At 36.6% G+C, this 57,671-nt stretch carries 35 protein-coding genes and 1 tRNA gene (1 of these 36 only partly in view); 10 read left to right on the top strand and 26 right to left on the bottom strand.

Annotated elements, in window-relative coordinates; translation table 11 throughout:
• Positions 1-597: 597 nt before the first annotated feature.
• Positions 598-1,188, bottom strand: coding sequence for a peptide-methionine (S)-S-oxide reductase MsrA (gene msrA / locus QMO11_RS14635; RefSeq protein ID WP_282037971.1), 591 nt, complete (start codon positions 1,186-1,188; stop codon positions 598-600).
• A gap of 35 nt (positions 1,189-1,223) precedes the next feature.
• Positions 1,224-1,394 carry a hypothetical protein gene (locus QMO11_RS14630; RefSeq protein ID WP_282037970.1) on the bottom strand — a complete coding sequence of 57 codons (171 nt, stop codon included), beginning with the start codon at positions 1,392-1,394 and terminating at the stop codon, positions 1,224-1,226.
• 41 nt (positions 1,395-1,435) lie between these two features.
• On the opposite strand from QMO11_RS14630, the gene QMO11_RS14625 reads away from it, so the two are divergent.
• From QMO11_RS14625 to QMO11_RS14610, 4 genes are all read left to right on the top strand, one after another.
• On the top strand, positions 1,436-2,710 hold the full coding sequence (locus QMO11_RS14625) for a replication-associated recombination protein A (protein ID WP_075604020.1): 1,275 nt from the start codon (positions 1,436-1,438) through the stop codon (positions 2,708-2,710).
• Between the two features lie 118 nt (positions 2,711-2,828).
• On the top strand, positions 2,829-3,311 hold the full coding sequence (locus QMO11_RS14620) for a hypothetical protein (RefSeq protein ID WP_075604019.1): 483 nt from the start codon (positions 2,829-2,831) through the stop codon (positions 3,309-3,311).
• A 73-nt stretch (positions 3,312-3,384) separates the two neighbouring features.
• Positions 3,385-3,993, top strand: a complete 609-nt coding sequence (locus QMO11_RS14615; protein WP_282037969.1) for a hypothetical protein — start codon at positions 3,385-3,387, stop codon at positions 3,991-3,993.
• A gap of 133 nt (positions 3,994-4,126) precedes the next feature.
• Positions 4,127-4,693 carry a hypothetical protein gene (locus QMO11_RS14610; RefSeq protein ID WP_075604017.1) on the top strand — a complete coding sequence of 189 codons (567 nt, stop codon included), beginning with the start codon at positions 4,127-4,129 and terminating at the stop codon, positions 4,691-4,693.
• 46 nt (positions 4,694-4,739) lie between these two features.
• Here the strand turns inward: QMO11_RS14610 and QMO11_RS14605 are convergent, their stop codons facing one another.
• Complete coding sequence (locus tag QMO11_RS14605; protein ID WP_282037968.1) at positions 4,740-5,534, bottom strand: hypothetical protein; 795 nt, start codon at positions 5,532-5,534, stop codon at positions 4,740-4,742.
• 555 nt (positions 5,535-6,089) lie between these two features.
• Here QMO11_RS14605 and QMO11_RS14600 point away from each other — a divergent pair.
• From QMO11_RS14600 to QMO11_RS14590, 3 genes are all read left to right on the top strand, one after another.
• Positions 6,090-8,234, top strand: a complete 2,145-nt coding sequence (locus QMO11_RS14600; RefSeq protein ID WP_282037967.1) for a biotin/lipoyl-containing protein — start codon at positions 6,090-6,092, stop codon at positions 8,232-8,234.
• A gap of 149 nt (positions 8,235-8,383) precedes the next feature.
• The gene (locus QMO11_RS14595; protein ID WP_282037966.1) at positions 8,384-8,776 is read left to right on the top strand and encodes a hypothetical protein; all 393 of its coding nucleotides are present in this window, start codon (positions 8,384-8,386) and stop codon (positions 8,774-8,776) included.
• 57 nt (positions 8,777-8,833) lie between these two features.
• A complete protein-coding gene (locus tag QMO11_RS14590) occupies positions 8,834-9,697 on the top strand; it encodes a hypothetical protein (RefSeq protein WP_282037965.1) in 864 nt (287 codons plus the stop codon).
• A gap of 126 nt (positions 9,698-9,823) precedes the next feature.
• Here QMO11_RS14590 and QMO11_RS14585 read toward each other — a convergent pair whose 3' ends face one another.
• From QMO11_RS14585 to QMO11_RS14530, 12 genes are all read right to left on the bottom strand, one after another.
• A complete protein-coding gene (locus QMO11_RS14585; RefSeq protein ID WP_282037964.1) occupies positions 9,824-10,993 on the bottom strand; it encodes an MFS transporter in 1,170 nt (389 codons plus the stop codon).
• A gap of 1,113 nt (positions 10,994-12,106) precedes the next feature.
• On the bottom strand, positions 12,107-12,592 hold the full coding sequence (locus QMO11_RS14580; protein WP_282037963.1) for a hypothetical protein: 486 nt from the start codon (positions 12,590-12,592) through the stop codon (positions 12,107-12,109).
• Between the two features lie 465 nt (positions 12,593-13,057).
• Positions 13,058-13,573 carry a hypothetical protein gene (locus QMO11_RS14575; protein WP_282037962.1) on the bottom strand — a complete coding sequence of 172 codons (516 nt, stop codon included), beginning with the start codon at positions 13,571-13,573 and terminating at the stop codon, positions 13,058-13,060.
• Positions 13,574-13,592: 19 nt separating this feature from the next.
• Entirely contained in the window at positions 13,593-17,414 is a 3,822-nt protein-coding gene (locus QMO11_RS14570) for a hypothetical protein (RefSeq protein WP_282037961.1), read from the bottom strand.
• Between the two features lie 45 nt (positions 17,415-17,459).
• Positions 17,460-21,077: a DUF4132 domain-containing protein gene (locus tag QMO11_RS14565; RefSeq protein WP_282037960.1), complete on the bottom strand. Its 3,618-nt coding sequence runs from the start codon at positions 21,075-21,077 to the stop codon at positions 17,460-17,462.
• 28 nt (positions 21,078-21,105) lie between these two features.
• Entirely contained in the window at positions 21,106-25,035 is a 3,930-nt protein-coding gene (locus QMO11_RS14560) for a DUF3859 domain-containing protein (RefSeq protein WP_282037959.1), read from the bottom strand.
• 18 nt (positions 25,036-25,053) lie between these two features.
• Positions 25,054-25,557 (bottom strand): hypothetical protein, encoded by a 504-nt coding sequence (locus tag QMO11_RS14555; RefSeq protein ID WP_282037958.1) that lies wholly within the window; start codon positions 25,555-25,557, stop codon positions 25,054-25,056.
• Between the two features lie 215 nt (positions 25,558-25,772).
• A tRNA-Ser gene (locus QMO11_RS14550) sits at positions 25,773-25,857 on the bottom strand.
• A 291-nt stretch (positions 25,858-26,148) separates the two neighbouring features.
• Positions 26,149-27,654 carry an alkaline phosphatase D family protein gene (locus tag QMO11_RS14545; protein WP_282037957.1) on the bottom strand — a complete coding sequence of 502 codons (1,506 nt, stop codon included), beginning with the start codon at positions 27,652-27,654 and terminating at the stop codon, positions 26,149-26,151.
• Positions 27,655-27,763: 109 nt separating this feature from the next.
• Positions 27,764-28,516: a Bax inhibitor-1/YccA family protein gene (locus QMO11_RS14540; RefSeq protein WP_282037956.1), complete on the bottom strand. Its 753-nt coding sequence runs from the start codon at positions 28,514-28,516 to the stop codon at positions 27,764-27,766.
• A 180-nt stretch (positions 28,517-28,696) separates the two neighbouring features.
• Positions 28,697-29,596 carry a hypothetical protein gene (locus QMO11_RS14535; protein WP_282037955.1) on the bottom strand — a complete coding sequence of 300 codons (900 nt, stop codon included), beginning with the start codon at positions 29,594-29,596 and terminating at the stop codon, positions 28,697-28,699.
• A gap of 158 nt (positions 29,597-29,754) precedes the next feature.
• A complete protein-coding gene (locus QMO11_RS14530) occupies positions 29,755-30,276 on the bottom strand; it encodes a GNAT family N-acetyltransferase (RefSeq protein WP_282037954.1) in 522 nt (173 codons plus the stop codon).
• Between the two features lie 465 nt (positions 30,277-30,741).
• Here QMO11_RS14530 and QMO11_RS14525 point away from each other — a divergent pair, with 465 nt between their 5' ends.
• Positions 30,742-33,294 carry a T9SS type A sorting domain-containing protein gene (locus tag QMO11_RS14525; RefSeq protein WP_282037953.1) on the top strand — a complete coding sequence of 851 codons (2,553 nt, stop codon included), beginning with the start codon at positions 30,742-30,744 and terminating at the stop codon, positions 33,292-33,294.
• A gap of 1,534 nt (positions 33,295-34,828) precedes the next feature.
• Positions 34,829-35,581, top strand: a complete 753-nt coding sequence (locus tag QMO11_RS14520) for a DUF6261 family protein (RefSeq protein ID WP_282037952.1) — start codon at positions 34,829-34,831, stop codon at positions 35,579-35,581.
• A gap of 314 nt (positions 35,582-35,895) precedes the next feature.
• On the opposite strand, the gene QMO11_RS14515 is transcribed toward QMO11_RS14520, so the two are convergent.
• The 8 genes from QMO11_RS14515 to QMO11_RS14480 form a co-directional block, all read right to left on the bottom strand.
• A complete protein-coding gene (locus QMO11_RS14515; RefSeq protein WP_282037951.1) occupies positions 35,896-36,420 on the bottom strand; it encodes a hypothetical protein in 525 nt (174 codons plus the stop codon).
• A 564-nt stretch (positions 36,421-36,984) separates the two neighbouring features.
• Entirely contained in the window at positions 36,985-38,439 is a 1,455-nt protein-coding gene (locus QMO11_RS14510; protein WP_282037950.1) for a twin-arginine translocation signal domain-containing protein, read from the bottom strand.
• 1,000 nt (positions 38,440-39,439) lie between these two features.
• Positions 39,440-39,925, bottom strand: a complete 486-nt coding sequence (locus tag QMO11_RS14505; protein ID WP_282037949.1) for a DUF5018-related domain-containing protein — start codon at positions 39,923-39,925, stop codon at positions 39,440-39,442.
• Positions 39,926-39,960: 35 nt separating this feature from the next.
• The gene (locus QMO11_RS14500; protein WP_282037948.1) at positions 39,961-41,760 is read right to left on the bottom strand and encodes a RagB/SusD family nutrient uptake outer membrane protein; all 1,800 of its coding nucleotides are present in this window, start codon (positions 41,758-41,760) and stop codon (positions 39,961-39,963) included.
• Between the two features lie 11 nt (positions 41,761-41,771).
• Positions 41,772-45,158 carry a TonB-dependent receptor gene (locus QMO11_RS14495; RefSeq protein WP_282037947.1) on the bottom strand — a complete coding sequence of 1,129 codons (3,387 nt, stop codon included), beginning with the start codon at positions 45,156-45,158 and terminating at the stop codon, positions 41,772-41,774.
• A gap of 136 nt (positions 45,159-45,294) precedes the next feature.
• Positions 45,295-46,272 carry a FecR family protein gene (locus QMO11_RS14490; protein ID WP_282037946.1) on the bottom strand — a complete coding sequence of 326 codons (978 nt, stop codon included), beginning with the start codon at positions 46,270-46,272 and terminating at the stop codon, positions 45,295-45,297.
• A gap of 440 nt (positions 46,273-46,712) precedes the next feature.
• Positions 46,713-47,420, bottom strand: coding sequence for an HAD family hydrolase (locus QMO11_RS14485; RefSeq protein WP_282037945.1), 708 nt, complete (start codon positions 47,418-47,420; stop codon positions 46,713-46,715).
• 42 nt (positions 47,421-47,462) lie between these two features.
• On the bottom strand, positions 47,463-48,584 hold the full coding sequence (locus QMO11_RS14480; RefSeq protein WP_282037944.1) for an aldose epimerase family protein: 1,122 nt from the start codon (positions 48,582-48,584) through the stop codon (positions 47,463-47,465).
• A 380-nt stretch (positions 48,585-48,964) separates the two neighbouring features.
• Between QMO11_RS14480 and QMO11_RS14475 the strand changes: the two genes are divergently transcribed.
• Positions 48,965-50,557, top strand: coding sequence for a PAS domain-containing sensor histidine kinase (locus QMO11_RS14475; RefSeq protein WP_282037943.1), 1,593 nt, complete (start codon positions 48,965-48,967; stop codon positions 50,555-50,557).
• A gap of 50 nt (positions 50,558-50,607) precedes the next feature.
• Here QMO11_RS14475 and bglX read toward each other — a convergent pair whose 3' ends face one another.
• The 3 genes from bglX to QMO11_RS14460 all read right to left on the bottom strand — a co-directional run.
• Complete coding sequence (bglX, locus tag QMO11_RS14470) at positions 50,608-52,881, bottom strand: beta-glucosidase BglX (RefSeq protein WP_282037942.1); 2,274 nt, start codon at positions 52,879-52,881, stop codon at positions 50,608-50,610.
• Positions 52,882-52,997: 116 nt separating this feature from the next.
• A complete protein-coding gene (locus tag QMO11_RS14465; protein ID WP_282037941.1) occupies positions 52,998-54,575 on the bottom strand; it encodes a RagB/SusD family nutrient uptake outer membrane protein in 1,578 nt (525 codons plus the stop codon).
• A 76-nt stretch (positions 54,576-54,651) separates the two neighbouring features.
• Positions 54,652-57,671, bottom strand: the 3' portion of a protein-coding gene (locus tag QMO11_RS14460) for a SusC/RagA family TonB-linked outer membrane protein (RefSeq protein ID WP_282037940.1). 100 nt of this gene lie beyond the right edge of the window; the window shows 3,020 of its 3,120 coding nt (coding positions 101-3,120); its start codon lies off the right edge, out of view; it ends in the stop codon at positions 54,652-54,654.

The raw sequence follows: 57,671 nt of genomic DNA, 5'->3' as shown, positions 1-57,671 counted from the left end.
GCATATTTTAATGTATTTATTTTAGTTAAAGAGCAGAAACAGTTTTTTTCCAAAACCATATTAATTTCTGCACATACCATAAAAAACCAAATATTGGCTGAGAGGAATAAAATAATACAATAAGTTATTTAGGAATACTTAACACAATCAAATTACGATTACATTATAGCCCTAAAGATTCATTAATAAACATTACGCTCTAACAGTAACTTTAATAATACCTGTAAACAAGGAAAAATTTCGTTATCAAAATATTGCTATCATATACTTGGAGTAGCAAAATAAAAATGTGTTTTACTTTGCTTATGATTATGGAAATGCGCCTTCGTCAGAAAATAACATGGTGATCATTATTCAACAGCAAATCATATAATAGTAACCTCCTCTAACTTAATACATAGTTCTCAACTATAATATGTAGCTTTTTAATGCTGCCTGAGAATTTCAAGTGTAATAGCTTTATTTTTAGTGATATTCCACACAACTTCTATAAAAAAAGGAGCCTTACAGCTCCTTCCTATTTATATCATTTACTTTTAATCTATTTAGTACGACTCAACCAATTCTGGTATCCAAAAACTAAACAGCAATATTTTCTTACTTCTTCAATTGATCTTTAAACATTTTCTGGAACTTCTCTACTTTTGGTCTAACCACAAACTGACAATACGATTCATTCTTATTATTTTCGTAATATTCCTGATGATAATTTTCAGCTATATAAAAAGCTTCGGCTGCAGACACTTCTGTAACGATAGGTTTATCGTATAACTTTTCGGCATCAACTATCTTAATTTGCTCCTTGGCTATATTTTTTTGTGAATCTGAATGATAAAAAATAACTGACCTATATTGCGTTCCAACATCACCACCTTGTCTGTTTAAGGAAGTAGGATCATGAACCGTCCAAAATACCGCCAGAATATCTCCAAAACTAATTACATCCGCATCATAAGTAATTTGAGCTACCTCGGCATGCCCTGTTTCTCCAGTACAAACCTCCTTATAAGTAGGGTTCTTTGAAGCACCTCCCATATAACCCGATTCTACACTAATCACACCCTCAAGTTGATCAAAAACGGCCTCTACACACCAGAAACAACCTGCTCCTAATGTAGCTTTTTCTATATTTTTTCCTTCCATATGTATACTAACAAATAATATTACTGCAAATATAAGTTTCTTCATAACACATTACATTTATATATCAAAGTTGTTTACGCTTATTGACTATTCATAATATCACACACAACTTTAAATAACTTGTTATCTAAACCAACTAAAAACACTTTAGGTTCATCTAATTTCTTCCAATCATTGAACTCTGTATGGTAATCTAATACCAATAAGGGCTTTATGGATTGAGCATTGATAATAAAATTATATGAATACATTCTCAGCTGAATTTGTAAATTTGTAGCTGAAAATTTTACTTATGAACGGATACCCCCCATTAGCAGAACGCCAAAGACCAAAAACTTTAGAGCAATACATAGGCCAGCAACATCTTGTGGGTAAAAATGCAGTACTCCGAAAAATGATTGAGTCTGGAGTATTCTCATCAATCATATTATGGGGTCCTCCAGGAGTAGGAAAAACAACCTTAGCCAAAATAATTGCCAACCAATTAAACAGACCGTTCTACGAGTTATCTGCAATCAATTCTGGTGTTAAGGATGTTAGAGAGGTAATAGAAAAAGCCAAAAAAGCCAAATTCTTTAATAGTCCAAACCCCATCCTATTTATTGATGAGATACATCGCTTTAGCAAATCGCAACAAGATTCCTTACTCGGTGCTGTTGAGCAAGGTATTTTCACTCTAATTGGAGCCACAACTGAAAACCCTTCTTTTGAAGTAATTAACCCGCTTTTATCGCGTTGCCAGGTTTATACCCTCGAACATTTAAGTAAAGAGGATTTACAAAAGCTACTTAATAAAGTTTTAGATACTGATGAGCTGCTAAAAAATAAAAACATTTCAGTTGAGGAGGAAGATGCCTTATTTCGCTTTTCAGGAGGCGATGCACGTAAACTACTGAATATTATAGAACTTGTAGTTAATGCCGATACTGAAACTAACATTACCATAACCAACGAAAAGGTAACCAAAAATCTACAACAAAACCCTGCTGCTTATGATAAAAATGGAGAGTTGCATTACGATATTATTTCAGCCTTTATTAAAAGTATTAGAGGGAGTGATCCGGATGCGGCTGTATATTGGTTAGCACGAATGGTAGAAGGAGGTGAAGACCCTAAATTTATTGCACGCAGATTGGTGATTTCTGCTGCCGAAGATATTGGTTTAGCAAACCCGAATGCACTTCTTTTAGCAAACCAGAGTTTTGATGCCATTAACAAAGTAGGTTGGCCCGAAGGTAGAATAATTCTTTCTGAAGTAACTATATATCTGGCAACAAGCCCCAAAAGCAACTCTGCCTATAAGGCAATTAAAGATGCTCAGGTATTGGTAAAACAAACGGGCAATTTACCTGTACCCTTAGCACTCAGAAATGCTGCTACCAAATTAATGAAGCAATTTGGTTACGGAAAAGATTACAAATATTCTCACGATGGGAAAAACAACTTTATAGAACAAGAATTTCTACCTATAGAACTAAAAAACAAACAATTATACACACCTCAAAACAACCCTCAAGAGGTTAAAGTATTAGACCGTTTGAAAAGATTATGGCCTAAACGTTACTAAAATTCACACAACTGTTAAACAAAATGCCAACATAATCCTTTAACAAAGGAATTAATTACAAACTATTATTTACTATTGAGATTAGTAACAAGTCAGAATAAACAATAAACCATAACAGATGAAAAAATTATTATTTATTGCACTTTTTCTTATCGGTGCTGCAGGAGTTAACTTCGCTCAATCAACTTTTGATAAAGCTGAAATCGAATTATACCAATCCATTTATGGAATGGAAAAGAAAGCTGTTTTACAAAACTTTCTTAAAATTGAAGATTCAAAAACCGAGGCTTTTTGGACTTTATATGATGCCTACGAGCTACAAAGAACGGAAATTGGAAAACAATGGATAAGCTTATTATATCAGTACGTTGAGTCTCATGACAACATTACTGATGAAGAGTTGAAAGCAGCGATGAGTTCGAGCATGAAAACTCGTGATAAGATGGATAAACTTCAGAAGTCATATTTCAAAAAAATATCTAAGTCTGTTGGCCTTAAAACAGCAAGCCAATTCTATCAATTAGAAAATTATTTCGAAAGCTTATTAAACATTATGATAGTTGAAAGTCTTCCTTATATAAATGAGGATCATATTAAATAATCATATTACATAATATTATATGATGCCTCTTTCAATAACTGAAAGGGGCATTTTTATATAAAAACACTTGTTTATGAAAAAAATTATCTTTTTTCTTTTAATTATAATGGCATTTAACACTAAAGCTCAGTCTTTTGAGATTGCTCCTAGTTATGCATATCACTTTGGTGGTAAAATCAACTATGGTTCTGAACAAATTAAATTTACCGATAGCGATAATTATGGTATTTCAGCTAACTATATTTTACCTAACGGCGTTGGCATAGGTTTCGAATACATACGACAATCAACAACATTTACGCACGATTACAGAGGCCAAAAAATTGGAACCGGAGATGTTAATAATGATTGGTATCAACTTGTTGGAACCAAAAACATAATTGCTAAGGAACATATAGTACCCTATGCTGGCTTGGGCGTAGGAGCTGCTAATTTTAGTCCTAGTAATGTTACAGGCATCTCATACTCATCAGAATTAAAGTTTGCATTTACCCTTCAAGGAGGTGTTAAACTATTCCTATCCGACCATATTGGAATTAAATTACATGCTCATATGTATGTACCTATACAATGGGGAGGTTTTGGCTTTACTGCAGGTTCTGGTGGTTCTGGTGCAGGCTTTAGTGCAGGATCCTCATTTATACAAGGCGATATTGGCGGTGGGATAATATTCCGACTATAATACCAAATACAATATTTACGTAGTAATAGATTTAACCATTTAGGCTAATCATAAGTCGTATTGGATTAAATCTATTGCTGAAATATGGTCAATTTTGAATGGTCATAAAAATAGAAACGTAAATATATTAGTCATGAAAATTCTAAGTAAACCATTTATCTTAAACCTATCTCTTATAATAGGCTTATTAATTTCATCACCACTAAAAGCTGATGAAACATGTACCATTCCCAAAGGCACAAATATTTCAATCAATGTTGATCGATCAATTGCCTCAAAAGCAGTTCAACCTGAATTTCAATTTGGAGGAGTCATCGATTTAGATGTTTTAAGTGTAGATAAAATACTAATTCCTGCAGGCACTAAAGTAATGGGTAAAGTTATCTCTGTTAAAACAGCAGGAAGAGTAGCCGGTCAGGCAGAAATTGTGATGGTATTAACAAAAATACAGAAAGGCGATAAATATGTAGCCATACAAACAGAAGCTTTAAGTGTTAAAGGAGAAGCTCAAGGAAAGAAAACTGCGCGAAATGTTGGTGTGGGAGCAGCTACAGGAGCAGCTTTTAATAAAGGCACAGGTGCCGGAAGAGGTGCTGCTACAATGGGTGCTGTTAGTATTTTGTCTGGCGATGGAAATATAACCATACCCAAAGGATATAACTTACAATTTCCGATTTCTGATTCAGTAAACTTTGAATAATATTATGAGGAAACCTTATACTAGGTTTCCTCAATTTTTATAATCACTAACTTTTCTTTGTTGGAAATAAGAATTGAACTTGTAGTCGAGACTGAACCTTCGCCCAACCATCAGGTCTAACTGCGTTATAATATAAATGCGCATTTATATTGATAGGTTGCTTCCCTATTCTAAACACCTTGCCTGCTCCTCCACCAAATGGAACAATCCACTTATTACTTTCTGTAGCATTCCAATTTGCAGTAATGATAGGTCCGCTAACTAGATACCAAGCTTTAGGTAAATTATAGTTTACAAAATATTGAAATAGAAACTTATTTTCACTCACATCTCCGAAGGTCCAAATATTATTCACTACAATTCCCCCTACCCATTTATCAATCATAGATAAGGCAACAATTGAGGGGCCAATACCGAATTCTTTACTTCCCAAACTTTTTGAACTAGCAGTTGGCAACTGAAAAACAGGTCCAATACCCGGAATTATTTTACCAGCCTTTTTAGGAGATACCCATGCGGTATAATTAATATCTCCTAAACCAGAAGTACTATTATCCTCAAATGAAGATGGTTGTGTAATAATTGGCGCTATAACGCGATTGATGAGATTATATTTTTCACTTATACTTGCAGGAATTACTGGCTGTATATTCAGGATATTCTGCGCCCGTTTATGTGGGCCAATATTATAACTTGTATTGTTCTGAAAAGGCAAACTAATCATTGCTGCCAAAGGGTTTTGTGTAGCTTTTGCGAGTTCTCCATCACTTTTATCTTGTGCTTGCATAATACCCGAAGCTACTAATAATATTGAGTACAAAATCGTTCTTCGTCTGTTCATAGTTTAGTGTTATTTATAATAAATACGGTTCATTCCTTATCTAAAAAAACAATGGCTTATTGGTTAATAATTTACAAACACACAATATTGCAAATGGTTTATAAAAAAACTTATGAAAAACATTTATTGAAGCAGTGGAATTTGAGACAATACACCTCACTATAAAATCTTCATTTGATAAAAACAGCATAATATCCTACAAAATTACAAGCCTGCACATAACTCAACACAATTTCGATAAACTAAGTGAATCTATTACACCCTTAAAGTATGTTAATTTTGAAGAATTTCGACTAGATGATATTTAGCCAAATGGAAAATTGAAGAATTATTTCTTTAAATGAGTCTAAAAACACGATATATATCACAAAAAAGGCTCATTTCGGGCCTATATATTCATAGGCAGTGTAATATTAAAGAAATTTTTCTTTATAAAAAAATTCATGTTGTAGAATACCTATAAACATTACTTCTAAGGCTATTATTATTAAAACAAAATTCTATTTTTGTAACCAAGAAAAAGAAATATTTTATAACGTAGCAAACCAAGAGAACATGTCAAAAAAATTATTGATTCGCGATCTTACTTTAAGAGATGGGCAACAGTCGCTTTTCGCAACACGTATGCGCCAAGAACAAATTGATAGAGTGCTACCAATGTATAAAGATGCCAATTTTTATGCAATGGAAGTATGGGGTGGTGCTGTACCCGACTCAGTAATGCGTTACTTAAACGAGAACCCATGGACTCGTCTTCAAACTATTAAGAAGACAGTGGGTGATGTAAGTAAACTAACTGCATTATCAAGAGGTCGTAACCTTTTTGGATACACTCCTTATACCAACGAAATTATCGATGGTTTTTGTAAAAATGCAATTGATTCAGGTTTAGGAATCATGCGTATTTTTGATGCCTTAAATGATATCAATAACGTAAAATCGACAATCAAATATGTAAAACAACATGGCGGTATGGCCGACTGTGCTGTTTGTTATACTATTGACCCTGCGTACCCTACTCCTCCTAAGAAAAAAGGATTAGCTGGTTTATTCGGTGCTCGCGAAAAAGGTCAAGAGGATGTATTTACTGATGAGTATTTCATCAATAAAGCAAAACAATTAGAAGGTTTAGGAGCCGACATGATTACTATTAAAGATATGTCTGGTCTTATTCCACCAAAACGCGTTTACTCTTTAGTTTCTGACTTTAAAAAAGCAGTTAAGGTTCCTGTTGATTTCCATACACACTGTACTCCAGGTTATGGTTTAGCGGCTGTTTTAGCTTCAGTTATGGCTGGTGCCGATGTGGTTGATACTAACATATGGAACTTTGCTGGTGGTCCTGCTGCTCCTGCAATTGAGTTAATCTATCTTTTCACTAAGAAATTAGGTATTGAGATGGATATCAATATGGAAGCTGTAGCAAAAATTAACGAGCAACTTCTTGAGATTCGTAAAGAATTACATGATGTTGATGGTGTAAAACAATTCCCGAATCCGTTTAACCCATTAACTGATACTGTACCTGCTAATATTGATGCAGAATTCGATAAAGCTATTGCTGCTGTTAAAGCTGGTGATGACGATGCTTTATTAACTGCTTGTCATGCAATTGAAGATTACTTCAACTTCCCAAAACCAAATAACTTGGTTAAAGATGCTGAGATCCCAGGCGGTATGTATACTAACATGGTGGCTCAATTAAAAGCGCTTCAGTCTGAAGATATTTTAGAGGATGCCATGAAATTAATTCCTACAGTACGTATGGATGCTGGTTTACCTCCATTGGTAACACCAACTTCTCAAATTGTAGGTGCGCAAGCGGTTAACTGTGCAATGGACCTTAAAAAAGGATCTCCAATGTACACAAACGTTTCTAACCAATTTATTAGCCTTGTAAAAGGTGAGTATGGTGAAACGCCAATCCCTGTGAAAGAAGACTTCCGTGAGAAGATTTGTGGACACAGAGATCAAAGAGATTTTGATATTTCTACATATAAAAAACAACCAAATCCAGTATTAGAAGACTGTGGTGGTGTTAAATTAGCAGAAACTGAAGAAGAAGTTTTATTATTAGAGCTTTTCCCAATGGTTGCTAAAGGATACCTTAAAGGTGTTAAAAAAGCTGCATGGGAAGCTAAACAAGCTGCTGCTCCTAAAACAGAAGCTGCTGCCGCTGCTCCTAAGGCTGCTAAAAAAGCAACTGGTAAAAAAGTTACTGCTCCAATGCCAGGTAAAGTATTCCGTTATGAAGTACAACCAGGTGATAAAGTAGAAAAAGGACAAACTGTTGCTGTTCTTGAGGCTATGAAAATGGAGAATAACATTGCTTCTGATTATGCAGGGTATGTGAACACCCTAATGGCTGAAGAAGGCGATACATTAGCTGCTGGTGATGCTATTATGGATATTGTTGCTGAAGCTCCTGCTGCGGCTGCTGCTCCTAAAGCTAATGGTGCTGCACCTAAAGCTGCTACTGGTCCTACCAAAGCAGTTACTGTTCCAATGCCAGGAAAAATTCTTGACATTGCAGTTAACGTTGGCGATGCTGTTACTAAGAATCAAGTAGTTATTACTCTTGAAGCCATGAAAATGGAGAATAGCATTACATCTAGCTTTGCTGGTACAGTAAACGAAATTTTTGTTGAAGTTGGCGACACTGTTGCTGCTGATCAAAAAGTATTTGACTTAGTACAATAAGTAGAATATAACATTCGAATATATAGCCTTTGCAATTTATTTTGCAAAGGCTTTTTTTATTCTCCAAATTCACTCAAACGTTCTATTAATGTGTCTAATTTTGTATTATTTTCGCATTATTAATAAACATCAAAATTAATCGCTAGTTTATGCCATATCAAGAAGCATTTGTTCAGCTGTGGGAACAAGTAAAAGAAAGTGTAGAAGAGGGAACCTTTGCCAAATTAACTATGGCTAAAACCATTGGTAAGCCCGATTTAAAAAATATTTTTGTCAGACCTGTTTATTCTGAAAGTAGTTTTAGAGTGCTTCTTAAGTACCGCTATAGGTTAAGAGAAATGGAGGACAAAGAAACTGAAATGACTTTGGAAGAAGCTAAGGCTATATTACAATCGCACTTGCGCAATCCATTTACTTCGCTTATTGTATTTACTACTACAAAAGATCTTCTTTTTAAGATTAATAAAAAGGGAGCAGCCAGCGTTACTGAGAATTTGCCAACCTTCCAGAATATTGTAGAAGCAGAAAGAGACGCCATATAAGCACAGTTCAAAAGAAGCCAAGAAAGGATATTTACAACTTCCATTAAAATACGACCTATGATAAGTAAAAGATTTATTGCTGCTGTTGTTATTATTAACCTAGTAATAGCAAGCGGCTATTCTCGACCATTTTTTAATAAAAAGAAGGATATTCTGATTGCTCAATTCGATAGTAAACCAGATCCGGATGATATACATGCTCAGGCTGCTTTAGGTTGCATGCTATTGCATAAAGATCTAAAAGGAGTGAATTATTATGCCGTTGCTGGTGCTGTTGGAATTCAGAATGGGAAGTATATCGATTCGGAAGAGCTATTTAATATGGCTTTTGGCAAAAAATGGACCGATGCTCATACAGATTGGGAAGGCTCTGTGCAGAAAATCACCAATAAAGTAGCTCCCATATTAAAAAAAGGTGGGAAAGTTTGGGTGCAAGAAGCCGGACAATCGAATATAACTGCAGATTGGATTAAGGAACTACTCACTTTATTTCCTGAGGATATCATAAAATCAAATGTTATAGTTGCTCAGCATAGTAATTGGAACGAAGATAAAACAGACTCTACCGACTTGGCCTACGTAAAAAGCAAAACTAGCTATTTTGCACTAGATGATGGCAATGCTGCTCCTGATGCTGATTGGGGTGATCGAGGCTCCTACTCTACTCCTGAGTACCGAAGCAAGGATAGCAAGTGGATAGAGTTGGCTAAATCATCTGCTAACAAAAAGGCAGGGGCTTTATGGATTGAAGCTGATAGAATAATTACTGAAATGTTTCCTGATGGATTTCCGGAAGAATGGTCGTACATACACCATAATGGAGTAGATTATTCAGACTGCGTTGAAAATTGGTGGATTTTTAACATTGGCGAGTTGGCGGATGATAATGCTAAGTTTTGGGATAGATATATTACAAATTAATCAAAATGGCTTGAGTTCAATTTAAGATTGCTTGTTCAAATCCTATATTGAACTCAGGCTAACATACAGTCTGCCTTAATATCAACAGTAAGGTTTTGCCTAAACTGCACCTAACATAGTTAAATGCTATTTCTTTTTTTCATACAATACTACCAAACCTAATATTGGTCCCAAAGCTAATACTGGATAAATATTTATAGGATTCATTGTTGTTTGTAAAACATTCAGAAGCTGGATACTAACTATAGATATTGAGAAACCGATACAATTTACAATGGTAAGTGCAGTCCCTTTCAGTTTCACTGAGGCATTTTGAGCAACTAGCGTTGAGAAAAGAGGTGAGTCTGCAACAACCACCATTCCCCAAAAAAGAAGAAAAGTAATAAAAAGACTTTCAGATTCAGTAAAGAACATCAAGGGAGAAATAAGGCAGCATCCGCAAGATAAGAGCAGTGCTATAAATGCGATTTGTTTAGTTCCTAATTTTTGTGAGAGATACCCACCGAGTACACAGGCCAATCCACCAATTCCAATAATTAAGAAAGACCATATTGGAATATTAAGTGCAGCTTCAGGATGTTTTGCACCATAAGTCTTTAGCATAATTGGTACAAATGCCCAAAAGGCATATAACTCCCACATGTGACCAAAATAACCAAAAGCCGCAGAACGAAATTTATGATTTCGAAATACATTATAAGAAGCTGATAGTTCTAGCTTGTTTGCGGGTTTTCGGTAAGGACCATCAGGCACCATAATAAACATCAATAAACCTCCTAATACCCCAAGAAATGAAGTTAAAGCGATTACATATTTCCATGGAAAAGCTGTGGTTAGTTCTTTTGCTAAATGCGGAAATGCAGTGCCAAGCACCAAAGCTCCAACTAGGAAACCTAATGATTTACCTAAGCCTTTTTCATAATGGTCTGCTGCAATTTTCATCCCAACTGGGTATATACCAGCTAAAAAGAAACCTGTAATAAAACGAAGTGAAAGAATACTTGATAAGCTATTCTCTTCCCATATTACCCCCATATTAAATAGGGAGCCGAGCAATGCACACGTTAAAAATACTTTTGATGGTGAAAATCGATCAGCAATAGCTAAAATAGCGAAGATTAGTGTACCTAAAATAAAACCGAATTGTACAGCTGAGGTTAAATGCCCTAAAGCACTTTCCTTAAGCTTAAAATCTACCATCATATCGCCCATCACACCATTGCCTGCAAACCAGAGTGATGTGCAACAGAATTGAGAAATTACAATTATCGGAAGTATTAACCTAGACTGTTTCACAAATAATATTATTTCATTGCATTTATGATTGACTGGTTGAAGATGTAAGCAATTTGATAAAACAAACCAACAAAAACACCAAAAGTTCCGGCGATTTTATTGAAAGAACTAAACGTCCTAAATTTTACTCACAGCCTATGCCTTTATTTTTTGTATGTGCCCTGCATGTGCTGCCGTGCGCTGCACCCGAAGTTGTTGAAAAAGTTTAAAAATACAAGTTTTTATCAATATACCTAATGGTGCATGTGCATTTATAATATCCCGAGGGTGAATTGAAAATCATTAACACTAATCACTTATGTGAATAAAGTCCCTTCACGAGCGGAGCTAACGCTTTGAACCGTTAGCAAGTGGTACTTTTTGCGACTGCAAAAATATCGTGGTTTGCGATGACCCATGCAGAGAAGGAAACTAAACGGCAAAAACGAGGCACTAGTAATTTAATTGAACGAGCACTACACGCTGCAAACTTAAGAATAGCTTGCAAAAAAGTGATACGCAACAAGGGAGCAGGAAGCCTTGATGCTATGCAAGTTTAAGAACTAAAACAGCATATTGATTTGCACCGCAAACAATTAGTAGAGGGTGTGTGGAAAATTCAACAGCCTCGTGTGAATATTTCCACAGCCTCGTGTGAGTTTTTCCACACGGGGCTGTGCATTTTTCAACAGGCCCCGTGTGGAAATTTACACAGACTTAATTTTTAAGTAAAATACCCTTGTAAAATATACTAAGCATACAGATAATTATTAGGTATTACTTGCGTGAAATCTCACGCAGCCCTTACGTGAATTATTACGCAAGGGCTGCGTGAGATTTCACGCCAAGTGACGTACAATCCTACGTCGAGTGGCGTACAATCCTACGCCGAGTGGCATGTAGTTTCACGTAAAATTAAACCAAATGGATTATTGAATGATGGATAAGCGTGTAGTTATAAAAGCTAAAGTACATCTGAAAATTATACAATAAACACGAATCCTAAAATCCAATAAAGAACTTTAAAACCCGGTTAGAATACTTGGGTGGTATCAAAAACGGGTATTAGTTCAACCGCGAATAATCGCTGGGTCTTGCTGACTGCCCATATTCCTATTTATTGCCACTAGTACTTTATTTCCTTAATGATATAGTCCTTTCATAAATAAATAACTCTTTACTTTTCAAACTTAGCTCTAGAGACATTTCAATCACTTCACTATCAACGCCATTAGTTGATGATTGCAAACACATTACGCAATACTCTCCTTCAATTTTTTTAGAGTTTAAAACTATATTCTCTGAATAATAGCCAGCAGTTGTGTCATCACTTTGAATAGTATCATATCTTAAGTCGTAAACAATCTGAAACTCACTTTCATTAAGCAACTTAAGTCTTGCCGATTTTTCATTTTGCATTTGCTTTAACAAAATTAAGGTGTCTGTATGCAGACTTAGAGAATCAAAATTAGTGTCTTTAAAAAAACACGTCTTTGGTAACTTTTGTCCTACTGTAAGATAAAATTTGCTTTCATTCCCGATGACAGAATCACTAACAATTTCTTGGCTGAAAATACTTGATGTCGAGATAATAAATGCGATTATAATAATTGGTTTCATTTTTTACGTCTTTGTATTGGTTGCAACTTATAAATATCCCACTAGTACGTGATATATTTAATAAAAACTAAATATATAAACATTCCATTAACGTTTGTTAACGCTTAACCCTTTAAGTGCTTTAAGTGCTTTAAGTGCTTTAAAAATAAGAGTGATGTGGGGCTTGTTTCTCATTTGGGAGGCGCTTTGGGTCTTATTTGATGCAAGCTTCCTGCAGCCGTGCAACAGCTTTGCATCACTGATGCAACCTTCCTACAGTCGTGCAACAGATTTGCATCGCTGATGCAAGCTTCCTGCAACTTTGCAACGGATTTGCGTCACTGTTTTTTACAAAATGTCAAACAGCAAATCATAACTACTGCTCCAAGTATTTTATTCATTATACTTCTGTTCATATTATTCATTTAATAACTCTGTCCGACTGATATTCGCACATCAATCGGACATGGTTATTTTAGAGACAATCTATATCCCTCTACACTCCATATCATCCATAGAGTCCTTGCTTAGGCGCATCCCTTTTATGGCTTCCTCTGAAATATAGAAACTATAAATATCGGATGGGGCATAGAAGAGGTGGACCTCATCTAGATCAGAGTGATTGTGGAACTCAAACAAATTCTCATCTATCGCTCTGGTATCTGCAGGCAGTGCATGGTTAATATGTACATGTCGCACATTGCTAACCATACTGTTAGCTCTTGTCTCTACTTCAGCAGGCCTTAGTTCGCACCCCACAAAGTAATGGATATACTTACTTGTTCGGCCATAATCAAACAAGTATAGATTTATTGCTGGGGTATGGTCGATTAACAACTCTGGTTCGCACCTAAGTGCACGCCTTGTGGCATCTGCAAAATAGTTCTCCCAATTATGGGCAGTAATCTTTATCAATCTCCTATTGTTCGTTCTGCTTATGTCAGTCTTATTAAACCTTTTTGATAGCAAATCCTGACAACTCTTCCATATTCTATTGCTCATTCTTCTTCTGTAAATTCTATTAAACCTCTTCGATAGTAAATCCTGACAACTCTCCCATATTCTCTTTAATAATATCAATCGCAGTATGATGACATACAATTGCCTTATTGCTATCCCCTGTAAGGAATAGGAGACGACTCTGAAGTGGCAGTTCAACATGTGCAGTATCCTCTGCAAATAGTGGGGCTTTCAGTGCATAGTATCGTTCCGACTTATCGTCAGATGTATTTACCACGGCAGGGATAAAGTGACATCCTAATGCACGCACCTGAGCCAGTATCGCAGCCAAACCTGGGCTTACTAAAGTATAATCAGCACCGATGTAATCAGTTAGCTTATCATGAGTATATCCGTATGCATCAAACTCCACTGGATTTAGAAGAGAGACAACACTTGAACTCTCTAGGTGCTCTTCGCCTTGTGAACAGTCGATTCCTAAATCATCAATAGTCGGCTTCAATAAGAAATACTTACCACCTGAACTATCGTAACTACTGAGGAAAGCAGCACTTGAGGCATTTTCTAAAACTACAGTGCTTGTTTCTTCGGCATCTGTATTGTTGCCGTAATCGACAATATGAGAACCTGTTGGCTCCTCCTCATCAATCTCAACACTTATCTCTTCCAAGATCTGGGCCGCGCGATCTCTTATCAAACGAGACGGATCATTTAAGAATGACTCCAACAGTTTCGCTTTCCCTGACTGATTCTCCCAGAGGTTAATAAGATTCTCACGAGCGTCAAAGTTTAGTTTATCTATTATAGATGAGAGTTGTCCTCGGCGCGACAGCTTAGCCAAGTAGTCGGCATCGGCCTGAGTTGCACTGTTTATACAAAACCTTACAAGGAACACCTGATTAACACCAAGCCCCTCAACGCGTTGTATGAATGCAGCCTGCGCTTTACAATACGCTTCAGATTTCTTATTAGTTAAAGGATTTTCTAGTCGAGATATTAACTTAAGTTCACCTTCTCTAATCAAATCATCCTGATAAGCCATTCCAATCACATCGGAGATCACCGCATAACCTTTAGCAGTATGATTCAGCAGTAGAATCAAAAGGCGATCTTGTCGTTCTTTATCCATTGCCATAAAAAACTGAGCAAGGGACATCATGCTCCATTCAGGGAAACATGACTCTAAGTCTTCACTTATTAATGAAGAGAATTGAGGCTCAATATCAGTATAAGAAACCTCACCTTTAATATATTTCATCATCTGAACACTTAGCTCTTCCAATCCGCTGGTAGCTTTATACGCTTTAAAGTAGCATACAAAATAACGCAGGCAGCGCTCCAACTCATCATCATGATCAAAAACATTTGTAGGATTGAACATTGCCAAGTCGTGATAAAAACGAATACGATTACTATCATCAAGGTAAGGTAAACCCCGTTTAAGTGCATCAACACGTTCTTTATACATCATTGCCATTGGATCTCCTTCGCTACTATTATTCACAATTGAGAAGGCTTGAAGCCATTGCAGATATTCATCTACATTGTTTATTTTATTGTAGGTAAATTTCCCCTGAAACCTCGATAACTGATATCCAAGCAGTAGATGTGCATCAACTCCAGAGTCCATAATTGACTGGAAATAGTTTTCTTGGTCAGTATGATCTTTGAACTTATAATTATGTGAATCTCCAATCAATGCTTTAGTTACAATACTAATGGCCCAATGTGGGGCAAGAGCTACTATCAAATCCCAAAAACGTTGCGCCCGAGGGTCGTTGTATTGAGGTAATTTTTGAGCAAAGAAACTAAAGATAGTCACAAGCGCTACAGTACCAACATATGGACAAAGTGCTGAATAACTCTTCTGCTTTTCAGAAAATTTTGGGAAAGTGTAATCATATCTATATCTTGTAACTTCATCCAAAGGCATTATCTGATTCAAAATCTCGACAATTTCTTTTTTCGAGCTTGAGGGTTCGCCAGGATTGCAAATATAATTTTCAACAGTGGCAAAGAGTGTTGCATCAACCGGATCGGAAAACTCATCTTGCCTAGCAAGCCCATTAAAAGCGGCCTTCCATGATCGTTCAGTAATATAATCATAAAGGTCATTAGTATACTCACTGCTTGTGCCCTGCTCTTGATCATTATTAAGAATAACGACCGCCATTAGCATTGTTGCAGAACTGCTGACTCCCCACATTGAGGGTCTACCAGCAGCAGGAGCTTCACTAACTATTGAAATCAGGTCTTTGAAAATATCTCTGAATCTGGGAAACATATACCCACTTGATCCAAGATCTTGAATTATGTCCTTCAAGAGATTAAGCTGCCTTTGCGACATGCCATACTCTTTGATCACCTCTTCTTGAACACTGTATCTTTTATAGAATTCTTTCTGATTAATCAACGAACCTTCTTTGTCAGTGAATACCTTACACATTTTGGCACTGAAGGTCTGCTTACCAAGAAGGATAAAAAGAATATCAAACATACGAAGTGCTTGATTTAAGCGAACCGTTTTACGTTCTGCCAGTGGTGGATTAAAGGCCTGAGGAATATTAGGTACAGAGAATGTTTCATTGTCACATCTAATCAGGTCTATTTGAATATCATTGGAACAATAATGCATCCACTCTAAGATTTTAGCATTACCATATTTACCCATTAGGCGGGAATTGGTTCTGTGATAGAATTTCGGGCTATGCTTCTGTGCAAACCCTAACACATCAATCTCCTCAAGAGCACCCAAAGAATCCTTTTGATTGCCAGTCTCCACATATTCCCACAATTGATCGCCATTATCGAGTGCAAGAATAAACTCACGTATCTCCATAACGCCATCACCATAATAGCGGTTATCATTATTGGTATACTTTTTTACCTCTTGTTGCTTTAAACCAGTTGCAGATAAGCTTATCAATGGAGTATCAAGCTCTGCCTCCAGTTTTTTCTGAAGGTCCATCGCCTCGTTCTCCAAAGTATCTTCAATGAAGTGAAGTTGTAGTGGCTCTTCATTCTTATCATGGCTGTTTTCGAAATCGCCAAGTCCCTTGTAAATCTCTAATATAGGCTCCGTTTCATCTCCACCCCAATTAGACCAATAGAGCATCGGTTCATCTTCAAATCGCTCTTTGATAGTCTGCTTAAAATAGCTGTACTCGTCAGGATTGGCTTTTAAATAATCACCAAGTGAGATACTATCCTCTTCAGCATTCCTTCCGTAAGAAGTTACTCTAAACATTCCCATACGGAAAGTGGCGCTATCGCAATATATATAAGCCTTTATTAGTTCGCGACACCACCCATTTCGCTTAACCAAATCGAACAGCAGTCCGCTGTATTCTGGATCTTGCTCACCATCCCAACAACGGGTAAAGAATAAGGATAACAGATAAGCGTAATTCAAGTCGGTTCGCGCCAACATGTATAAAGCATCAGCTCCATAGATATCCAAATCATCAGTCCACAGATTACTGACACTATTGTAGTGGCGACTACATGCAACAATTGCTTTAGCTGTTGTAACCAACTCCTCTTTCAATTCAGGATACTCCAAAGCCATTGCGAATAGAATTGGCTCTGAGATGCTTTCAAATGTATCTTCCTCAGCAACAAACTCTGGGGTCATACAGCATGCTTTCTCTGAAGTGATAGACATCGCCTCTCTAAGAAGCTCAATATTCTTGGTATCAGAAATATTCAAATGACGCGGTTTCTCGCCTGAGTTATCCACAAATATCACATCCCAAATCCCCTCCGTAACACAGATCACTTCACGCGAGTTAAGCAGTGTTTGGTACTGCTTTAAAGCTACTCTTATAGTATCCACATCACCAACCTTCAGGTAAATGATGTGTGTTTTATCATATTTATTCATTCTTAAAAAAATTATGTTGTTTGTTTTTATTCGGTTTATTCACTCTTACTCGAAAGCTCTCTTAATTGTAGCCATCATTTCATTCACCACACGAGGTATCAGCTCCGACGGGCGGTAAGTGTTCTCCTCTTTAATTTCATCGTATATATAACTGCCACGTTCGACGCTTCCTGGCTTGTAAAACTCTACCATTTTCACTCCGGCCAAACCATCATCCGTATCGATTTCGTAACCATATTCTGAGAGGTAAGCATAGTCGTCGAATGTCATTTCGACTTCAAGGTTTAACTCTGGAATCTCGGTATAAAACTCATGAAAAGATCCACCATCACGTACTGACCCCATGTTCCATCCTTTCTTGCGCAGGCGCTCTATGACGGTTGATGGAGATTTACGTGAGAATGGATAGGTTATTTGAAAATCGTCTGGATTATCGATTGTAATAATCTCGCGTTCTAACTGATCGAATACCTGCGTTACATTTAGGCCATTCAATTTTGCTTGCCATTGTGCATTGGCAGCTTGGTCGAAATCGACAGGGTGTACAATAGCAATTCGAGCATCTTCTGGAATCACGAATTCTTCATCGTCAATGGTCTTAAAGCCATCGTTAATGTAAAAAGTATCCTTAAGAAGATAGTCGGAGTAAACTCCCCATACCAATGTTTGCGCCAATTGACGTACAAAAAGATTCTTCTCGATATACTGTTGAAAATAGGCACCATCCCACAGTCTGAACTTACAATAAGCCTCTTCTAAATTAGAGGTCTGTACTGTAACCTCCTCTTTTATGGTCTTCTTCAGTTCGCTAAAGAATGTTTTGCTCTGCTTTAAAGTCGCAGCGTCATCTGCCTTTGGAATCGATTTGATAAGCTTACCATCAGGTCGTTCAATAGTAAGGGTGAAGTCTGGCTGAAGGTGAAATTTCAATGTTTCGTCTCCATGTTCCAGCGTAGCAGGTCCATTCTCAAACCCATGATCGCATGTTAGCGTGTCATTTAGCTCATAACGCGAAATCTTACGCTCGCGTGCTGCCAACTCAAGCGCTTCGATAGCCGAATGGCGCAAAGATTTGTACTTTGTGGTTCGACGTATTTTGTCTACCCCCATTAAGATCTGACGGTCACCTCTCAATGAGGCAGACATGGCCATAAATGATGCTAGCTTCCCACGTTTATTATCCGCAAATTCAATGATATCTTTAATAATCTGGCCAACTATCTCTCCATCGCCATGGATCATTGCTGGAACCATCATCCATTTTAGCTTGGCATCTTTCTTTATCATCCACAACTTATAAAGCGCTGCAGTAAATTTTGCCAAGCTATCCTGGTCAAGATATTCTGCAATAAGAATCCCCTCTTTGTTCAGACGATCCTCACGACAGGCCATATAAGATTGTAGCAATACTTCTGTAGCCAAACGAGCATCTGCCCCATCTTTACGTTGCGGTAGTTCAATATCAAATATTCCGGCAGCAAACTTGGTCTTCGCATTGTGAACATCATTAAGATAGCTATCGATGTTGAAACCTTCACCTTCCATCTCTACAATTGAGATATCTAAATAATCAAGTACTAACTCGCGCGATGCTGCTTCAGTTAACGATTTAAATATCTTATCCAACTGTTCGCGACTAGGCTTAAAGTGAATAATTGCCTGCACTAAACCTTGCTCTTTTGCGCGTTTAGCTTTAATAGTGGCATTGCTTAAAGCTTCAATAAATTGAATCCGATCCTCTTCGGACGTGTTGTTTTTAGCATTGCGAACAAACAGTTGTAGTTGCTGCTGTACGCCCTTCTCTTTTGCTCCAAACCACTCTATAATAGAATCTAGATCTCGAATTGGAGACGATGCTTTGGCTAGCCCTGTAAGTAGTTTAATTTTACAATCGGCATGAAACGTTTTTACTATTTCAAAGCAGTTAACGCCTCTGTTATGAAGAAGAGTAATTCCTTCATAACATCTCTCGTGCTCTTCCTTATTCTTTAGCTCAGGTATGCACAATACATCAAAAGCTGGTGCAAGATCGAGTCCTTTCTCTAAGAAAAGCTCCAGTACTTTATGGTATTGATTCGATGGAAGGTATTTCTCTTGTGAAGCTTTAATTCGCGAAGCAATTAGCCCTCTATCGCCTGTTTTAGCTATTAATTCGAAATAATTCGCAAAAGTACTACTGGTAAGCAGCTTTTGATATATCTCTGTAATCTTAGAAGGTTCAACAAGTAAGTTGTTTATATCAATATTCTCATCACGTGTACCCCTAAGGTAGTTTTCAATAGCAGCTTGGCTCTCTTCATTTATTGCATTGCACTCCGCGAATGTTTTTATATAAGCTTCATCTTGTTTGTCTACAATATCTTCTACAAGCGAACTTTTCACTATTAGACGCAAAGCAGCATAGGCTCTATTTGCTAATTCGGCTGAATGAATCTTGTCGACTATACGAACAATATACTCCTCACCATGACAATCTATTAGATATTGGATGATGCGCATATGATTTGGTTCAGCGCCAAAACACTCTAAATGATGAATAGCATACATAAACACAGCCTCTACCATGTTGTCTCTATCTGAACTCTGCTCTAAAATGACAGGATACTTTTCGACAAATTCAACATAAGGTCGCAGGTTACACCAATCTTCACTTTGAAGCTCTCTACGAACTACCTCCGTGGCTAAATAATAAGGATTGAATTTTTTGAAGAGCGCATTTAGATTCGCCGAAGCAGGTGAATGCTTAGCAAGGTCTGTATATTCGGTCAATGACACCAATGATTTTACGTCCGAATCCACATCGAAAAATGTATATTTAGTATCACCATACGTGGTACATGTTGTGGAATGGAGTGTCTGAATCAAAGATTGGTATGCATCTTCTACTGATATTTTACCACACAATAGATCGCTCATCGTATTTTTCTCGTCATCCGACATGCTAAGGCGATACCTCAGATTCACAGTACTTGGCCCTTTGGGAGGAATATCTTTCCTCAAATAACTCTCTTTACAGTAATCATCACACAGCTCCAAAACAGTGTCGACAAACATCTCGTTTAGCTTATCAAATTCCTCATTTTTTAAAGCCCTTCCAATCTCCGAGATCTTCAGGAGTGCATCATAGTTATTCAAACCATACCACTTTTCGTTTGGCTTAAGCCTAGGAGTGTTCAGTATTAACTGCTTAGCAAGACTTAAATCTTTAAACTCAGGTATAAACTTTGAAGGCTCAAATTCCCAATCATGCTCCTCTTTATAAATGTAATCAAACATTATATCATACATCTGTTCCATTCCATTAGAGAACTCCTTCATATATTGAACTAGTCCATTAGAAGAAAACCCAGTAATATGCTTGATAATGCTATGTCTAGCATGCTTTGCATGGAACGAATAAATTCGCTGTAGAGCCTCCATGTCTATGCCATCGGTACCCTGCTCGCAAATCTGCTGATCCATCTCCTCTAGGAAGATAACCATATCACTCTTACCTTTTTGCGACCACTGCGGCAGGTAATCCCGCTTCTCCAACTCCTCGTCCAACTCTTTTTCGCTCAGCTCGCCCTTGTAGTAAGCAACAATGGCCTTCGCATTCTCCTCTCCTCCTTCATCGAGATTATCCTCAATAATTGGAGCAACCAGTTTATCGTAATCTATCATTTGGTATTTGATTTATGTTATTTAATATCTATTGTACCTCAAACTCCATCTCCGCAAGCATAACTCCATCTGTGTCGTGAGCAGCCATGTGGTATTTCCCAGGAATTAACTCTTCTGCAGGATCGAAATACCATCCCATGAAGATATTTGAACGGCTATAACCATTCTGATCCCATTGCGATTGTGCCTGAACAATCTCTCCTGAGCCATTTCGTGTAGGGTGTTTTACTGTGACAGTGTGTTGAGATATCTGCGGAGCATTCTGTGGATCGACAGTTGTGAATCGTAAGCCAAAGTAGCTTCCCACCTCTCCTTTAAATTGATTGGTCTGATTTATACAGTGAGGTTCTCTTGCCGTTTTACGCGAGGACCCACTCTCTGGATCAGTATTACCTTCCATTGAGTAAAGACCATAGTCAACCACCTTGAATGTAGATGGTTGGGCAGACTTAATATTATGAAGCGTAATCAAATTCTTGACACACTCCTTCAACTTCATCGATTTATCATCCTCAAGGCTAATGATAAGTGGATGGTAAGGTGCTAAATGTGCAAGAAGTGGCAATACTGCTATTTTGGTTGAGATTCTGGCGTCATTCACAAACGGAGTGATATCTACCTTAATCGCTAAGTTTGGTATCAGTAGATGCTGTTTCTCTTTGACCAATAGATTAAAGACATTTCGACTATCAACCCTATGTTTTATTAGTGTATCAAGTGTATTGCCATCTATTTTATTGAAAGCGCTTCCTAGGGCTTCATAGGAGATCATCCCCAAAAGTCGAAGGGTGAACTGGCGCACTGGTTCACTTACCTTATGGATAATGCTAGGCAATGAGATATCGTTTAAGCTTGAATTATTCTCAAAGATATAAGGACGAATCCCACCTCTGATAATATTCTCAACCTCGGTAATAGAGGACTGTGCGCTTATATATTGTACAATCTTATCTGTCCAAAACTCACGATGATCGATGTTCGACCATGCAATCAGCTCGTCGTAATTGGCTTGCGGAGCCGAGGAATCAATCAAGATACAATGCAACTGGGCTACATTAATTCTGTCTGCAGTTAATCCTCTTTGAACTAAGGCTAAAGTCTCGTCGCCATACACAAGAACCAATTTGTCACCTTGCTTCTGCAATACTATATACTTCCACTTATCAGAATCAAGTATAGTCTGATAAGCTTCATCTTTGCTTAACTCTGAAGGTTTACTTACTGAAACTTCGTTCATCACCGTATTGAGAAGCTCCTTGTGCTTATGCCAGTCGCTCCACTCGATTAGTTCGCAATAGTGACCTTCGTTTCTTAATCGATTGGCAAAATATTTAGGCAGATCAAGCAGTGTGTCTTTATAAACAAGAAGCTTTTGAATGGTACGAACAAGCAACGAATCGTAAATCTTGGTAACATCATTATCGGGATAATATTTGGCTATATCGTCTACGATAGTTAGTTGATTGCGATCTCTCAACATCTCTATCCCATCCTTTAGGCCACTCAGCTCTCTATTGTAAGCACCCGATATAAATAGAGATGGGTTGGTTCTGTGATTAAGGGTTAGCTCCGCCAATATTGCTTTATAAGCTTCTTCCTCTCCACGATTACGACCTGACAATTCACCCATAATATACCCCCAATAGCCAGCATCGCATAGCCCATAGGAGCGGAACTTATTAAGCATCTCTTCCATCTGTCCATACGCGTCTGTTCGGTAAGGATGCAATTTGAAAGCTTTACTCAGGCAGTGCGTTGTACGAATAGGAGCCAAAGTAAATGCCATGCGCAGGATTCGCTTAAGGGCATCAATGTTATCAATATCATCAGTCGAGCACGATGCATAAGCGACATACATCAACTTCTGAAAATCATCGTTGCTCCCACTAAACCAATTGATACTCTTCTGATGTATCGATATATCCTCGTAATTATATTTCAAGTAACGCTCAAGAATCTTTCGAGTCTCAATAGTACTCAGATGTTCTGAGGTCTCCTCGTTAATTCTACCGGTTATGAAATAGCTCCTTATTTGGTTCTTGAAGATCAGAAGTTCCTTTGCCTCCTCGATTTCTGCCTGTTGAATATGTGTAGATCTATTCTCTACAATAATTGTCTCCATTCCACAGTCAGGTAACGAAGTGTATTGAAACATATTATCAAGGATTGTCTTAGTAGCATGCTGTTCGATAAAATGCCTTGCAGCGCTCGTAATGTCATCGCATACATTTCTTTCTCGATCTTTCGAGATAACCATAGCTGCCACAACCAATGCCTGCACAGTTCCATAGTCTTTTAAAGATTCAATATTAAACCCCGCATTGTGGTCGGGCACAACAAATAGCTTCGAATTTAGAGTATCCAAAGCCTCGCCTCGATTCTCATTGATGATCTGATAACAGGCATCTAAGTCCTTTCGCTCGGCATAGTCCGAATAATCGTCGAACTCTTTGATATGTTTTTCCAAAGTCTTATACCAGTCGATGCGATAGCGCGAATTGTACTCATCCTCATTACAAAGAGCAAATTTCTCAACAAGCAGATTCTTTACATTCGAATTCCTGACAGTATCGAGAGTTAACAAATGAATGACATCCATTAAACGAAGAAGAGTGGCCTTGTTATCGTCCTCACTAAGCTCTTCTCTATTCAGAACCGCTTGAAATAAGAGCTGAAGTGGCTGATGCATCTCAAGGGCAAAATCCTCTACCGAGTAGACATTCTTTTCTATATCGTCAGCTAGTGAATTGTGGAGACTCTCAAATTCCTCCAATTCATCGACGGGAGTAAACTTATCTAGTATGTATGACTTCTCGCCTGTTTCTATATAATCCCAAGCATTAGCAGCTACTCTGCGGGGAGTAATATTCAGTGTAATAAGCTCTTTCCAGTCGTTCAAAAGGGATGCTGAAGACAAAACTACAGTTTCACTTTTAGCCGCCTGCTGTGACTCTAGCTTTAACTTCTGCCACTCTATAAAAGAAGGGACAATCGGTCTGCCTAATCTCCCACTTATATAAAGGTTAATTGCATCGATCTCTTGCTCTGCCGAAGTAGACACAAAAGTCTGAGTTAGATAATTGTCTTTATCGAAACCATCATCCCAAATATCATAAGGGTGATGGACAAACATCATATCCAGAACCCAGCTCTGAATAGGATTCAGATTATAATATCGCTCATCATCATCATGCTCCTGTAGGTATGATTGCTGCTGGAATCGCTCAAGCATAATATCCTTAAATAGCTGATAGTCGTCAGGTTTATTCCTAAAGTGAGAGATCAAATCGAAATCGCTCCCAATTGACACTTCGTCACTATTCATCTGATCATAACCTAGCATATAAGAACGAGCGGAGCTATTGTCGCAATAACAAAATGCTTTAATAGTATCTGCATTTACTCCTCTGCCAGACGCCCAATAAGAGAGAGTCTGTAATGATTCGGGCATGTGTTCATCATCCCAATACGCCACATAAAAACCAGCTAACAGATATCCATATTCAGGGCAAACCGTTGCACACAAAAGCAGTGGCTCCTCACCAAATGGCTGCTCACAAGTGATCCACATTTCTGAGGAGTCGTTAATCTTTCTTGCGTAGGAGACAATCGATTCACAGGCTGACTTTACATTTGGTCGTAGCTCTTCGTGCATCATTGCACACATAAAGAAAAGTGTCTCAGTTAGGCAGCTATCAATTAAGTTCACAGACGATCTATCGTCAGAACTTTCAATAATATTGTTGGTAGCAAAATTGACTATTGCCTGATTATCTTCAAAATTGGATAGCTTGATTTCCTCCACATCCGGTTTAAACTGAACCACACAGTAGCGATCTTCAAATCCTCTACCAGATTCAATCAATTCACCATACTCTGTTAATGCCTTACGCATTGACTCTACATTCCCCAAAGTATAAGGGATTATCTGTTTTGCATCGTACTCTTCGTATGCCATAGTGTTAAATTCTATGTGTTAATATTTTGACATTAGTTGTTTACGCTTCTCACTGTCTCTCTTTGCTCGCGCCATTGCATCAATCAGATTAGCCACTTTGATAACCCTTTTGACTCCACGCTTTGGAACCAGAGTTATATCTGATGCATACATCACCTCTTTTAGCTTGACCCTGAAACTCCACTTTCCTTTATTAAAAGTCTTTCTATATCCTTTCATAAGGATAATATGAATCTGACAGCCTCCTTTATGCGGTACGGCATAAGCTTTCTCAATGCCTTTCCAGGGGTGAGGCTTTCCATTAATCACAAGTTGGTCGGCGGTAATCTGGATGATAGGCCCTGAAAAGAGGAGTTTATAAAGTAGATACGTTACATATATAAAGATTGCGGGAATCACGATGCGGTCTCCTATGTCTTGCTTCTTCGAGAGAGAAACAATAAAACTTGTAAGAAAGAGAAGATAAGCCAATAGGCATAATGCCTTCCACCAAAGAGGTTTACTGATTTTTATTTCTATCATTTATTTAATGAACAAATTTTGTACAACCCCAGTAATCATTCGCATTAACTATTTGTAAGGTATAAAACGTAGAAAAATCTATCTCTGTTAAGAATTACTCCTAACCCTAGAGGTATTATTTATACCGCACAAAACTTCAACTAAGTATGGGGTTAGTGCATTCTAAAAAAGACAAAAAAAAGGTTCTATAAGTATTACTTATAGAACCTTTTCAGCGGAGAGTGAGGGATTCGAACCCCCGGTACGTTGCCGCACAATAGTTTTCAAGACTACCGCATTCGACCACTCTGCCAACTCTCCTTACTTATACAGAAACAGTGTTTCTGCATGCTATCCGCTTGTGATAACGGGTGCAAGTATAGAGTATTGTTTTGAATTACCAAAACAAATTTATGGGTAATTTACACCTTTTTTTAGGCCCTTTATTTAAACCATTTTCCCTCAATACAATGGATAAAACAAGTATTTTAGGGCCTAAATAAATGGCGAGCGTATTTTTTAAGAGATTGCTTAAATAGTGACTTTGTTATTAAGGTAAAAATAGTCACTGTATGCTTTGATTTATTTCTATGGAACTTTTGTAAATCTCCATTATTGTCCTTTTGGGCTTAACTCTTCATAGGTCAATGTATGTTCCTCCATTATTTCTCCATATTCGTTTATTAACCTAAATGTTACACTTGAATTTTGTTTTTCAGCATTAAATGTTAGTTCACCAAAAGCTTTTAAACCTGCACCTTTATAACCAAATAGTTGATTCTTTGTGTCCTTTGCCCATGCATTTGGCCCAGGAACTCCTCCTAATGAAGCGGCTTCAAATTCATAAAACTTAAAACCTGAATCTCTAGGAATTATAAAGCCCCGTGCACCATGTCGGTCACCACTAATTAACAGGACCCCTGAAATATTTTCTTTTTCTATAAAGTTAAAGATTTCTTCTCTAGCTAATATATCCCAAGTTCCCCAAGAATCTTTCCCATTTGTTATATAATCGCTCCACATGGTTCCACTTGAAATAATCTTATATGAAGCTGTTGAATTTTCCAAAACGTTTTTCAGCCAATCTAGTTGTTCTGCTTCGAGATATGAGCCATACTCCCCTCTTTTATTAACTGTACGGCACGACCTTGTATCGAGCATAATTATTTCTACGTCACCTATTCTGGTATTGAAATAAATTCCTTCTAATTGATTTTGTGGATTGTTCCAATTTTCTTCCCATACTTTTCTAAGTACATCACGCTCCTTGTTTGTAAACCTCTTAGGAACTCCACTCAGGTCGTTATTAAGGTAATCATGGTCGTCCCAACTTGTATACAGCGGAATATTTGCTGAAAGTTTCTTCCATGCTGGAGAGACATCTCGCAGTAAATAATCAGACCTGTGCATACTAAAGTTATTTTCTCTGTCATCAACTGCAATATCACCTAAAAGCATCATAGCATGCGGACTTCTTTCAAGAATTGTATTAATCAGGTTTGGATTATGGAGTCCTATTTTATGAAAGCAAGAACCAAATGCTATGCGTACCTGTTTTTTTGTTCTATTTTTTGGAGCAGTGGTAAAAGAACCTTCGCTAAGTAAAGCATCATTAGATACAATTTGATAATTATATTTGGTATTAGAGGATAGGCCTTTGACCACAACACTTTGCTGTTTGCCTGAAACATCAGGGTTTACAGTAAAGAAATGTTCTTTCTTGCAACCTTCTTCCTTAACTTTTATGGTAAGCTCTTGTATACTTGCAGGGCGAAGCCATATTCTTACGCCCTCTGATGTTAAATCGCCTAACAAAGGGCCTCCCAGTAATCGAACATCATTATTTAATGCAGCTTTCACAATAGAATTATTTGTAAAATCAACATTAGCTGCTTTAAATATGCTTCTACTTTCAATGTAAAACTCTTTAATATTTGAAGGCACATTCCCGTAGCTATTAAGAAGCATGGTATCAATTTCAAGACTTCCAATATGCGCTTCTTTCAAAGTAATTGAATATTGAGGAAATATGGTGTCAGTAGTTTGACAGAAACAGTTATTACTTAAATTAGTAATGGTAATAAAAGCGAATAGGTAAAATAGTTTATTGAATCTCATTTGTTATGTTTCCTATTAAAAATAAATATTTATACAAGTGTGTCCTTAAATAATGAGCTACACCTCCAAGCCTATTCTCATATCCTATGCTCCTAGTTATTGGCGGTAGTTATTTACTTCTTAATTTACTAAGTAGTCTTAAAATTTCGAGGTATAACCAAATTAATGTAACCATTAAACCAAAAGCACCATACCATTCCATGTACTTAGGAGCATTAGATTCTGCTCCATTTTCAATAAAATCAAAGTCCATAACTAAGTTTAACGAAGCTATAATTACTACAAAAACAGAAAAACCTATTCCTATCCCTGAACTTTCATGTAAAAAAGACATCTCTAATCCAAAGAACCGACCAATCATAGAAATGAGATAGAAAACAGCGATTCCCGCTGTAGCGGATGCAATTATAAGTTTAAAGTTTTCTGTAGCCTTTATTAATCCAAGTTTATATATTAATAATAGACTAAACAAAATTCCAAAGGTCAACCCTAATGCCTGAACAACAATTCCAGGGAAGATACTTTCCATATATGCAGATATCCCTCCTAATGAAAGTCCTTGTAAGATACAATAAACTGGTGCTAAATAAGTAACAGTATGCTTTTTATAGATGATAATAACAGCAACTATAAAACCTAATATTGAACCTCCCAAAACATAGGGTTTTATAATCATAAAATCTTGATTAACGGTGTAAAGGTTCCATGTGAAAAATGCACTTATGAAAACAATTAAACCTAAAATTGCTGTTTTATTAACAGTCCCTTCAATAGTCATTGATTCTGAAGTAATATTCTCTTTGGCTGCATTAATGAATATTTCATTACTTAATGCAGGATTCTTCGATTTATAAAATGCCATAGATTTCTTAAAATTATATTTTAAATGTTTATGATTTAGCTTAATTAACACCAAAGGTAAGTATATACAAAGCAAGCAATTGAGGACTTCAAACCTTTCAAACCGTAGAGAAGTTGAAGCGGGTTATACCCCTTAAATTCACAACTATCTCACCTATTTCTTTTTCATTGTTATGCTTTGTTATTTATTTTCAGTAATTATTGTTTCCGCATTTTTGTTTTTCGGATTGAGCTCTAATGATTTTTTATATGCTTTAATTCCTTCTTCTTTTTTTCCTAATATTAAAAGACACTCGCCATAGCTATCCCAAGTATTAAATCCATTTGGGTAAAGTTCAATATTAAGTTTAAATATTTTTAAAGCCTCTTCTTTTTTTCCTTCTCCCAATACCTTGTAACCTAAACTATTAATTCCACTTTCAGAAATGTCAAATTCGGAATCTTTTTTATTTTCGGATTTAATAATTTTTATTATTTCGTCAGTAGATTTTCCTTGAGTCAAAAGTTCAGACAATTTTTTCTTATTCATCCACTTAACTTTCTCTCTTTGTTCTGCTAAAGTTGCTACTCCATATTCAATTCGTTCTGCATCAGAAATTTTCGTTGTGTCCATTTTTCCAATTTGCCAAGGTTCATCTTTACCAAATTTCTGATATTGAGTTCCATAAATCTGTGGTTCATCTTTGCTTAATAAATATCTGTCAATTGCAGCAGCTAAAAGCCATTTATTTGCTGTTGAATCTAATTCGATAGATTTACGCATTAGTTTAACAGCCATTCCATATGCAGTAGAATCCCCTCCGTGTTGGAAAATCATTGCAGCATTGTGATAATCTTTAGAGGTTTTAACTTTGTTAGAATCTAATAGTTGATAAATACGAACTTCTCTTAAACTATCATTTTTGGAAACAACACTCCAGTCAATATTATCAGTTTGTCTATCTGCTTGGTCATTCTGATAAATTTCAATGAGTTCCAAATTGTCAGTTGGTGTTTGTTCAGAAACAACCTTTGTATTTTCCTTGTTCATTTTGCAAGAAGCAAGTACAAGAACTAAAATAATTAAAAATGTGTTTTTCATATGTCTAGATTATAATAAAGCATAACGGTGCGTATAAATATCGTAGCCGATTTCGTGCCACTTTCCTGTCAAACTACACGAAAGCTGGAGCAGGCCATAAACCTTAACTTTTCTACTTTCTTGGCTATGAAATTTTTACATTATTGTGCGTTCGGTGTTTATTTTTCAATCTGTTTAAGCATAATATAATTCTTGTGCTTGTCGTTGCCTAAAACAAAATCAGTTTCTCCAATAAGACTAAATTTCTGTCTTGAATAGAATTCTATTGCTTTTTGATTTTTATAATATACAGTCAGCCAAATTTTGTCAAAATTCATTCCTTTAATTGATTTTAAACATTCTGCAAGTAATTTCTTTCCAATCCCTTTATTTTGAAATTCTTCAAGTATATAAAAAGTAGAAATTTCAATACAAGGCTCAATTTCCTTAATAGGTCTTTGTGGTAATAATATTATTTCCACACAACCAACTAGACAATTTTTATAATTGGCTAATAATGTCATTGAATCAGTGTTTTGAATAGACTGTTTTACGTTTCCAACTGAATATTCTGACAAAACATATCTTGAAAATTCATCTAATAACCCTTCAGTAGCATATGTTGAAATCCAAACTTGTTGTTTCAATACTGCTAAATTATTAATATCGCTTAATTTTGCTTTTCGTATTTCTATCTTCATCAATCTCAGTCAATAATTAGTATTTAAGTAGGTGGATTCTTCACTGACGCACAACTCATTTACATCCTCACCCCCTCACCATACAAACTATCGTATGTTCAGTATATACGTATCAGTAAGAATATCTAATTAGATGGTAAAAATAGATAATTTTATTTTATGTTCAGCTACATATGTTAATTTAGGAATGAGCATACACTAGCAATAGTAAAATTGATGTGCCTGTATATCGTAAAGGGTGAATCTCGTTAGCGAGATTGGGTATCCCTGATGCGAGATCTCCATCCCATAAGGGCTCATAATCATTTACTAATGTGCATTTACAAATTTAACACCTTAAATTATTGATTTACTCGCTCTAATAAATGCTTATAATATACCATTTTGGCCCCTGAGTTAGCTTAAGCTAATTCGCATTTAGCCCGTGTATAAATGCAGCTATTTATTAAATCTAAAAATCTAATAATGAAATTACTTTACCACTTAAGTTTAATCATCTTTTTATTATCTGGTGCTACGGCTTTTGCCACAGAATACCATGTTAATCAAAGCAATTCTTCTTCGGGAGATGGAACCGAAGGCAATCCATTTCAAACCATAAAGCAAGCGGCTGATATTATGGTGGCTGGCGATGTTTGTTATATTCATAAAGGAACCTATAGGGAGACTTTAAAGCCTGCTAATTCAGGAACAGCAGCAAATCCTATACGCTTTACTTCTTTTGAAGACGATATTGTTATTATCTCTGCCACTAACACAATAGGCACATGGCAATTGCATAGCGGAAATATTTACAAAGCCAATGTTTCCATGAATCAAGGCTTAAATAATAACATCTATCTAGATTATGAGAAAATGCAATTGGCACGTTGGCCAAACAACGAGGATAACGATGAATATTCGTTAGATGCAAAGTTTATTAATACCAGCGAAGGAACATTTTCAATGTCGTATATCAGTAACAATGAAATTCCTGATTTCGATTGGACTGGAGGTACCATACACTATTTAGGGGCTCACAGTGGTTGTAGCTGGCAACGCTCCATTACCAATTACGAAAGTTCTTCGCATCAAATTCATTTTGAAGAATTGCCTACCAAATGGCCCTTTGGTACGCATAGTCCACCACGATACGAGAACGGTCACCGTGGTATTTTTTACCTAATGGACAAGCTAGAAGCCTTGGATTATCCACGTGAGTGGTATTACGATGGAAGTACTACTACCCTATATTTTTATGCTCCTGATGGTAATAAGCCCGAGGATGATAAGGTAGAGTACGTAGTTCGTGGCTACTCAGCCGAGTTAGACAGAAACTATATTGAGGTAGATCATCTGAACTTCTTTGGAGGAACGGTACGAATAAGAGGCGATTATAACCAGTTTACGCAATGCATGGTAAAACACGCTTCCAATCGTTTAATTACTAATAATGGTTCTGCCACCAGAAGTAATCCTGCCATTTTTGTGAACGGAGGCGACTTTAATGTAATTGAGAAATGTGTACTTGAAAACGGTACCACAGACGGTATCATTTTAGATGGACAATCGGATGATAATAGAGTTGAAAATTGTATTGTGCAATATTTTAACACAGTTGGTTTACACGCCTGCCTTGTTCGTAGTCACGGACTTAGAAATAAAATATTAAAGAATTCGATGTATGGTTCGGCACGCGATGGCTCTAGAGTTACAGGTGAAGATAGTGAGTTTGCTTATAATCATGTACAAAAATGTTTGATCTCGGGTGCTGATGGTGGCTTATTTTATGTTACAGGAAATAGCGTACCTAAAAACATAGAGTTGCACCACAACTGGTTTAACGATGCCTATTCGGATGATGAACATGCCGGTTATAAAGCAACGGGTATTTACCTTGATAATGATGCTGCAGGTTTCATAGTACACCATAATGTGGTTTGGGATGTTGAGTGGGGCGGATTGCACTTTAACTGGGATGCCCTAGAAAATGAAATTTACAATAATACCTTTTGGGCTGTGGGAGCAGAAGGACAATCGGTTATAGATAGTTGGGTTCCCGAAAGAAATGGCGTGAGAACCAATGTGCGAGACAATACCTTATATAATAACTTTTCGGATGTACGCCCTTGGTGGCATTCAGGTGCTGGCGATTTTAGAGTAGATGAAAAAGAATGGAGCGGCCCCGAAGCGGATAATGAATGGGCAAGTAATGAGCAATTTGAAGCAATGCCATTCATTTCTATGAAGAGTAAAAACTTTATGCCAACAGATAACTCTCCTTTAATTGATGCCGGACAAGAAATAAGTGGTATTACTGATGGGTATAATGGTGATGCCCCGGATTTAGGTGCCTACGAACATGGTTCGGAATATTGGGTGGCAGGTGCCGATTGGATACCACAAGGTTTTGCCTGGACACCAGGAACCGATTATTTAGCCATTGATGGAGAATATGTTCCTTCTGTTAGCATTGGCGACATGGCAAAACGTATTACACCAGAAGACTTAAGCATCAATGTAAATTATACCTATACATCTACCGCTAATGGAACTGTACAGTTAGAATTACTAGATAAAAACGATGTAGTTTTAGCAGAAACAACCAATAATGTAAGGTTTGGTCAGTTTGGTGAAATTCGCAAATTAACTTTAGATGCTGGTTTAGAATTAGGGAGCACCTATAAAATTGTAGCTACTCTAAGCCCGGAGGATGGAGAATACACAGCAGTAACAGATGCATTAAACGTAATGGTATACGATCAAGATTCTTCGGTTGGGAATATCCATAACAATGCCATTAAAGTATACCCAAATCCTGCTAATAAAAATATTTCAATTGAATTTACCAATGGCTTTGCGGATGTTAAAGCCGTTGAAGTTATTGGTGTAGCCGGTATAGTTCATACTTTTGAACCACAAATTTCAGGAGAAGGTAGATTAACTGCTGATATTTCATCCTTAGAGAATGGCGTTTACCTTATTCGTGTTCTGACTAACGATTATGTATTAAAAAGCAAGTTTATAAAAAACAACTAGAGCACATGTATAATTTATAATAGGTCGATAGTTTGAGGGATGAAGTCAGTAGTTGCTTTAATAAAGCGCTACAAGTAAATAGTTGATAAAACATCATTCCTCAAGCAAGACTTACCATTACCAAACAATTATTGTAACTATTCAGTAGTAAGACAAAAGTATAAAGACAAAAGACTTAGGATGTTACAACTTTTCTTTTTTTTAAGAACGTTAAAAAAAATAGTACTATTAATGAAATTGTAGCAAAATAGTATCCTTTTTATAACAACAATAAAAACTTTAAGTATTTGATAATCTTTATACTTTTGTCTTTATACTTTATACTGAATAGTAACCAATTATTTAAAAGAGGGTGTCCAAAAATTTAGTTTCACGTTAAGAACCCCAAGTATTTCGCAAATAACGCAGAGTATAGCGGCTTATACCAATATCACAATTCAAACCTTTGCGTTATTTGCGATTTTATTACTTTACCAACTTTGCGAGAAATGTAATGTTTTTTGTACACCCTTGTAATACCCAAAACCCGCCTCACAATTACCCATACCTAACATTCACTTTATCCTCTGTTTCACCCCTTTTGTCACACAAAATACCACACACATCAATACATAGCATATTTTTTATGAGATATATCATCTCTTAATTATCTTCGGTATAGAATTTAAAAACAAGCCAAATAAAATCTTTAACATGCTAGCCACCTTCCATTTACCATTAACCCGATATGTATTATTGGCTTATATTTACAACAGAACAAAAGGCATAACCAGCGAGCGACCCACCAAGGGGCTTCAGTAAAAATACCAATTCGCCCCCACCCTTCATCCTCAGTTTTCTGTACGAAAACTTTAATACTACAACAATAGCGTCCTAAATGTTTTAAGAAATTGCACACTTATTACTGTTTATTAAAATGTTGTCAAAATTAATTTTTTATGGGTATGTATTTAAGCGTCTCGTAGGCTGGCCTCTTTACAAATAGGTTTCGTTTTAGCTGAAGCTATAGTAAGTTTGGGAAGTTGAGAGCTTTGCTCGAAAATCGCCCAAACGCACTTAAGCTTTAGATAAATAAGAACCTATTTGGAAAGCAGCCTTGATTTTCTTTGCTTACTTTCTTTCATCAAGGAAAGAAAAGTAAGTCGGGCCTACCTGCCGGTAGGCAGGTTTGGGTTGAAAACCCAATACATAATATTATTTAGGACAACATTGATACTACAACTAAAATAATTTAGTAGCTAGTGCTGCTTGCCCAAAGTGGGCATAGCATATTTGAAACAAAATACAGCTTGCCCAAAGTGGGCATAGCATATTTGAAACAAAATACAGCTTGCCCAAAGTGGGCATAGCATATTTGAAACAAAATACGGCTTGCCCAAAGTGGGCAAAGCATATTTGAAACAAAATACAGCTTGCCCAAGGTGGGCAAAGCATATTTGAAACAAAATACAGCTTGCCCAAAGTGGGCAAAGCGTATTTGAAACAAAATACGGCTTGCCCAAGGTGGGCAAAGCATATTATAAATAAATACAATATGATTACACAAGCAAATACAACAAGTGGTTATATATACCGAGAATCTATAAGTTTAAATGCACTACCGAATGATAGATTTATTAGTCTGATTAAAAACACCACCAACGTGGTAAACACAGTAAATTTGCCACCAGAGCATGTGGCCCACATCAGTTTAAACCCCATTAACAACAACCTTGCTATTTTAGATCAGATATTGAGCAATGAGAAAATAGAGCTTGACAGAAGTGAAGTGGACAGTGCCCGCGATGCTGATTTTGTATACATACGAACCATGCTGCAGGCCAATGCCATTAGCCGTGATGAAGCCATTAGCACGGCAGCAAAGAGCCTACTAACGGTATTCAGTAGTTTTAATATTAATTTAGATTCATTGGCTTTGGATAGCCAAACCGAAGAACTGGATAGGGTTATGGCGGTATGGACTCGCGATGAAAATAAACCGCACTTTGAAACGCTTGCCTTAACAGCAGATTTGGATAAACTAATAGCCTCAATTAAGCGCTACAAAGATTTTAACCAAACCAGGGGGAATAATACCAACAAACAAACGCCCAAGGTAAGAGAAATACGACGCTACCTACAAAAGCAACTGGTAATGTGGCTCGATATACTTGAAGGCATGGCTAACTTAAACGATGATGCTGCTTGCCTCCAATGCCTTACCGAGGCCAATGTTTTTATTAATACACAAAGCGCTTACCTAAAAACTAAGGCTACCCGAAAAGCAGACACTGAAGTTGATGCTTAGCTTATACCAAAAACATCATCAAATATTACATTTGGTATTATTTGATTGATGAAAATGTAAAAGGGTGATTGTTGAATCACCCTTTTTTGTTGGATTAAAGTGTATTATGCGTATTGATATGATAGAAGCAACGTTGGCATATGAAACGTAAGTGATTTAAAAACACTTAACTATCTTGTTTGCACTTAGCCAAAGCTTTTGTTTTGGTTATAAATTTAATCTTTTTACTAGCCAAAGCAAAAGCTTTGGCGGGGCTTATAAAATGCACATAAGTTACGTAAAGCACTGAGCCACTTATGTTTTATTATGCATTGTTAGTGTGTGTTATTTATTAATTCAAATTTCTGACCAGACCATTTAACTTGATAAATAATTCCATCTTGAGATTCATCTCTATATTCAATTATTAATCCATGTCTAGGTACAACAGGGTATGAAAGAGCATCTATCGGGTCTTTATAAAATTTATCGTAATATGGTTTAATCTCTTTCCTATTAGGTAACAAATCATTCCTATAATACCATTTAGCAGAGTCTTTATTGTATTCAATAATCATATTAAGTCCACCACAAGATGTACCTCGCCCTGAGGAATTACTTGAAACAGCAATCAAATCTCTTTCATTTAATCTGTCCTTAAACAATGCGATTGAAAAATCAAATGACCCTTTATAATCAACATACCCATTTTTAAGGTCTTTTAAAATGATTCGACTGTTCCGTTCTTCCTGATTTATTTCTTTTATGCGCTCACAATCAAAGAGTTTACTTGGCAGTAATAAATAATAATCTTGGATGTCTTTATTTGGCTTATTTGCGATAGGCACTTGCCAATCCATTAGACCATTGTCTTTGAATTCCCTGTACTGGGAAAATGAATGCATATTAAAACACACAAATAGTAGACTTAAAATAAATTTCATATTCGATTGCCGGTTTTTATAATACACACTAACTAGCTTATATATTCACCATATATTCGTATATCATACTACCGTATGTAATATATACTCACCTATGGTGTTAATATTAGCTTATAAGTGGTGTTTATTTTAGCCCCTGAAACTAGCAAAAATTCTAATCTATTTTGTTTTTTCAACTCTATTTGTACTCAAATTAAATAAGCTCGCTTTTGGGTATAAAACTTTATTGTTTCAGGAGGTTTTTAAATAGTAGTGCCCCTTAGCATTGAGGTATAGTGTTGTAGCTAGTATTTAGCTTTCGGTTAGTTTTTATTGCGCCTTAAAAAAAAGTACATCTCACTCAGATATTCGCAAAGAAAAAACGCAAATAACGCAAAGGCTCAACAGTAGCAGAGTATACTAAGCGTTATTTGCGCAAAACTGTAGTTTTATACAGCCCCTTAATGCCTTCTCACTTCAGCCTATGGGCTAAAAACAATCCTACATATAGAAATCAGACAATATATCGCGTCCGTTTTTATCGTAATCCCATAGGTATTCGCCTGTGGCATCCACACATTTCTGACTCACATGGTGCGGCAGCAACGAAACCAAAGGATAACCTTTTTTATTTTTATACATGGCCATATGCTCTAACCACATGGCCTCGGTAATACCAGCAGTATCGTTACCCCCAATATGATCGAGATTAATACCTCTGCCAGGCGATGATTTTAAGGATACCTCGTAGTGCATTTTGGTGCGCGATTGCCAATCGTATTTATCGTTAATCCAAATATCGTTGGTACGAATTACATCGGCATGCTTGGTAAAGAAAATATCAGGCACATGAAACTCCATTTCTATATTTTTATCAATGCACTTGGCTGCCCTATAGAGTTCTTTATGTATGGGTAACATATCGGCTTTGGTATTGTACGACATATCAATTTTAAACTTCATCACCCCCATTTTATAATAACGATGAATCACCTCTGAGGCATACTCAAAAATATCGGCTTGCGGATTTAACCAACGCTCTGCTTTGGGCGATGATGGTTTGGTTGAACGCCAATCGCCCAGCATATCAGGATAACGCTGTGCATAGGTACTGGCATGGTGTATTTTTGGGAAAGCAATCCACAAACCCGGTGTAAAACCTTTGTTATTGATCATGTCCATGGTTTTCTGAAAGTCGGGAAAAGTCTTTTTATCAGGCACCCACGATCCAAAACCCGATTCTATAGTCCCATCCGGAAACAGACCCCAACCATGGTCTAGGGTCATCTTCCCCTTGGGATAACCATAGGCTATAATCTTATCCAAGTAATCTTTAACAAACTCGTGCGTTAATAATTTAAAATGCCCCTTACGTACTTTCGATTGCTGCTTTTGCTCCACCCAAGTGCAATATTCCACATCGCCCCAAAACTTAGGGTTGCTTTTATAGGGCTGAAAGTTAAGGCGTGTCATCATTTTGGTATTGTAATCTTTCCAAGCTTCATCACCTTTACCGCTCTCATCAATATAAAGCTCCTGCCCTTCTGGCACTTGTATGCTTAGTGTTTCAACACCATCAAAACTAAAGGTAGAATTCTGATAGGCATAACTTGTCATAAACCCCACAAACTTGCCATCGGCATCCATTATAATGGGTGAACCCGATATACCCCCGCAATTAATGGTAAACGGATTGTGATTAAAGGCCTCGCTACGAAAGAAATTATAACCTGTGCCCTTTTCTTCTGGGGTACTCTGGCTATTGTAGGGCACCAATAAAGGGGCTTTAACTTTTATGCGTACCGTTTCTATTTTACGCGTTCCCTTTACTGTAGATCCCGAAGCATAACCATCTTCTGATTGCTCTATTTTTGATTTTGGTGCTGTGGTACATGCTACCGCACCCGCTGCAAGACCAAGGCCTGCTGTTTTTAAAAAATTTCGTCTGTTGCTCATATTGTAAAGTTTTGTCGTTCATTTGATTTACTGTTCAGCCCTAAGCGTCTCGTCATTCCACGTTATTGCGTCATCGCGAGGAACGACGCGATCTTAAGGCTAATTCATAATGCATCTTGCCTTGAGATTGCTTCCTGCGTCGCAATGACGAGGCGGCTACTAATTATAAGTGATAAATGTTAAATGATAAACGAGAAGCAAAACGTTTATCATTTATAACTTAACACTTATAACTAATCAAGATGACGCAATAACGTATCGAATATTCTCTTAGTAATCGCCCTAAGCGCCTCGTCATTCCGAGCCGCCAACCAATAAAAATTAGCCATAATGAGTTGATGACAGGGATCAAGCCACTTGTTAATAGATGTTAATGATAATTTCATAAAGCACTATTAAACAGGTAAATATAATTTTCTGTCATTGGTAGGAACGAAGGAATCTCAAGGGAACATTCTTAATGCAATCATATTTGAAATAAAAATTGCCCTAATTATTCATTACTGATAAGCTGTGAGTTTTCAATTTGTACTCTAGCGTAATAATCAAGTTTATTGAATCAAAAAGCCCTCCCAATATAAAAATCAGGAGGGCCATATCAATTAAGGGTAACTATTCTTACCTTATTTTAGATTTACAATTTACTTGGCACCTTGAGATTGCTTCCTGCGTCGCAAAGACGAGGCGGCTACTAATTATAAGTGATAAATGTTAAATGATAAACGAGAAGCAAAGCGTTTATCATTTATAACTTAACACTTATAACTAATCAAGATGACGCAATAACGCAGCCAATATTCCCTTAGCAATCACCCTAAGCGTTTCGTCATTCCGAGCCGCCAACCAATAAAAATTAGCCATAATGAGTTGATGACAGGGATCAAGCCACTTGTTAATAGATGTTAATGATAATTTCATAAAGCACTATTAAACAGGTAAATATAATTTTCTGTCATTGGTAGGAACGAAGGAATCTCAAGGCGATTCACTCTTACAATTCTTACTTAGTAAAAGAAGTAATTATTAAAGTCCATTCCTTTATAGTTTTATCATCGGCAGCGGTAACTTTGTACTGCATATCGTTACCCGAAAAATTTTGCATGCTACCCAAATTAGGAGCTGAACCAATGGGAGCAATTTTAGCAGCTGTTGATAAATCGGCATAGCCCACAAGTTCTTCTAAGCTTACCATATCCCTAATTTCAGTTGGGAAATCATCTGTAGGCTCATCGCCTGTATCCGAGGCATCGGGCACGGTAATATCGCAACTAATTGTATACGCAATGGTATCAATTGTATAGGCTGTATTCAGTTTCTGAACAAACAAACGGTCGTTACCATTGTTATCGCCCATCCATCTATACTCAAAATTAAAGGCGGTTATATCTGCCTCATCAAAATACGCTATATCATCCAGTCCCATTTTTAGGCATGATGAAAATAGAATAAGCAAGAGTGCGGCACTTATATATTTTAAAGTTTTCATTTGCATTAAATTTTATTGTTTGTAACTATCAATTATTACCAAAGAGGATTCTGATCGTATTTATCATTTAATATACGCTCACCTTCGGGCACAGGGAATAAATAACGGCGCTCAGAGAATCGTTTTTTATGTACGTTGGCATTAATAAACACCGGTTTAATTTCGTAGTTAGTACCATCTTCGTTAATCTCAAAGAACTTATACTCTTTATCGTTTAGTTCTGAAATTACGCTTTCACCTTCGAATTTACCCCAACGTAGTAAAGACCAATATCTGTCGTTCTCAAAAAACAACTCTACCCTACGTTCTCTTTTATAAGCTTCCCAAATTTCAGTTTCGTCGCTTGATACTAATGGAGGTAGTTTACCATGCTCTACACGCGTTTTATTAATATATTCTACTGCTTTAGGAAAATCCTTTTTCAACAACATCGCTTCAGCATAATTTAGGTACGACCGTCCTAAACGGGCAATATTTTGATGGTAATCGGTATAAACTTTCGCCTTGAATCCTTCAACATCATAAATCCCTTTGCGAACAAAATATCCGGTACGAGTAGATAAGTTGGTTCCCTTTTGACTTGAGCTTGGGTGCATATTACCCTCTAAACGCATTGTAATTGTATTGGAAAACAATTGGGTAGAATCACGAACAACTGAAGCCTCAAAACGAGCATCGCGTGGCACATTATAAATGGCTTCAGAAAGGAATCCTCCATTGGTTTCCCAATTTTGATAATACGAAGTTTCGTTCCATTTTTTTGCCATTCCATCCGCATCAACTACTAAGTAATCTTCAACTAAATCGTGCGTAGGCCAACATTTTGTCCATCCTAAAAAGGATTCTTTTAATTTAGGTTCCCCGGTTGTTTTAGCCACTTCCATGTTAGGTACTAATCCTTGCATAGGCGTTAAAACACAATAGGTAGCATCAATATGACGAAAACGCGTTAGTATTAATTCTGATGAATTTTGAGCTACCTCATAATTGTTAAAGATGCCTGCATAATCCGCATCCAATGCATAGCTTAAGGCAAACAAACTCTCACTTGCCGCTTTTGATATATCAATATACTCCTCTTTACCACTTTCAACATAAGCAGCTCCTTGTAAGGCAATTTCGGCAAGCATCGCATAGGCAGCTCCCTGTGTTAATTCTCCCTTAGCAGCTTCGGCGGCAATGGGTAGGTCGGGTGCAGCTTCCTGAAGGTCCTTTATAATAAAATCGTAGGTTTCTTTAATGGTAGCTGAGCGAGACATTTTTAAATCGTCTTCCTCGGTTAAAACTCTATCAACTATAACATACTTACCAAACATACGTGCCTTGGTGTAGTATATTAGGGCGCGTAACATTTTACCCTGAGCAATTAACTTAGGCTTACTTACGGCTTCAATCCCCTCAGAGGCTGCCACGTTTTCAATCACTAAGTTACAATCGCGTATTACTTCGAATGAGTTTTCTTTAATTGGATTTTTTAAGGATAAGGGTGCTCCTCCATACCAATAGTATGAATTATTGGTTGCCCATCCGGCATCGTAAAACTTATCGATATTATCCAATGCTACATTATGTGCCTTTTGAGTTAATACATTATCTGAAAAATCCTCGTTACCAACACCCGCCATTTTTTCATCAGGATCAGAAGTGTTTACCAACAGTTCAGGAATAACCGATTGATAAATATTATATACAAAACCTTGTGCTAAGTTAGCGTCATTCCATATATCATCCTCTGTGTATTTATCCAGAGGCTTTGTGTTTAATAAATCATCGCTACATGAGAATGTAAAAATCCCGATGGCAACAATCATTATATTTAAAAGTATTTTCTTCATTTCTCTTTGTTTTAGAATCCTACATTAATACCAACTGAGTAAGTGCGTTGCACGGGATAACCGTAACTTTGTGTTCCTGTGTTTTCAGACAAACTTTGCTCCGGATCGAAATACTCTTTAACAGGAGACCAAGTAAGCAAGTTGGTACCATTTACAAATACTCGGCATGAAGCCAACCAATTTACATTAGTTAATACTGTTTTTTTAAGATCGTATCCGATTTGCAGATTTTTAAGACGGAAGTATTTCGCATTCTTTAAATAAAAATCGGATGGGTTCTCGCCAACGGTATTATTTCCTCCATTGGGATTATTGGTTTGCGAAACACGAGGGAATAATGCATTTGGGTTATCTGGAGTCCAATAATCTAACTGATATTCGTAAGTACGACGCTTGGCTTCAACAATCATAAAATTATCAAAGGCTACGTATCTATCGCCAGCACCTTGGAATAATCCGTTCATAAACCACCCTTTATACCCTAAATTAAAGTCGATACCATAATTAGAACGTGGCATACTTGGTGAGCCAATTAATCGTTTATCTTGCTCATCAATTTTACCATCGCCATTGGTGTCTTCGTAAATCATATCACCACCTTGTGTTGACGTAGATCCTAGTAAACGAGGATTGTTTAAAATGTCATCCGACGTTTGCGTTAAACCATTGGTTTGATATACGGCCTCGTCGCCCCAATAATCGGTTCTGTTAACCTCAGTTAAATAAGGATTCATTGCGGTAGCCTCATCCTCATCATCTTTTTGCTCCCATAACTGATTAAAATAAGCATAATTAACACCTACCTCATACTTAAAAGCGCCGGCATTTCCTTTGTATCGTAAGGATAATTCAAACCCTGCTCTACGCTGTGCTGAATTCGACTTAATTTGTGGCAACTCTTTACCTAGAGGTTGGGTATACACGTTTTTAGGACTTTGCAAGAAACCTGTGGTTCGGTAATAAAAATATTCGGCAGTACCACTTAACTTATTACCCAATGTTGAAAAATCTAAACCATAGTTTAACGATGTTCTTTCGTACCAAGTTAGTTCAGCAGGATTCACCAAATTACCTTCAGAGTAGCCGTTAACTAATGTGTTATCGATATTATAAGCACTTGATTCTAGGTTATAAACCGGAATGTACCCAAAACGATTTACCCCTTCGGTTACTCCTGTTACACCATACGACGCACGTAACTTTAAAGAGTTGATGATATTCTTATCATCTAGGTTATCCATCCAACCTTCTTCTGAAATATTCCAAGCTACAGAAGCTGCCGGGAAAAAGCCCCATCGTTGGTCTTCGGCAAAATTATCGTTCCCATCGTAACGTCCACTGAACTCAGCAATATACTTGTAGTTATAATCGTATTTAGCTCTAATTACATAACCCGCATTGGCTCCTTCAGTTTCATTACCTGTATTATCTCGTCCATCTAAAGGACCTGCGAATAGCTGATCAACGGCGCTCGATAAGTAATTTCTTCGTGAAGCTTCCATTGTTTCGCCACCACTGGTGGTTTGGTTGTAAACAAAAGTTCCTTCGATACCATGCTTACCAAAAGTGCGCGAGTAGTTTACGCTAGACTCAACATACATACGCTTTTTGTAATAAGCACTTTGTGCCAACTCGGGCGGAGGTTGTACCATTAATGATCCATCAGGCATATATAATGGTGTGTTTACTGACCATTTTTTCTCCCAGCCATCACCATCTCTATAATTACCCATAACGCCAACTTTTAAACCTTTAACCCACGGTAAAGACCAATTGGCAAATGCCTGAACATTTATGAATTTATCGCGCGTTCTGTTGTAACCAGACTCAGGACTAATAATGGCTAAAGGATGATCGCCATTACCTCCACCAGCAAGCGTTCCATCAAGGTTATAAGCCCTATACATTGGGTTGGTATTCTGATTTATAGCACGCCAAATAGAATACATTCCGGCCGATGGCTCTTCGTAGTTTTCGATGCTGGCGTTAATATTTACACCAACCTCTAAGCCAATTTCATCAAAGTTGGTAGTCATGTTACTACGCACATTAAAACGATCGTAGTTTACCACATCCTCTTTTAAAATACCTCCTTGATCAATGTATCCTAAGGAAACGAAGTAATTGGTTCTTTTGTCGCCTCCTGTTAAAGATAAATTATGGCGTTGCTGAGGTGCAAAATTCTTAAGCGTCATTTCTGGCCAATTATTATCAGGATAAGTATCTAAATCTTTATGATTTTTAATAATATCCAATTCTTCCTCGGTATAAACCGCATTGGCACCATCGCCATCGTAATAAGCTGCTTGGTTTTGCAACATGGCATACTTATACGAATTCATCATATCAGGTAATATGGTTGGCTCGCTCCATTGGTGGTTGTACGAATAATTTACGTTGATTTTTCCTTCTTCACCTCTTTTGGTAGTTACCAAAACAATACCGTTACCTGCACGAGATCCGAATACGGCTGTTGCCGATGCATCTTTTAAGAAAGAGATACTTTCGATATCATCAGAGTTGATGGCATTAAAATCTTGCTCCTCGGTAATTACTCCATCAATAACATATAATGGCTTACCGCCACCACGTATGGAGATTGAAGGCGTACTACCTGGTCCACCTCCATTGTTTTGCACTACTAAACCGGGCACTTGTCCTTGTAGGGACTCACCTGCATTCATGAATGGTGTATTTTCTAACTGCTCAGCTTTCATGGTTGAAATAGCACCTACCGCTTTACGCTTAGTAGTAGTACCATAACCAATGGCAACAACCTCATCTAACCCAATGGCATCACTTTTTAAGGTGATATTCATGGTAGTCTGATTACCCACGGCCGCTTCTTGTGTTGCCATTCCAACAAAAGAAAATACCAATACATCAGATGACTTTACGTTGGATAAGGTATAAACACCATCCATATTAGTAATGGTACCACTAGTACTGCCTTTAATTGCAACAGCGGCCCCAGGAACCGTCATCCCTGTTTCATCTATAACTTTACCAGTAATGGTTTTAGTTTCTTCCTGGATGTTTTGGCTAAAAATTAAAACATTTTTGTCTTCGATACGGTAATTCACCTGCTCTCCCTCCAATGCCTTATTAAGCACTTCATCAACAGTGGCGTCCTTCATTTTAATGGTATGGCGCTTGTTGGTATTTAAATCGTCGGTTTTAAAAAAGAAACCAAAATCACTAGAATTTTCAATTTCTCTGAATACCTGAATAATAGACGCATCCTCAACATCGATATTGAGTCGAGCATTCTGACTGTAAGAACTTGCTGAAGCCATTACAGTAAATGTCATCATCAGAAACAAGGATAGTTTCATAACACGAATAGTTTTTTTAGACAAGAGTTGCAACATACCCTTGCCGTGTAAGTTTTGTTTCATAAATTTGTGATGTAAACGTTAAACAATAGACTCCGGCTGCCACCGGATTCAAAAATTTTTCTTTACAAAGTGCGCCGCTCCAACGGTGCACTTTTTGTTTAAAACAGGCTTAAATTTCAATCACCTCCAAGTGATATTAATTACCTATAGCCATAATAATTACTTCTTCTTTTCCTTCTGCCGTAGTTTCTATTTTAAAATTAATATTTGATGTTTTCTTAAATATTTCTAGTACTTGTTTTACTGTGGTTGGTCGTTTTAGCATACAGCTATATTTGGTTTTTGCCAAAGCTTTATCGGCAATATGTATATCTACATCGTACCACTTTTCTAACTCTCTACAAATAGTACCCAAAGTCTTATCTATGAAAGCAAACTTGCCCTCCTTCCATGCAGTAACGGCATCAATGTCTGCCTCTTTAATCCACATTTTGTTTTTCGCTTTGTGGTAAAAAGCAATTTGTCCGGGTACAATGGCTTGCATAGCTTGTCCATTCACATCAAATAAATCAATACTTCCTTCAAGCAATGTAGTTTTAACCAAACTATTCAGGCCATAAGCAGATACGTTAAACTGAGTACCCAAATCTTCGATAGTGACACCTCCAGCATTCACTATAAATGCTCTATCAGGATTGTGTATTACATTAAAAAAAGCTTCACCATCGAGATTGGCTGTTACTTCTTTGTTGCTTTCATATACTTCTATTTTAGAATCGGAGTTTAACCAAATACTAGTGCCATCAGCCAAAGTAAATTCTGTTACACCGCCTTTTTGAGATTGATAAGTATAATTAGGTGCCTTATTAAAAAGCCCAATGGAATATTGAAAGAGAATACTAATACCAATGGCCAAAACAAAAACTGCAGCATATTTTACAAAGACTTGTAAATTAAGTTTTCTGGTGCCATGTGTAGCAGACCAGAATTTATTAAATGCTTCTTGCTTATGCTTTTTACTAGTATGCTTTGTTTGAATGTTGCTTAAAGTCCATAATGCTTGTGCATCAATAAACTCTTCTTTGGCCTCTTCATTATTTTGCAATTCAGTAAAAAACGCCTTACGCTCTTCATGATTTGCCTTGCGGGATAATATTTTAAAATAATCGTTCAATTCACTTTCCTTTTGTGGTTACCTATACTAAACACGCAAGTATGTGAACACCCTATAAAAAAAAGCAATAAATGTTAATTTTACATTACAACAATCACATAAGATGCACCTAAACAACTACTTATAACTAATATTTTTTATAAATGAAAAAGTATTAGGCATACTCCCTTAAGCAATACATATCTTTTTTTTTATTGAAATGTACATGCAAGGCTTAAGTAAGAGGATAGAATGTGCTTGAAATAAATAATGTAATTGGTTCAATATCTAGGTCTAATACCAAAAACATCATCAAATGATTGGTATAATAAGCATTTTAGAGATAATTAATTGGCCATTTTATATTTTGGCTCGATAAGGAAACTGGTGCAAAACTCACAAAACTTTAAGTAAACAAGTTTAGCAACTTATATAAGTCGAACAAAAGAATTTCCCTTTAATTAACCCGATATACCTAAATACGTAAAAAGATCAGTGATAGTTTCTAACTCAGTATACTTATTACTTAAACCACCCAAGTCTTCAACATGCTCATGAATCCATGTTGTATGAAAAGGAATATGAATGGCGTCACAGCCTAATTCTAAGGGTGGTATTATATCCGATTTTAGAGAATTCCCAATCATTAAAAATTCATTGGCCTCAATGTCTAAGTGCGCCAGCAATTTATTGTAGTTGGCTTTCTTTTTATCGCTCATCACTTCAACATGATGAAAATATTTTTCGAGTCCTGAACGCATTAACTTACGTTCCTGATCGAGTAAATCACCTTTGGTAGCAACTATTAACTTATATCCATTAGCACTTAGTTTCTGTAAAACTTGCTCAACATTAGGCAATAACTCAACGGGTTTATCTAAGAACTCCTTACCCAAGGTTAGCATCTTTTCAAGGTGAACGCCTTTTAGCTTTCCATTACTTATTTTATGTGCTGTTTCAATCATAGAAAGCATAAAACCCTTAATGCCATAGCCGTATAAATTTAGGTTGGCAATTTCTATTTCAAATAAACGGTTTATTGCTTGCTCATCGGGTAGATATTCTGCCATTAACTTGGCAAAATCTGCCTCTATCTCACGAAAGTAAGTTTCGTTAATCCACAAGGTATCGTCAGCATCAAAACCTATAACTTTATATTGCTTTTTCATTTATTTAAATAGCTTCATATTAAGAAAAGCATAAGCACAATATTAATGCTTAGCTACACTAAATCTGTAAATAGTTTTTGAATTAAAGTTTTCGCCTGGTTGCAAAATCGTATTAGGAAACTGAGGCTGATTAGGACTATCAGCATAATGCTGTGTTTCTAAACAAACTCCCTCTCTCTTATTAAGCGGCTTGCCAAACTTACCTATATCTGAACCATTCATAAAATTACCAGTATATAGCTGAATGCCTGGTTCTGTTGTATAAACATCCATTACTCTGCCTGAAGTAGGATCGTGCAAAGTTGCAGCGTGCGATAATAATTCCTCATCTTTATTTAGCACAAAGTTTATATCATAACCATTACCCAGTTTCAACTGTTCAAAATCATCGTTTATGCGAGCACCAAGAGGCAATGATGATTTAAAATTGTAAGGTGTACCTTCAACATTATCCAATTCTCCTGTAGGTATCTGTGTACTATCGAGTGGAGTATAATAATCGGCATTAATATACAAGTGATGATCAAGTATGGTTCCGCTAGCCTCACCTCCTAGGTTAAAGAAGGCATGATTGGATAAGTTAATTGGCGTAGCTTTATCGGTACTTGCTTTATAAGCTATTATTAATTCATTATCGTCACTTAGACTGAATGATACATAAAGCTGCAAATTTCCGGGGTAACCTTGTTCACCATCAACCGATAAATATGAAAATACCACTTCAGTGGTGCTTACTTTAGCAACATCCCAAACTTTCTTAAATAAACCTTCACTCCCACCATGTATGCTATTCACACCGTTATTTATGGGTAATTGGTATTGTACAGAATCTAGTATAAACTGACCTTTGGCAATTCTATTGGCATAACGCCCTACTGTATTTCCATAATAAGGGCCATTTGCCTCTAAATAAGCACCACCTGTTGCAAAGCCAGTATTTACATCATCAAACTTACCATTCTTATCGGGCATCCAAATTGAAACAATACGTGCTCCAAAATTAGTAAGCTGTATGGTGCTGCCTTTAGAGTTTTTAAGAGTGAATAGTTCTATACTTTTTCCATCTAGTTCTGTTTTAAAATCAGCCTCTCTAAGAATCTTATAGCTATCATTTTCACATCCTAATAAGGCAATAAGCGCAGCTAATAGTAAAATTGTTTTCATTCTAATACTTATTTTATGATCAATTATAATTAATGGAAAAACAAATAACACAATCTCAAATATCATTTTTATATGGATAAGCAACCCTATACCATTCATTCAATTAGATAAGGTGTTGTTTACTGTTAAAAACCAAATAGCAATATTACTGATTTTTTTTCTGTGATAAAACCTAACATAATTATTAGCGAATATGTTGTGAAAAAATAAAATAGTATTATGTTTGCAAACCTTTCTGTAAGCTGTTGGTTTTAATATCGTAAGCTTTTGTAACTACAAAATCAAATAAAGCTGAAGGGGGATAATAAATACTTTAATTGTATCACGTTTAAGGTAACAAAGCGGTACTTTACTGATTTAGGAATAATAAATTGATTGAAATGACTATTGATAAACTAGAAAATCAACATATAATTGACTTACTTGATAATGGGTATGTTTGTTTTTCAATAGTTAACGAAGATCCTATGAACCTAAGAATTAAGCAAATTAATCAATTTGCAATTAAAACCTTAGGGCTTTCAAAAAAGGATATTTACAATACCTCTTTTAGAGAATTGGCGCCTGAGTGTTATGAGTCAATCCATTATAATTTTAAGATTCTTCTGCAATCAAAAACAACCATTCGGTTTATTACAAAGGTTTCAAGTAAAAACATTACTCTATCTACAAAAGCAGTTTATACTGGCAATAACGAAATTACTTGTATTTTTTATGATATAAGTGAGCAACTAAATTACGAACAACGCCTTCAAGAGCAGAATGAAGAAATTCAAACTCAAAACGAAGAATTAGCTACTACTAATGAGGAGTTGATACAAAGCTCAGAAAACTTATTTGAAACCAATAATATATTAGCTAAAAGCGAACAAGAATTAAAGCAAATAAATGGTATGATACAGTCAGTATTAAACCATATACCTGCTGCCGTATTCTGGAAGAACACTGATTCTGTTTATTTAGGTTGTAACATGGTGTTTGCAAGAGACGCAGGTTATAATGATCCCGCCGATATTATTGGTAAAACAGATGCTGATTTTTTTGCTAAATCTGATGCCGAACTCTATTATGCTGATGATAAAGAAGTAATAACAACAGGAATTAGAAAACTAAATTACGAAGAACCTCAACAAAAAACGGATGGTAGTATTGGTACTTTAAGAACTAATAAAGTGCCATTACTGAACCACAAAAATGAGATAATTGGCATTATTGGTACTTACGAAGATATTACTGATATAAAAAACATACAAGTTGAGTTAATTAAAGCAAAAGAGAAAGCAGAAGAGTCGGACAGATTAAAAAGTGCTTTTTTAGCCAATATGAGCCATGAAATAAGGACCCCAATGAATGGCATTATTGGTTTTAGCCAATTACTGAAAGAGAAAGAAGTAACTGACGAAGAAAAAGTTAGCTACATTGATATTATAAACGAAAGTGGCATTCAATTGTTAAGTATAGTTAATGATATAATAGATATTTCGAAAATTGAAGCAGGACTTGTTGAGTTACATATTAAAGATATTAATGTTACAGACCTAATAAACTCAAGTTATAGCTTCTACCTTAAAGTTGCTGAACAGAATAATATTAGTCTTACCCTTAATAATAATGTACCAAAGAGATTTAGTTTTGCTCAAGATGAAATTAAGATTCAACAGATTCTTGGCAATTTAATAAGCAACGCCATTAAGTTTACTCAAAAAGGTAGTGTTACAATAAATTGTAGGGTTGTACGCGGCATGCTTAATATTGAGATTAAAGATACCGGCCTTGGTATTTCTAATGAGTTTAAGAAAACAATATTCCAACGATTCAGACAAGGAAGATATAGACCTGAATCGAACAGAGGAACCGGCTTAGGCCTTTCTATTTGCAAAGGATATATTGATAAAATGAATGGTTTTATTGGTTTTGACTCAGAACTAGGCAAAGGGTCTACATTTTATATTAGTCTACCATCATTAGCTTAAAAAGCCTTGAGGTAATCCCCAAGGCTTATCCAATATTTTTTTTGAAGAGCTTATTTCAAGCTAAAATTGACCGAATGCTTTACTTCTGAACTTCCTCCCACATAAACTCTAAAATTGCCTGGTTCTACTACGTATTTCCCGTTAGGGAAGTAATATCCAAGCTCTTTATCACTTAGTTTAAACGTTATATGCTCTGTACCGCCTGCTTTAATACTAACTTTCTGAAATCCTTTAAGCTCCTTCAAAGGGCGTGCATACGTAGCTGCCTTATCACATATATAAAGTTGAACAACCTCTTCTCCATCAACAGTTCCCGTGTTGGATACATTAACAGATACTTGAAGCGTTTCTCCTATTGCTATTTCGGATGAAGAAACTTTAATATCAGAATATTCAAAAGTTGTATAACTTAATCCAAATCCAAATGGATATAAAGGTGTATTTGGCGCGTCGGTATAACTCGACCATAAATTGTCTTCTGGATTTCCGGTATCAGGACGACCCGTATTTTTATAGTTATAATAAATAGGAATTTGCCCCACATTTAAAGGAAACGTCATTGGTAACTTACCTGATGGGTTGTACTTACCAAAAACAACATCAGCAATGGCATGACCAGCCTCAGTTCCACCGTGCCATGCTTCAAGAATTGCAGGAGCCTTTTCAGCAATTTCAGGAATAACCAAAGGACGACCGTTCATTAATACCACAACAATATTCTTATTTACCTTATAAATGGCATCGAATAACTCTTGTTGCAGGCCTCTTAATGTTATATCAGTTTGGCTACGGCCTTCGCCCGACATAAATGCATCTTCGCCTATGGCTAATAAAACAAGCTCTGATTTTTTTGCAGCATTAACAGCAGCACTAAATCCTGATTTATCAGTGGTATTAATGGTTAAATGTGTTGGAAAAGCACGTCCTGCAGTTGCTAATTTACAACCCTCGGCATAATTAATTTTTATACCATTGGCAGCAGCCTTAATACCCGCTAGCATTGAAACTGCCGAATTAGGTATTGCTTGCGCTCTCCAATTTCCGAGTGGACTATCATCGTCATCTGCCAAGGGACCAATAACTGCAATGGATTTTACACTTGAAGTGATGGGTAATAAATTGCCTTCATTTTTCAATAACACCATTGATTCGCGTGCTACTTTACGTGATGCCGACTTATGCTCATCTGTGTAAATATTGGCCTTTTCTCTATCGGTATTACTATATTTATATGGATCTTCGAATAAACCCAATCGATACTTAATTCTTAAAATTCTACGAACAGCATCATCAATAAGTTTTACGTCAACCTTACCTTCCATAACCAGTTCTTCAAGGTACTTAATGTAAGCAGTTGCTTCCATATCCATATCCGATCCGCCTGTAATGGCACGATATGCACACTCTTTTAGATCTGCTGCAGCCCCATGAATCATAATTTCGCCAATACTATTCCAATCAGAAACCACAAATCCATCGTATCCCCACTCACCCTTAAGTAAGTCGCGTTGCAAGTAACTACTCGCTGTTGCAGGCATACCATCAATGGTATTAAAAGCATTCATAAAAGTAGCTACTCCATTTTCTGCCAAAGCCTTAAAAGGTGGAAGAACCACATTATGCAAGGACTCTCCTCCTATTTCTACAACATTATAATCTCTTCCTGACTCTGAAAAAGCATAGCCTGCAAAGTGTTTGGCACAAGCAGCAATGGTATTTTCATTACTTAAATCATCTCCTTGAAAACCTTGCACTCTTGCCAAAGAAAAAGCTGTTGTTAGATAAGCATCCTCACCAGCACCTTCCATTACTCTACCCCATCTGGCATCTCTTCCAACATCCACCATTGGTGCAAAAGTCCAATGTAAACCATTTGCAGCAGCTTCTTTCGCTGCTATTGATGATGACAGCACTGCCAAATCTGGATTCCAAGAAGCGGCTTCTGCCAAAGGAATTGGAAACATGGTCTTCTGTCCGTGAATAACATCATAACCAAAAATTAAAGGAATACCTAACCTTGAGTTTTCCACAGCTATTTTCTGTGCATTCAAGGTAGCTTCTGCTCCTACAACATTTAACATCGATCCTACTCTACCATTTTTAATATCCTCCAATAAATCTTGGGTATTTTTAGCATTAGGTGCAGGACCTGTCATCTCCCACTGGCTCGTATGTTGGTTTAATTGGCCTATCTTTTCTTGCAGATTCATTCTGGCCAATAAATCTTCTATAAATTTATCTTCTTCCGTCATACCATTATTCGTAATTGAGCATGAAGTAAAAATAAACAAACCTATAAACACAGTGACTATTATTGTTTTCATATTTTACTTATTTAGTAATAAATAGTTTAGCTTAAACTAAACACTAGCAAACAACTAAAGCTGCCACTTAGGGCAGCTTTAGAATTTTAAACTTTGTTCTTATAAATCAATACAGATTATTTCCAATATTTGTTCTGCATTAAATTAGGATTTGCCTGTAATTCAGGTTGAGGAATTGGTAATTTACTATACTTTTCTGTAAAAGTAACCCCTTCTCTATCGAGTTCACTTCCTTTACCCCAGCGAATTAAATCGTAAAAACGATGTCCTTCATACGATAACTCTGCAATTCTTTCTTTTTCGATTACATCCATATCAACAGTTCCTACAGGAGTTGTAAAACCAGCTCGAGTTCGTAATTCCTGAATTGGTACAGCAGGATCTCCTCCTCCGGCAACAACATATGCTTCTGCTTTAAGTAACAATACCTCAGCATAACGCATAATTCGAAGGTTAGTACCCATATTAAGACCTGGTTCGTCACCACTACCTTGTCCACCTTCCGATGCCCAAGTACCATACTTTAAGCGAAGTACACCTGCACCTTCGTGCTGTAAACTACCAGTTGGAATATTCTCTGGTTTATCATTGATTTCCTTTCTTGCTCGTAAACTTACATTATACATTGGATCAGCTAATTCAACCTCATCCAATAAAGTACTTTTTCTTCGAGGGTCGTTAACATCAAATAAATCATACATCTTCTTTGTTGGAGGTAAAGCTCCCCAACCTTGAAAAACACCTAATTGTATACCTGGTCTTTCGCCATCAACATGTGTTGTATCATAATCAGTATAAAAGCCTTCACGAGGACCACAAAGAATCCAGTGAATGTTGTTCTCTTGCTCACGACCTTTACCCCAAATATTGTAGTTACCCCAGTTCCAACCTTCAGAGTTCACATAACCAATTTCGAACACAGATTCTGGTCCATATTCTGAAGGAATTTTCAATACATCCTCAAAATCAGAACCTAAAGCATATCCACTAACTGCTTCTAAAAACGGGATTGCTTCGCTATGTTTATTCTGAAAAATAAGTACTTTTCCCATCATTGCATTGGCAAAACCTTTAGCAATACGCCAATCCTCTTGATCTGCTTTCTCAGGAAGACCATCAATAGCCATTTGAAGATCAGCTTCAATTTGAGCATAAATAGCCTCAACACTACTGGCTTCCATATAATATTCGTCAGGTAGCAACTCTGTAAGCACTAATGGTACCTCATCAAATAAGTTTACTAACTCAAAATATAAATAGGCTCTTAATGCATAGGCTTCTGCTTTAACCACATCTGAGTTTGGAGCCTCACCAACATTCTCTAATACAACATTCGCTCTAAACACAGCATAATATAATCGAGTCCAAATGTCGTTTATTTTTGTATTATTCGGAGTAAACTTAAGATCATCAAACTCATGATATTCAGGTTGATCACCCTCATCATTACCCCCGGCACGTGCTTCATCAGAAAGTACTGTTTTAATATGATATAAACTTGACCAATCTTGAGCATTCAGTACTTGAATCATATCATAAACAGCTGCTAAAGCCATTATATTATCCTCATTCGTTTTATAAAAATCCTCCTTTGGAATTAAACCTTCCTCAGATATCTCTAACCAACTTTTAGTACAAGACCCAGTCAGCAGCACAAGAGATATTATCATTAATTTATATATAATTTTTCTCATTTTCTTAAATTTTAAATATTCATGTTAATCACTGGAATTACCTTTTTATAGCATTTCCTATCACAATAATATTTGATTAGAAAGACACATTTAAACCAAACATAACTTTACGTGGTGTTGGATAAACCCCTCTATCTATTCCCTGACGGTCAAACTGATCACTACCAGCTTCAGGATCCATACCTTCGTATTTAGTAAACGTAAAGTAATCGTCTAATGAAACGTATACTCTAACAGAAGATAGTTTAATGGTTTCTAAAACACTTTTTGGTAAGCTATAACCTAACTGAATTTGCTTAATTCTGAAGAAATCTGCATCCTGTACCATAATATCACTAGCATACATTTGGCCACCAGGATTAGCGCTAGGCATAGAAGCATCTTTATTATCTGGCGTCCAACGATCATCATAAAAACGTTTTGGCATATTAGATGTTAAACGGTCTGTACGAATCCAACCGTATACAACTTGGTTTCCACCTTGACCTTGACCAAGAACATTAAAATCGAATCCTTTATATTCAACAAAAGCAGATAACCCGTAAGAATAAGTTGGATGTGGGCTACCAATGTTAGTTCTGTCATCATCTTCAGGACTATCGGTATCATTACCATCTTTATCTACATAAATAGGCTGACCTGTTTCTGAATTAATACCATTTGTTTTATATCCTCGATAATACCAAATTGGTTCACCTACTTCAAAAGCAGTAGCTCCAACCCAAGAACCTGTTCCAATATCGGTACCATTCAAACGAGGAGCAACTACATTTAATCTAGTAACTTCGTTTTTAAGCGTAGCGAAATTCGCATTAATACCATATTTAACAGCCTTGCTATAATCTTTCCATCCAGCAGAAAATTCAAAACCAGAGTTTTTCACATCCCCTGCGTTAATCATAGAAGCATAAGTACCTGAAATTGCAGGTGGCTGTCCGAACATTAATAGATCTTTTGTTTCTTTAGAAAAGTAATCCATAGAGAAAGACAACTTACTATCAATCATTCTTAAATCGATACCAATATTAGTTTGCTCACTGGTTTCCCATGTTAAGTCAGGGTTTGCTGTTCTACCAGGCTCAGCGGCAGTTACAAAACCATAACTAGTTGGGTAACGTAGTTTTGATGTTGTAATAGATGATGAATATAAAAATTGACCTTGACTACGTGCAATACTTTGAATAGAGTTTATACTTCCGTTTTGTCCCCAACTGGCACGTAATTTACCACTATCGAAGAAATCTGAGCTAAAGAAATCTTCTTCTGTAAATGTCCAACCTGCAGAAACCGATGGGAATATTCCACCTATACCATCCTCAGGCACGTTAGTAGTAGACGTAATATCGTTACGTAAAGTGGCCTGAAGCATATATTTACCTTTATAGCTATAACCTAATCGACCAAAATAAGAAACTAATTTATTTTCGTATCTGTTACCATCAACTAAACCATTGTTATTACTGGTATAAGCATGTTGTGCATATTGTTGACCTTCTCGTGGCATATTAGAACTATTGGTAGTTACAAATTTATCAACACTCATTTGTGCCGACATACCAAGTACTGCAGATATACTATGATCGCCAAATGACTTATCGTAGTTAAAGAAGTTTTCCCATTGCCATTGATAAAACATATCGTAATTATCATTAGTAGCTAATGTTGTGTTATTTCTCTCGTTAGAATAATAATATTGTGGAGTCCAACTTGTTGTGTTAGCAATTTTAAGGTCTAAACCTGGGCGAGAAGTAAACTTTAAATCTTTGGTTAAATCCACTTCCATTGTAACTGCTCCAAAGAAACGATCTGTTACTAGTTCTTCTGTAGCAATATCCATTTGTAAGAATGGATTAATCATCTCTCCTCTTACATTTTCTGAAATAGCATAATAATTACCATTAGCATCTTGTCTTAATGGTTGGCCTTCTCCTAATTTCTCAGCCATAAAAGAATTTACTTGATCAGGAGCTAAAGTTACTGGTGTATAAGGATCAAGAAGCAATGCTGATGATATTAAGCCTCCAAATTCATCATCCTCATTTAGTACTTTTCGTTTTGAACGCGCATAAGTTACATTTGCACCAACTTTTAACCAGCTCTTAACTTGCTGATCAGCATTTAAACGAGCTGTAAAACGCTCAAAACCCGATTTATCATCTCCAATAATTCCTTCTTGATTCACATAACCTATAGAAGTGAAATATTTAGATTTTTCCGTTCCTCCTGAAAAAGATACATTATGAGATTGAATTGGTGCTGTTGAGAAAATTTCACCTAACCAATCGGTATCATAATCGCTTGTTGTAGGTGCTAAAGAGTTTCCTTCACCATCTATTCTTTCACTCTGATATTGATAGTATTCAGAAGCATTTAATAAATCAGGTAACTTACCTGCACTTTGAATACCATAACTAAAATCATAGGTTACTTTGCCTTCTCCAGCTTTACCTTTTTTGGTTGTAACCATTACAACACCATTACCACCCTCTGCACCATAAATAGCAGATGAAGCACCATCTTTTAATACCTCAATAGACATGATATCACTAGGTGAGATAGAAGTAATATCCCTCATACGGATACCATCTACAATGTACAATGGATTGGAGTCTCCATTAGTACCTGCACCACGAATTTTAATGTTCATACCTGCACCTGGAGATCCTGATTGCGGTACAATAACAACCCCCGGAGTACGACCTTGCATTGCACTTTCTGCATTGGTCCATGAGTTATTTTCTAAATCTTTAGACTCAATACCAGCAATGGCACCTGTTACGAGGCTCTTTTTCTGTACCCCATAACCAACAACCACAACCTCATCTACATCTTGTGTATCTGCAGTTAAAGTAGGGCTAATAGTTGTTTGGTCCCCTACAGGAACCTCTTGCTCGTTAAAGCCTATAAAACTAAATACTAGAACATCGCTAGACATAGCTTGAATGGAGTACTTCCCATCAATATTTGTAACTGTTCCAACTGTCGTTCCTTTAATAACAACATTTACCCCAGGTAATGCTTCTCCTGAAGCATCTGTAATTGTACCGGAAACGCTTTGTGTTTGCGCCATTACCAGTGAGAAGTTTAAACACATCA

The organism is Saccharicrinis aurantiacus, from assembly GCF_947489045.1.
GTDB lineage: Bacteria > Bacteroidota > Bacteroidia > Bacteroidales > Marinilabiliaceae > Saccharicrinis > Saccharicrinis aurantiacus.
The sequence above is the reverse complement of the archived record's forward strand: the minus strand, read 5'-3'. Positions and strand labels throughout refer to the sequence as shown.

Bases quoted from the DNA above. Each gene is read 5' to 3' on its own strand.
- msrA (WP_282037971.1), bottom strand. From the start codon at position 1,188: ATGAAGAAACTTATATTTGCAGTAATATTATTTGTTAGTATACATATG.
- QMO11_RS14630 (WP_282037970.1), bottom strand. From the start codon at position 1,394: ATGTATTCATATAATTTTATTATCAATGCTCAATCCATAAAGCCCTTA.
- QMO11_RS14625 (WP_075604020.1), top strand. From the start codon at position 1,436: ATGAACGGATACCCCCCATTAGCAGAACGCCAAAGACCAAAAACTTTA.
- QMO11_RS14620 (WP_075604019.1), top strand. From the start codon at position 2,829: ATGAAAAAATTATTATTTATTGCACTTTTTCTTATCGGTGCTGCAGGA.
- QMO11_RS14615 (WP_282037969.1), top strand. From the start codon at position 3,385: ATGAAAAAAATTATCTTTTTTCTTTTAATTATAATGGCATTTAACACT.
- QMO11_RS14610 (WP_075604017.1), top strand. From the start codon at position 4,127: ATGAAAATTCTAAGTAAACCATTTATCTTAAACCTATCTCTTATAATA.
- QMO11_RS14605 (WP_282037968.1), bottom strand. From the start codon at position 5,534: ATGAACAGACGAAGAACGATTTTGTACTCAATATTATTAGTAGCTTCG.
- QMO11_RS14600 (WP_282037967.1), top strand. From the start codon at position 6,090: ATGTCAAAAAAATTATTGATTCGCGATCTTACTTTAAGAGATGGGCAA.
- QMO11_RS14595 (WP_282037966.1), top strand. From the start codon at position 8,384: ATGCCATATCAAGAAGCATTTGTTCAGCTGTGGGAACAAGTAAAAGAA.
- QMO11_RS14590 (WP_282037965.1), top strand. From the start codon at position 8,834: ATGATAAGTAAAAGATTTATTGCTGCTGTTGTTATTATTAACCTAGTA.
- QMO11_RS14580 (WP_282037963.1), bottom strand. From the start codon at position 12,592: ATGAAACCAATTATTATAATCGCATTTATTATCTCGACATCAAGTATT.
- QMO11_RS14575 (WP_282037962.1), bottom strand. From the start codon at position 13,573: ATGAGCAATAGAATATGGAAGAGTTGTCAGGATTTGCTATCAAAAAGG.
- QMO11_RS14570 (WP_282037961.1), bottom strand. From the start codon at position 17,414: ATGAATAAATATGATAAAACACACATCATTTACCTGAAGGTTGGTGAT.
- QMO11_RS14565 (WP_282037960.1), bottom strand. From the start codon at position 21,077: ATGATAGATTACGATAAACTGGTTGCTCCAATTATTGAGGATAATCTC.
- QMO11_RS14560 (WP_282037959.1), bottom strand. From the start codon at position 25,035: ATGGCATACGAAGAGTACGATGCAAAACAGATAATCCCTTATACTTTG.
- QMO11_RS14555 (WP_282037958.1), bottom strand. From the start codon at position 25,557: ATGATAGAAATAAAAATCAGTAAACCTCTTTGGTGGAAGGCATTATGC.
- QMO11_RS14545 (WP_282037957.1), bottom strand. From the start codon at position 27,654: ATGAGATTCAATAAACTATTTTACCTATTCGCTTTTATTACCATTACT.
- QMO11_RS14540 (WP_282037956.1), bottom strand. From the start codon at position 28,516: ATGGCATTTTATAAATCGAAGAATCCTGCATTAAGTAATGAAATATTC.
- QMO11_RS14535 (WP_282037955.1), bottom strand. From the start codon at position 29,596: ATGAAAAACACATTTTTAATTATTTTAGTTCTTGTACTTGCTTCTTGC.
- QMO11_RS14530 (WP_282037954.1), bottom strand. From the start codon at position 30,276: ATGAAGATAGAAATACGAAAAGCAAAATTAAGCGATATTAATAATTTA.
- QMO11_RS14525 (WP_282037953.1), top strand. From the start codon at position 30,742: ATGAAATTACTTTACCACTTAAGTTTAATCATCTTTTTATTATCTGGT.
- QMO11_RS14520 (WP_282037952.1), top strand. From the start codon at position 34,829: ATGATTACACAAGCAAATACAACAAGTGGTTATATATACCGAGAATCT.
- QMO11_RS14515 (WP_282037951.1), bottom strand. From the start codon at position 36,420: ATGGATTGGCAAGTGCCTATCGCAAATAAGCCAAATAAAGACATCCAA.
- QMO11_RS14510 (WP_282037950.1), bottom strand. From the start codon at position 38,439: ATGAGCAACAGACGAAATTTTTTAAAAACAGCAGGCCTTGGTCTTGCA.
- QMO11_RS14505 (WP_282037949.1), bottom strand. From the start codon at position 39,925: ATGAAAACTTTAAAATATATAAGTGCCGCACTCTTGCTTATTCTATTT.
- QMO11_RS14500 (WP_282037948.1), bottom strand. From the start codon at position 41,760: ATGAAGAAAATACTTTTAAATATAATGATTGTTGCCATCGGGATTTTT.
- QMO11_RS14495 (WP_282037947.1), bottom strand. From the start codon at position 45,158: ATGAAACAAAACTTACACGGCAAGGGTATGTTGCAACTCTTGTCTAAA.
- QMO11_RS14485 (WP_282037945.1), bottom strand. From the start codon at position 47,420: ATGAAAAAGCAATATAAAGTTATAGGTTTTGATGCTGACGATACCTTG.
- QMO11_RS14480 (WP_282037944.1), bottom strand. From the start codon at position 48,584: ATGAAAACAATTTTACTATTAGCTGCGCTTATTGCCTTATTAGGATGT.
- QMO11_RS14475 (WP_282037943.1), top strand. From the start codon at position 48,965: ATGACTATTGATAAACTAGAAAATCAACATATAATTGACTTACTTGAT.
- bglX (WP_282037942.1), bottom strand. From the start codon at position 52,881: ATGAAAACAATAATAGTCACTGTGTTTATAGGTTTGTTTATTTTTACT.
- QMO11_RS14465 (WP_282037941.1), bottom strand. From the start codon at position 54,575: ATGAGAAAAATTATATATAAATTAATGATAATATCTCTTGTGCTGCTG.